This is a genomic window from Niastella populi (genome assembly GCF_002078015.1).
Lineage (GTDB): Bacteria > Bacteroidota > Bacteroidia > Chitinophagales > Chitinophagaceae > Niastella > Niastella populi.
The window spans coordinates 57,672-105,124 of record NZ_LWBP01000190.1; the positions used below are offsets into that span (position 1 = coordinate 57,672).

General features: G+C 46.7%; 34 protein-coding genes, 2 tRNA genes and 2 pseudogenes. 23 read left to right on the top strand and 15 right to left on the bottom strand.

Translation table 11 applies throughout. The features are described 5' to 3' along the window. The first annotated feature begins 266 nt into the window (after positions 1–266). The 3 genes from A4R26_RS19375 to A4R26_RS19385 all read left to right on the top strand — a co-directional run bounded on the left by A4R26_RS19375 (position 267) and on the right by A4R26_RS19385 (position 3,699). A complete protein-coding gene (locus tag A4R26_RS19375; protein ID WP_081166817.1) occupies positions 267–1,409 on the top strand; it encodes a YARHG domain-containing protein in 1,143 nt (380 codons plus the stop codon). Positions 1,410–1,526: 117 nt separating this feature from the next. Further along, complete coding sequence (locus A4R26_RS19380) at positions 1,527–2,615, top strand: quinone-dependent dihydroorotate dehydrogenase (protein ID WP_081166820.1); 1,089 nt, start codon at positions 1,527–1,529, stop codon at positions 2,613–2,615. Positions 2,616–2,904: 289 nt separating this feature from the next. Further along, on the top strand, positions 2,905–3,699 hold the full coding sequence (locus A4R26_RS19385) for a TerC family protein (protein ID WP_107685866.1): 795 nt from the start codon (positions 2,905–2,907) through the stop codon (positions 3,697–3,699). A 157-nt stretch (positions 3,700–3,856) separates the two neighbouring features. On the opposite strand, the gene A4R26_RS19390 is transcribed toward A4R26_RS19385, so the two are convergent. Beyond that, positions 3,857–4,570, bottom strand: a complete 714-nt coding sequence (locus tag A4R26_RS19390) for an RsmE family RNA methyltransferase (protein ID WP_081166933.1) — start codon at positions 4,568–4,570, stop codon at positions 3,857–3,859. A gap of 251 nt (positions 4,571–4,821) precedes the next feature. Further along, positions 4,822–6,417, bottom strand: coding sequence for a replicative DNA helicase (gene dnaB, locus A4R26_RS19395; protein ID WP_081166828.1), 1,596 nt, complete (start codon positions 6,415–6,417; stop codon positions 4,822–4,824). Between the two features lie 743 nt (positions 6,418–7,160). Between dnaB and A4R26_RS19400 the strand changes: the two genes are divergently transcribed. From A4R26_RS19400 to A4R26_RS19410, 3 genes are all read left to right on the top strand, one after another. Next, a complete protein-coding gene (locus tag A4R26_RS19400; protein ID WP_081166831.1) occupies positions 7,161–7,409 on the top strand; it encodes a hypothetical protein in 249 nt (82 codons plus the stop codon). 226 nt (positions 7,410–7,635) lie between these two features. After that, positions 7,636–10,068, top strand: a complete 2,433-nt coding sequence (gene pheT / locus A4R26_RS19405) for a phenylalanine--tRNA ligase subunit beta (RefSeq protein ID WP_081166836.1) — start codon at positions 7,636–7,638, stop codon at positions 10,066–10,068. 48 nt (positions 10,069–10,116) lie between these two features. Further along, complete coding sequence (locus tag A4R26_RS19410; RefSeq protein ID WP_081166840.1) at positions 10,117–10,404, top strand: hypothetical protein; 288 nt, start codon at positions 10,117–10,119, stop codon at positions 10,402–10,404. A 5-nt stretch (positions 10,405–10,409) separates the two neighbouring features. Here the strand turns inward: A4R26_RS19410 and A4R26_RS19415 are convergent, their stop codons facing one another. Continuing rightward, a complete protein-coding gene (locus A4R26_RS19415) occupies positions 10,410–10,664 on the bottom strand; it encodes a hypothetical protein (RefSeq protein ID WP_133054735.1) in 255 nt (84 codons plus the stop codon). Between the two features lie 144 nt (positions 10,665–10,808). On the opposite strand from A4R26_RS19415, the gene A4R26_RS19420 reads away from it, so the two are divergent. From A4R26_RS19420 to rplS, 3 genes are all read left to right on the top strand, one after another. Next, positions 10,809–11,099: a cell division protein ZapA gene (locus A4R26_RS19420; protein WP_081166845.1), complete on the top strand. Its 291-nt coding sequence runs from the start codon at positions 10,809–10,811 to the stop codon at positions 11,097–11,099. A gap of 368 nt (positions 11,100–11,467) precedes the next feature. Next, positions 11,468–13,033: a ribonuclease Y gene (gene rny, locus A4R26_RS19425; RefSeq protein WP_081166849.1), complete on the top strand. Its 1,566-nt coding sequence runs from the start codon at positions 11,468–11,470 to the stop codon at positions 13,031–13,033. Positions 13,034–13,126: 93 nt separating this feature from the next. Further along, positions 13,127–13,501 (top strand): 50S ribosomal protein L19, encoded by a 375-nt coding sequence (rplS, locus tag A4R26_RS19430; RefSeq protein ID WP_081166853.1) that lies wholly within the window; start codon positions 13,127–13,129, stop codon positions 13,499–13,501. Positions 13,502–13,595: 94 nt separating this feature from the next. Here rplS and A4R26_RS19435 read toward each other — a convergent pair whose 3' ends face one another. Then, positions 13,596–13,808 carry a hypothetical protein gene (locus A4R26_RS19435; protein ID WP_081166856.1) on the bottom strand — a complete coding sequence of 71 codons (213 nt, stop codon included), beginning with the start codon at positions 13,806–13,808 and terminating at the stop codon, positions 13,596–13,598. 14 nt (positions 13,809–13,822) lie between these two features. Here A4R26_RS19435 and A4R26_RS19440 point away from each other — a divergent pair, with 14 nt between their 5' ends. The 3 genes from A4R26_RS19440 to A4R26_RS19450 all read left to right on the top strand — a co-directional run bounded on the left by A4R26_RS19440 (position 13,823) and on the right by A4R26_RS19450 (position 16,811). Continuing rightward, positions 13,823–14,065 (top strand): Sec-independent protein translocase subunit TatA/TatB, encoded by a 243-nt coding sequence (locus A4R26_RS19440; RefSeq protein WP_165760339.1) that lies wholly within the window; start codon positions 13,823–13,825, stop codon positions 14,063–14,065. 60 nt (positions 14,066–14,125) lie between these two features. Further along, positions 14,126–15,571, top strand: coding sequence for an Asp-tRNA(Asn)/Glu-tRNA(Gln) amidotransferase subunit GatA (gene gatA / locus A4R26_RS19445; protein ID WP_081166859.1), 1,446 nt, complete (start codon positions 14,126–14,128; stop codon positions 15,569–15,571). A gap of 148 nt (positions 15,572–15,719) precedes the next feature. Beyond that, positions 15,720–16,811, top strand: a complete 1,092-nt coding sequence (locus A4R26_RS19450; protein WP_165760340.1) for a lytic transglycosylase domain-containing protein — start codon at positions 15,720–15,722, stop codon at positions 16,809–16,811. A gap of 63 nt (positions 16,812–16,874) precedes the next feature. On the opposite strand, the gene A4R26_RS19455 is transcribed toward A4R26_RS19450, so the two are convergent. From A4R26_RS19455 to A4R26_RS19470, 4 genes are all read right to left on the bottom strand, one after another. Then, on the bottom strand, positions 16,875–18,107 hold the full coding sequence (locus tag A4R26_RS19455; protein ID WP_165760341.1) for an anthranilate synthase component I family protein: 1,233 nt from the start codon (positions 18,105–18,107) through the stop codon (positions 16,875–16,877). Between the two features lie 92 nt (positions 18,108–18,199). After that, positions 18,200–18,670 carry a hypothetical protein gene (locus tag A4R26_RS35055; RefSeq protein ID WP_165760342.1) on the bottom strand — a complete coding sequence of 157 codons (471 nt, stop codon included), beginning with the start codon at positions 18,668–18,670 and terminating at the stop codon, positions 18,200–18,202. A gap of 96 nt (positions 18,671–18,766) precedes the next feature. Continuing rightward, the gene (locus A4R26_RS19465) at positions 18,767–20,032 is read right to left on the bottom strand and encodes an adenylosuccinate synthase (protein WP_081166870.1); all 1,266 of its coding nucleotides are present in this window, start codon (positions 20,030–20,032) and stop codon (positions 18,767–18,769) included. A gap of 330 nt (positions 20,033–20,362) precedes the next feature. Continuing rightward, positions 20,363–22,594 carry a RelA/SpoT family protein gene (locus A4R26_RS19470; protein ID WP_081166874.1) on the bottom strand — a complete coding sequence of 744 codons (2,232 nt, stop codon included), beginning with the start codon at positions 22,592–22,594 and terminating at the stop codon, positions 20,363–20,365. Positions 22,595–22,754: 160 nt separating this feature from the next. On the opposite strand from A4R26_RS19470, the gene A4R26_RS19475 reads away from it, so the two are divergent. From A4R26_RS19475 to tig, 3 genes are all read left to right on the top strand, one after another. Beyond that, positions 22,755–22,839, top strand: a tRNA-Leu gene (locus A4R26_RS19475). A gap of 579 nt (positions 22,840–23,418) precedes the next feature. After that, positions 23,419–24,240: a universal stress protein gene (locus A4R26_RS19485; RefSeq protein WP_081166881.1), complete on the top strand. Its 822-nt coding sequence runs from the start codon at positions 23,419–23,421 to the stop codon at positions 24,238–24,240. Between the two features lie 78 nt (positions 24,241–24,318). Continuing rightward, positions 24,319–25,698, top strand: coding sequence for a trigger factor (gene tig / locus A4R26_RS19490; RefSeq protein ID WP_081166884.1), 1,380 nt, complete (start codon positions 24,319–24,321; stop codon positions 25,696–25,698). Between the two features lie 199 nt (positions 25,699–25,897). Here tig and A4R26_RS19495 read toward each other — a convergent pair. After that, positions 25,898–26,179: pseudogene (locus A4R26_RS19495) on the bottom strand (ArsR/SmtB family transcription factor); the annotation flags it as partial. A 304-nt stretch (positions 26,180–26,483) separates the two neighbouring features. Here A4R26_RS19495 and A4R26_RS19500 point away from each other — a divergent pair. From A4R26_RS19500 to A4R26_RS19520, 5 genes are all read left to right on the top strand, one after another. After that, positions 26,484–31,787, top strand: coding sequence for a S8 family serine peptidase (locus A4R26_RS19500; protein WP_081166892.1), 5,304 nt, complete (start codon positions 26,484–26,486; stop codon positions 31,785–31,787). A 252-nt stretch (positions 31,788–32,039) separates the two neighbouring features. After that, positions 32,040–32,948 (top strand): DMT family transporter, encoded by a 909-nt coding sequence (locus A4R26_RS19505; RefSeq protein WP_081166895.1) that lies wholly within the window; start codon positions 32,040–32,042, stop codon positions 32,946–32,948. A gap of 175 nt (positions 32,949–33,123) precedes the next feature. After that, complete coding sequence (locus A4R26_RS19510; protein WP_081166898.1) at positions 33,124–35,604, top strand: TonB-dependent receptor; 2,481 nt, start codon at positions 33,124–33,126, stop codon at positions 35,602–35,604. Between the two features lie 307 nt (positions 35,605–35,911). After that, positions 35,912–37,072 (top strand): PepSY-associated TM helix domain-containing protein, encoded by a 1,161-nt coding sequence (locus tag A4R26_RS19515; RefSeq protein ID WP_242674960.1) that lies wholly within the window; start codon positions 35,912–35,914, stop codon positions 37,070–37,072. A gap of 47 nt (positions 37,073–37,119) precedes the next feature. Continuing rightward, the gene (locus tag A4R26_RS19520; RefSeq protein WP_081166901.1) at positions 37,120–37,635 is read left to right on the top strand and encodes a hypothetical protein; all 516 of its coding nucleotides are present in this window, start codon (positions 37,120–37,122) and stop codon (positions 37,633–37,635) included. A 92-nt stretch (positions 37,636–37,727) separates the two neighbouring features. On the opposite strand, the gene A4R26_RS19525 is transcribed toward A4R26_RS19520, so the two are convergent. Then, positions 37,728–38,459, bottom strand: coding sequence for a tetratricopeptide repeat protein (locus tag A4R26_RS19525; RefSeq protein WP_081166905.1), 732 nt, complete (start codon positions 38,457–38,459; stop codon positions 37,728–37,730). A 7-nt stretch (positions 38,460–38,466) separates the two neighbouring features. Continuing rightward, entirely contained in the window at positions 38,467–38,973 is a 507-nt protein-coding gene (locus A4R26_RS19530; RefSeq protein WP_341350288.1) for an RNA polymerase sigma factor, read from the bottom strand. Between the two features lie 259 nt (positions 38,974–39,232). Here A4R26_RS19530 and A4R26_RS19535 point away from each other — a divergent pair, with 259 nt between their 5' ends. The 3 genes from A4R26_RS19535 to A4R26_RS19545 all read left to right on the top strand — a co-directional run bounded on the left by A4R26_RS19535 (position 39,233) and on the right by A4R26_RS19545 (position 45,040). Next, complete coding sequence (locus A4R26_RS19535; protein ID WP_133054736.1) at positions 39,233–40,189, top strand: hypothetical protein; 957 nt, start codon at positions 39,233–39,235, stop codon at positions 40,187–40,189. A gap of 96 nt (positions 40,190–40,285) precedes the next feature. Then, entirely contained in the window at positions 40,286–42,268 is a 1,983-nt protein-coding gene (locus A4R26_RS19540) for a PKD domain-containing protein (RefSeq protein ID WP_081166915.1), read from the top strand. Positions 42,269–42,313: 45 nt separating this feature from the next. Beyond that, positions 42,314–45,040 (top strand): CHAT domain-containing protein, encoded by a 2,727-nt coding sequence (locus A4R26_RS19545; protein ID WP_081166919.1) that lies wholly within the window; start codon positions 42,314–42,316, stop codon positions 45,038–45,040. Here A4R26_RS19545 and A4R26_RS19550 read toward each other — a convergent pair. The 4 genes and pseudogenes from A4R26_RS19550 to A4R26_RS19565 form a co-directional block, all read right to left on the bottom strand. Then, positions 45,037–46,119: a fatty acid desaturase family protein gene (locus tag A4R26_RS19550; RefSeq protein WP_081166923.1), complete on the bottom strand. Its 1,083-nt coding sequence runs from the start codon at positions 46,117–46,119 to the stop codon at positions 45,037–45,039. The genes A4R26_RS19545 and A4R26_RS19550 overlap by 4 nt on opposite strands. A gap of 144 nt (positions 46,120–46,263) precedes the next feature. Then, on the bottom strand, positions 46,264–46,776 hold the full coding sequence (locus A4R26_RS19555; RefSeq protein WP_133054737.1) for a hypothetical protein: 513 nt from the start codon (positions 46,774–46,776) through the stop codon (positions 46,264–46,266). A gap of 271 nt (positions 46,777–47,047) precedes the next feature. Further along, positions 47,048–47,194, bottom strand: a pseudogene (locus A4R26_RS36105) (GIY-YIG nuclease family protein); the annotation flags it as partial. Positions 47,195–47,338: 144 nt separating this feature from the next. Continuing rightward, a tRNA-Ser gene (locus A4R26_RS19565) sits at positions 47,339–47,425 on the bottom strand. Positions 47,426–47,453 lie beyond the last annotated feature (28 nt).

A 47,453-nucleotide genomic window follows, 5' to 3' on the forward strand; every position in this document is an offset into this window, starting at 1 on the left:
ACAGTTTGTTGTTCCCGGCGCCGGTACACCTCCCCTGCTGCTGTTGCGTCGCACGCTTCATCGTTCCGCGCCCTGCTCATCAATCCACTAGTTGTTTATGCAACCTTCTATCTCAAAGATAAGGATTGGCAGCAGGAAAACCAAAATGCACTGCGCTCCACAGCGCCCGGTTGAAAGTCAGGATTTCACTTGCAAATGCGCTTTAATTTGTTAAATTTTGCCTCGCATAGTAACTTACTTAATCCTGTACTTTTCAATCAATTATAATGTTTATCAAGAAGCTCCCCGGCATCTTTTTGTCACTGCTGTTTTTGCTATCCGTATCAGTATGCTTCGCAAACGACGGCGCTTTTAGAACAGCGGGCAATCAGTTAATTCCGATGTATGAAACGGATATTACCGTTAAAAAAGAGATCCTTACCATCAACAGATCAGGTTCGGGCAAGGCGTCAATTACCGTTTATTATGAATTCTTCAATCCTAAAGCAACTAAAGAACTGGAAGTAGGTTTTGAGGCGGTATCACCTTATGGCGATGTCACTGTTCAACCCGTGAACGGCCAACATCCATACATTACGAAGTTCACTGTAAATATGAATGAAGAAGCAATTCCATTTAAGGTGGCAATCGTTAGCGACAGCCTGTATTACCGTAACGGAAAATTCAAATCAAAAACACTTGCGCAGGCCTTAAAGGAAAGCGACGAAAATGATGTAGTCGATTTTTTTTATGTGTATCATTTCAAGGCGCTATTCAGGCCCGGAATAAATATCATAAAACATACGTATACTGTCGATCTTTCCACCTCCGTTATTGAGCACTATACACTGAAATATATACTTACAGCTGCGGGGCGATGGGCAAACCGCCAGATTGATGATTTCACCTTACAGATAAATATGGGTGGGCTGCAGGATATCTGGATAACGAATACTTTCTTTTCCAATATTTCTGAATGGCAGTTGCCGGAAACGGTAAAAGGAATTCACTTAAAAAAGAATAAGAAGGATAAGGGGATAACCGATACTTCGCAATTTGTTGTACGCAACGGAACGTTGACATTTCAAAAGCTGAATTTCAAACCCGTAGGGGAGCTTTATATAGAATCATACACAAACTGGTTTTATTATGGTTTTCAGGATGAGAAAATGAGAGATGATTATTTTAACTGCAAACGCGACCGTTTGCCGTTTTCCATTGAGGACCAGGATTACATAAAGAAGCCTTCTGATGAGCTGTCAAAAAGGATCTTGAAAAACCTGCCCTTTGCCAGGCGGGGCTATATCTTTAAATCGCCTGAATTACAGTCTTATTTTGAAAGGCAACGCTGGTATAAAAAAGACGAAACCTATCAACCCGTACTTGCCGGCTTAACCCAAAAAGAACAGGCCTGGCTAAACAGGCTGTGAACCGGGAACTGAGAACTGAGAACTGTGAACTATGAACTGTGAACTGGGAACTATGAACTATGAACAGTGAACAGAGAACTGTGAACTGGGAACTATGAATTATCTTCGCACCGAATTATGTATAACTTACTTCGCCGCCTGTTGTTTTGCTTTCCGACCGAACCGGTCCATTATTTTTCAATGAACATGATGAAAATGGGCTGTTCCTCGGGGTTCATCCGCAAAAGCATTTCCGCCCAATTCACCCCCAACAAAGGAGAATTGTCAAAAGAACTCTTTGGCCTCAGGTTTAAAAACCCGGTAGGATTGGCAGCCGGTTTCGACAAAAACGCCCTGTACCTTACCGAGCTGGAAGCCCTGGGTTTTGGCTTTGTTGAAATTGGCACCGTAACGCCCAAACCCCAGGCCGGTAATGACAAACCACGCCTGTTCCGCTTACCTAAGGACAAAGCGCTTATCAATCGCATGGGTTTTAACAATGACGGGGTGAATGTAGTAGTACAACGGTTGAAAGATTGGAAAGACAAACAGTTGGCAATGGGCAAAGGCTCCCCTTCTACCCCCGGTCACCCGCGCCTCATCATTGGTGGTAACATTGGGAAGAACAAGGTCACTCCTAACGAAGACGCCTGGAAAGATTACGAGATCTGCTTCCGCGCACTGTTCGATTGTGTTGATTACTTTGTGGTGAACGTAAGCTCGCCCAACACCCCCGGCCTGCGCGAATTACAGGAAAAAGATTCGCTGCGGAAGATCCTTTCGCATTTACAAACCATCAACCAGCAGGAAAGCGGCCCCGAAAGTGACCGCAAACCCAAACCGATCTTATTAAAGATAGCGCCCGACCTCACACCGCAGCAAATTGACGATGTGATCGACCTGGCCATGGAAATAAAACTCGATGGACTGGTTGCTTCCAACACTACCATCAGCCGCGAACAGCTGCACACCACCGGGCAGGAACTGGAAGCCATTGGCGCGGGTGGCTTAAGCGGCGCACCCGTTCGCCGGCGCTCTACCGAAATAGTAAAATACATTCATCAAAAAACAAAGGGCCAGTTACCCGTTATTGCTTCCGGCGGTATTTTCACTGCTGCCGATGCTAAAGAAAAACTCGCCGCCGGCGCTGCCCTGGTACAGGTATGGACGGGTTTTGTTTATGAAGGGCCATCGATTGTAAAGAACATTTGCAACGGGCTGTCCTGACCGTACTTAATAAAAACTTCTTTCCGGTTGAAACATTCGGGCATCAGCTCCTACTAATAGGATACTTTGGTGCAAACCTCAGGCACAGCCTCGCCTAAGACTATATACGGTATATTAAACCGCTATATATGGCAATCTTACCGGTTCAACCCGAAAAAGTATTAGCATTACTCTTTACGTTGGCCGACCGCCGTAACCTGTTTTATGCGGGTTTTCGCATTGACAATTGCTAATTGCCAAATGGCCCGGCCGCCTTATTTTTGCCCATCATTTTTATTACCCAACCATCATGCAAGAACTATTTACTTTAGATGCACTTGTCAGTTTACTGACCCTTACCGTACTTGAAGTCGTGTTAGGTATCGACAACGTTATCTTCGTGTCTATATTAATGGGCCGCCTTGATAAAAAGCAACAACTGAAAGCCCGCCGCATCTGGATGATTGCCGGTATTGCCGTGCGTATCTGTTTACTGATGGGTATTGGCTGGCTGGTAAAAAATGGTAATTCGGAACTGTTTGGTTTCAATTTCAATGATCAGCACTTTGCCTTTACCCTGCGTAACCTCATCATGCTTGCCGGTGGTTTGTTCCTGTTATATAAAACAGTTAAAGAAATTCACCATAAGCTGGAAGGGGAAGATGAAAAGTATGAGAGCAACCCCCGGAAAATGTCTTTTGGCGCGGTGATGGCCCAGATCATTGTTATCGATATGGTGTTCTCGTTCGACAGTATCATTACTGCCGTTGGCCTGGCCCGTATCGTTAAGATCATGATCATTGCCGTGATCATAGCCATGGTCATCATGTTCTTTTTCTCTGATAAGATCGCCGATTTCATACACAAACATCCTACCCTCAAAATGCTGGCCCTGGCCTTCCTGTTGATGGTTGGTTTCAGCCTGTTCTTTGAAGGTCTTGAACCTGTTCACGGAAGCCATATTCAGAAGGGTTATATTTATTTCGCCATGGCCTTCTCGTTTGGCGTTGAAATGCTGAACATGTATATGCGTAAAAAGGCAAGAGGAAAAGCGGTTGAGCTGTACGAACCAATCGTAAAGAAAGAAGAACAAAATACTGTCTAAATACCGTTTGTTGTTTGTGGTTTGTTGTTTGTGGTTTGTTGTTTGTGGTTTGTGGTTGTTCGTTTTACAGCTTTTAATTACTGGCGTACCGCATTGCAAGCTGTATAAACGCCTGAAGGCTGCTGCAATCAAAGAACCACAAACAACAAACCATAAACTATAAGCTTAAGATTACCGCTGCTGCCATGCCTGCAGTTTCACTGCGCAGCCTCGTTTCGCCCAACGATACCGGAATAAAATAATGGTCAGTGGCAAAACTTATTTCCTCGTTGGTAAAATCACCTTCCGGCCCAATTAAAATGATCTGCGAGGGAAGCGATGCATTTACCATTTCAGCCAGGCTTTGTTTCGAACCGGGCACGCAATGGGCTATAAATTTTTGGGTGGTATCTATTACATCTTCCTGTTTCAGCAGTTGCCCAAACCCAACGGGCTGGTGCAATACGGGCAGCCATGCCTGTTGTGACTGCAACATGGCGCTTACCAGAATATTCTGCATCCGGTCGAACCGGAAATGTTGTTTTTCGGTTCTGTCGCACAGGAGCGGAATGATCTCAGTAATGCCCAGTTCCGTTGCTTTTTCAAGGAACCATTCGAAGCGGCTGTTGTTTTTCAGCAATGAGATAGCGATACTGGTTTTGCGCCCTTTTCTTTGGGTAAATTCCCCGTTCAGCACGGTTACCCGGCATCGCTTTTTATGATCGTCTATAATAGAAGTAAGCAGCAGGGTGCCTTTTCCATCGGTCAAATGAAGTTGTTGGCCTTTTTTCATGCGCAGCACATTCACCACATGCTTCGAGGTATCTTCATCCAGTTCTATCTCTGGCTGGCCGGTAACATTATCCGAAATATAAAACCGTGGCAGATTCATTCTTTGTTCTTTGATGCAAAATAATACATCCATGCATTTTATATACCACATGGCAGGTAAAACAAAAAAGTCCCGACTGTATCGTCAGAACTTTCAGGATTAATTTTACAACCTTGATCGAATTAGAAGGATATTATACGCTAAAACGATGAACGCAAAACGCTCTCCCCGCTCTTCATAATGTTCCAGATTATTCTGGAAAAACGCTTTTCAGAATACAGCGTTGAGCGTTAAGCGTTCGGCCTTTAGCGTTAAAACGGGGCTTCATCATCGTCCCCGAACGGCATATCGTTCATCTTACTGCCGGCCTGTATATATAGCTTGGCGCCATCATCGCCACCCGCGCCGGCGCCACTTCCACCGCCGCCATCGGGCACCGGTTTCCAGTTGCCGCCGCCCATACCCAAACCACTGAAATCATCTTCTTCAAACTCAACAAACTTCTGAATATGCAGTTGCGCTTTCAGCCTGATGGTTTCCAGCGAACCGTTACGGTGTTTGGCTATACGTACGTGGGTTTCCCCTTTATTGCTTTCTCCCATTTCATTGGAAGTGATATCATAATACTCGGGGCGGTAAATGAACATTACCATGTCGGCATCCTGCTCAATGGCACCCGATTCACGAAGGTCACTCAACTGCGGCATCTTGTTACCATCTTTACGCGTTTCAACCGCACGGCTTAACTGCGACAGGGCAATAATGGGAGTCATCAACTCCTTGGCCAGCATTTTCAGGTTACGTGAAATGGTACTGATCTCCTGCTCACGGTTGGTGTTTTTGCCGTTACCCGCGCCGCTCATCAGCTGTAAGTAGTCGATGATGATAAGGCCGATGTTGTGTTTGGTTTTCAAACGGCGGCATTTCGCACGCAGCTCAAAAACGTTCAGGGCCGCGGTATCGTCGATAAATATGGGCGCCTGCGCCAGCCGTTGAATACCCTTTGCATACAACTGCTTCATTTCATAATCTTCCATCTTACCACGCGAGATCTTCTCGAGCCAAACCTCACTTTCGGCGCTCAGGATACGGGTAACCAGCTGCGCCGAGCTCATTTCAAGGCTGAAGAATACGATGGGGGTTGGCCGTGTACTGCTCAATGCGGCATTACGCGCAAGATTAAGGGCGAACGCCGTTTTACCCACGGCAGGCCGCGCAGCCAAAATGATCAGATCCGAATTCTGCCATCCGTAGGTCACTTTATCGAGTGAAGGAAAACCACTTGGCACCCCGGTAATATCTTCGGTACGGTGCCGCATATCCTCGATACGTTGTACGGTTTGCACCAGTACGGTATCGATACTGTCGTAGTTCTTCTTCATGTGGTTATTGGTGATCTCGAACAGCTTTGCCTCAGCTTCATCGAGCAGGTCGAACACATCGGCGCTGTCTTCATACGCGTCACCAATAATTTCACCACTGATACGGATAAGCTCGCGTTGAATGAATTTCTGTAAAATGATCTTTGAGTGCGCTTCTATATTGGCAGAAGAAACAACTGAATTCGTTAAACGGGTTACGTAATAGGGGCCTCCCACCATTTCCAGTTCCTCTTTGCTGCGCAATTCTTCCACCACCGTTAAAATATCGATGGGCTGGCTTTTTTGCTGCAAACTTTGCATGGAACGGTAAATACGCTGGTGGGCGTCTACATAAAAACACTCGGGTTTTAAGATCTCTACAACCACGTCGAAAGCTGATTTCTCAAGCATCACGGCGCCAAGTACCGCTTCTTCCAGGTCTTTTGCCTGGGGCGGAACTTTTCCGTACACCATGGTGCTCAGGTCGATAGAACTGCCGCGGCGACGTTGTTTTCGGTCTTTGCTGTTCAGATTTGTTAAATCCATCGTTAACGGTCTACAAAAATTTAACCATTGGTTTGATAAAGTTTGTTACAATCAGGATCTCTCAAGGTGCTGAAGTGCTATGGTGCGTGGTGTCACTTCGGAATTAATACTTCAACCAATGACGCTTAGGGTTAGTATTAGTCAGGAAAAGGTTTGTTATGCGAATATTACTCCACTGTTAAGGCAATGTTACCTTCATAAAGTCAGGACGGCGAATATATACCCCTCACCAACCCGGAAAAAAAAATTGTGTTTCTATATTTAACCACAACAATCCACAGTGGAACTCACAAAAATACCACACTTATCCACAGAATCAAGCATATATATTCACAATTTACAAAAGTTTGCCACCCTTGTTCAAACGAAATTCACACACCATGTTCATAAGAAATATACCCCGAATATTTGGTTGGCATAGCGGGAAAATAAGATGCAGGCCGGATGGGATTTTCCGCAATTTGCTTAGTGAAAACGCTTACCAGCACAGCATTTTCTATATACCCAACGGCTGTAACGGCCTGTGATCGGTTGTTTCAGCAGCGTGGCAGGCCCCAAGTCGGCCCTCCGCCCACTTTCCAGGCGCCTACCCAAACCTGTGGCACAAAAATGGCGTATATCCGGTACAGGGTTCCGGAAGATAAATCGTCAAAAGAAATACGTAGCTAAATAAAAAGATGTTAAACGAATTTTAAAATTACCCGGAGAACCGTAAATTAGATTCTTTAATTTCAATTCCGACCATGCGCGTATACCAGTTGCGGCATTATGAAGTAATGATGCCTGAAGAAAACAGTAAAGAAGCACAGCACCTGCTGTACTACGAAAGGCTTTGTTACGACCTCCTTACCGCCCATGCCATCAGCTTTTCGCACGCCGTGGAAGTGGTTAAGTTGAAAAACGGCCGTATTGAACAACGCCCCGGCCGCATCCACCGCATTTTAAGCGCCGCCGAAATTCCCCCGTTCTGTTTTGTCGTTTGTAAGAATTGACCTTCCCCCCGCTGCTTACAATTGCCGGTTTCCGTTTCCCCCCTGACCGGAACTGTACTATTTCCCCCCCTCTTATCTGAGAACTATGAACTATGAACTATGAACTATGAACTGAGAACTGTGAACTATGAACTATGAACTGTGAACTAAGAACTGAGAACTTCCAACTCAGAAACCCGCTATCTTTGCAGCCATCATTGAATTAATAAAACTATATAACTGATCCATGACTATTTCCTATAACTGGCTTCACGATTATTTGCCGGTAACTATTGATCCCGAACGGCTTAGCAAATTATTGACATCTGTCGGACTGGAAGTGGAAAGCCTTGAGAAATACGAAAGCCTGAAAGGCGGATTGCAGGGTCTGGTGATCGGTGAAGTGCTGGCTACAGAAAAACATCCCAATGCCGATAAACTTACCGTAACCAAAGTAAACGTAGGATCGGGCGACCCGCTGCAGATCGTTTGCGGCGCCCCCAATGTGGCAGCCGGTCAAAAAGTGGTGGTGGCCACCGTAGGAACAACCATCTACCCCAAAAAAGGCGATGCCCTTACCATGAAGATCGCCAAAATTCGCGGGGTGGAAAGTTATGGAATGATCTGTGCAGAAGACGAGATCGGGCTGAGCGACGACCATGCCGGCATTATGGTGCTGCCGGCCGACGTAAAAGTGGGTATCCCCGCCGCTGAATACTTCAAACCCTATACAGACTACATTTATGAAATTGGCCTCACCCCCAATCGCATGGATGCCATGAGCCACCGGGGTGTGGCCCGCGACGTTTGCGCTTACTTATCTTATCACGATAATAAAGACCTGAAAGTGGTGGCCCAGCCCATCGATGGTTTCAAAGTTGATAATACCTCGCTGCCCATTTCAGTAGCTATCGAAAATACCAATGCCTGCCAGCGGTATGCCGGCATAAGCATCAGCAATGTTACCGTAAAGGAAAGCCCCCAATGGCTGCAGGATAAACTGCGCGCCATTGGCCAGCGCCCCATCAATAACATAGTAGATATAACTAATTTCATCCTGCATGAAACAGGGCAGCCCCTGCATGCTTTCGATGCCGATATGATCGCCGGTAAAAAAGTGCTGGTGAAGAACCTGCCTGAAGGCACACCCTTCACTACGCTCGATGAAAAAGAAAGAAAGCTCAGCGCCGAAGACCTGATGATCTGCAATGGCAACAGCGAAGGCATGTGTATTGCCGGCGTTTTTGGCGGCCAGCACAGCGGCGTTACCAATGCCACCCAAAACATCTTCCTCGAAAGCGCCTGGTTCAACCCGGTTGATATTCGTAAAACATCGTTCCGTCACGGCCTGCGTACCGATGCCGCTACGCGTTTTGAAAAAAATGTCGACATCAGCAATACGGTAAACGTATTGAAACGGGCCGCCCTGCTGATAAAAGAACTGGCCGGCGGTGAAATCGCATCAGAAGTAGTTGATATATATCCAAAACCGGCACAGCAACCGCAGGTGCAACTGAAATACCAGTTCCTGAAAAAACTGAGCGGTAAAAGCTATCCTGCCGATGCGGTAAAAAAGATCCTTATTGGCCTCGGTTTCGACATAGTAAAGGAAAGCCCCGACGACATTGTGGTTTCGGCGCCTTTCAGCAAACCCGATATTCATTTACCGGCCGATATCGTTGAAGAGATCATGCGTATCGACGGGCTCGATAATGTAGAGATCCCCATGGCCATTACCATTTCACCGTCTGTTGAAACCAACCGCAACAAACACATCTATCGCGAAAAAACCGCCAATTACCTGGTGGGCCTCGGTTTCAACGAGATCTTCACCAACTCCATTACCAATGCGGCCTATTTCGATGAGCAGCAGCTGAGTACGGCGGTAAAACTGCTGAACAACCTCAGCGCCGATCATAATATTATGCGCCCTTCCATGCTGCAAACCGGGCTGGAAGCCATAGCGCATAACCTTAACCGCAAAAACAACGACCTGCGCTTTTTCGAGTTCGGCAAAACCTATAGCACACAGGGCCCCGGCAGGTACAGCGAGCATGAACATGTATGCATGTACATCACCGGCCAGGTGCAGGATGATGGCTGGAAGGGCAAAGGCCCCGAAGCAGATATCTTTTACCTGAAAGGCGTTGTGGCAAGAATATTGCAACTGACTGGCATCTCCAAAGCAGCCTTCGCCCCTGTAACTGAGGGAAGTAATTTGGTGAATGCCCTGCAGGTAACTATTAATAAGGACGTTGTAGTAAGGCTGGGCCAGGTGAAACCGCAGGAACTGAAGCGGTTCGACATAAAACAACCGGTACTCTATGCCGATGTGGACTTTGAATTATTGCTGAAACATATTTCCGCCGCCTCTATAAAAGCAAAAGAACTGCCCCGCCAGCTGCCGGTACGGCGCGACCTGGCGATGGTAGTACCTAAATCCCTTCCCTTTGCTGATGTTGAAAGCACAGTGAAAAAAGTAAAACTCGACAAGCTACAGTCGATTCAGCTGTTCGATATTTTTGAAAGTGAAAAGCTTGGGGCCGATAAAAAATCCCTGGCGGTAAGTTTTACCTTCCTCGACGAAGAAAAAACGCCCACCGACAAAGACATTGACGGCATGATGAATAAAATTATGAATGCCCTGGAAACAACCCTGCAGGCTGAGATCAGAAAATGATAGCGCAGGCGGTGGCCGGGACAATAACACCAGGCAAAAATTTGTTCAATGGAGGGATTACAGGAACAACTTAAACGGGTCACTGAAAAATTGCAGCAGGTGGTACAACGGTATCAGTTGCTGCAAAAAGAGCATGAGCAGTTAAGCAGGGAAGTGATCGCGTTGCGCGACAAAGAAAAAGCCCGGGTAATACGCATCGATGAGCTGGAAATGAAAATGACGGCACTGCAAACCGTTACCGGTCAGCTGAACGATACGGAAAAGAAGGATGTAGAAAAAAGGATCAACCGTTACATCCGGGAAATTGACCGGTGCATTGCTTTATTGAGCGAATAATTCGTTCAAACCCGTTTTATCAGTCGCATTTTCATTTCATCTTCGCCCTGAGAAAGTTCAAGGGTATAAATGCCATAGGGCAGGTCGTTCAAACCTTTCCAGGTAACCGTTTTATCGCCTTGTGGTATGTTTGTTTCGAGCCGGCTGCATTCGTAGCCCAGCTCATCGCGAAGAATGGCTTTAAGACTGGATTGAAAGGGAGCGATCAACTCCAGTGTCAGCGCGTCGATGAAGACGTTCGACCTAAGTTTAGCGAACATGGTAATCGTTTGGTTTTGGTGAGTAATCATAGAATACGAAATCATTGAATTTAAACCATCCAAAACGATCCTTTTGTAGCCCGGAAGTGTTCCTGTGCAAAGTGTGTTGATAAAAATAGAATAAGCTTTTCAAAATTGCAAGCGATGGAAGAATTAATTCCCATAAATGTTTTAATAGGCGACAGAACCTACCGCATTCGTATTGCCCCTTCCGATGAGGAAGTTGTACGAAAAACGCTTAAGCTGATCAACGATAAGATCATCGAGTTCAAAACCACCTTTGCGGGTAAAGACATGCAGGACTATATAGCCATGGTGATCCTTTGGTACGCCACCCAGCAAAAAGCCGCAGACAGCCAGCCGCTGGTCGATAATCAAACCGGCGAGCAGTTGCAGGCTATTGAAAAGCTTTTGGATAGAATGTTAGCCGAATAACTGATAGCCCGTTGCCGGGCACCCCTAAACGAAATCACCGGCTTTATTCAGCAGTCCCTTAAATTGAAAAACCGGTAACCGGCGTTGGGTAACCGGTAACAGTTTTCCCCTGAAACCTGTATCTTGTAACCTTTAACCAAACTTATTACCCAAAACAATAACCCAGCACTAAAAACATCCATGAACCCGTATCCAGCACACACAGTCACAATAACCAAATTCCCCATCTACAAATAACTGACTTCAAAATGCTTGCAGTGCCGCTGCCTCTTTTTTTGTATTTTCGCACATTCACATCTCGCTATGGTGAAATTGCGAAACATAGAGAGGGAGAGACAATGTAGAATTCTTTAAACATGTAAAACACAATGGATCAGAGTATGTTAACCGCTATAATAGGATTAGTGGCGCTACTGGCAGGTATAGTAGCGGGCAAATTCATCTTTGCCAAAAACACTAAGCAAAAAATTGAGGAGGCCGAAGCCCAGGCCCGCAAACTCGTTGCCGACGCACAAACGAATGCTGAAACCATCAAACAACAAAAACAGCTCGAAGCAAAAGAAAAATTCCTGGCCCTGAGAGCAGAGCACGACAAGGAAGTACTTGAGCGTAACCGGAAACTGAGCGAAACCGAAAACCGCGCCCGTCAGAAAGAACAGAGCATCAACGCCAAAGCCGACCAGCTCGACAAACAGATCAAGGAAAACGAAGCGATAAAAGATAACCTGAACCGGCAGATAGAAGTTGTGAACCTGAAGCGCACCGAGTTGGAAAAGCACCAGGAAGAACACATCCGCCGCCTCGAAAAGATTGCTGGTTTAACCGCAGATGAAGCTAAGAAACAACTGGTTGAGAGTTTAAAACAGGAAGCCCACACCCAGGCACTGGCCCTGCAGCAGGAGATCGTAGACGATGCCCGCCAGAAAGCCAACAAGGAAGCCCGCAAGATCATTATTCAAACCATACAGCGTACCGCTGCAGAGCAGGCCATCGAGAACTCCATCACCGTATTCAACCTCGAAAGTGACGAAATAAAAGGCCAGATCATCGGCCGCGAAGGCCGCAACATCAGGGCCATCGAGGCCGCTACCGGTGTTGACCTTATTGTTGACGATACGCCGGAAGCCATCATCCTTTCGTCTTTCGACCCCCTGCGCCGTGAAATTGCCCGTTTGAGCTTACAGCGCCTGGTGGCCGACGGCCGTATTCACCCCGCCCGTATTGAGGAAGTGGTAGAAAAAACCCGCCGCCAGATCGAAGAGCAGGTAATTGAGATCGGCGAACGTACTGTAATTGAATTAGGTATCCACGGTTTACATAAAGAGCTGGTTCGTATCGTAGGTAAAATGCGTTTCCGCTCTTCTTATGGTCAGAACCTGTTGATGCACAGCCGCGAAGTGGCCAACCTCTGCGGTATTATGGCTGCCGAGCTGGGCCTGAACCCCAAACTGGCCAAACGCGCCGGCCTGCTGCACGATATTGGTAAAGTGCCCGATGAAGAATCTGAATTGAGCCACGCCCTGCTGGGAGCCAAGCTGGCCGAAAAATATGGTGAGAACCCCGCTGTAGTGAACGCTATCGGCGCCCACCACGATGAAATGGAAATGCAATATGTGATCTCTCCTATCGTTCAGGCCTGTGACGCCATCAGCGGCGCACGCCCGGGAGCACGCCGGGAGATCATGCAACAATACTTACAGCGTATCAAGGAGCTGGAAAACCTGGCCATGTCGTACCAGGGTGTTGAAAAAGCCTACGCCATCCAGGCGGGTCGTGAACTGCGGGTTATAGTAGAGGCTGAAAAAGTGACCGATAACGACTCTGACAAGCTTTCGTTCGATATTGCCCAGAAGATCCAGACCGAAATGACCTATCCCGGACAAATTAAAGTTACCGTGATCAGGGAAAGACGGGCGGTGAACGTGGCCAAATAATAAAAAAATGTAGTAAAACCGGGCGGTTTGGGAAAATAATAATTATTAATTCGAAATAATGGTTACCTTTGCCTCCCCCAAAATTTGAATGTCATGAATGCAGCAGTTCAATTTGTACATGAGCAGTTGACAGGAAAAAAAGAGTTCCCGAAATTTAAAGCGGGTGACAATATAACTGTGAACTATAAAATTATCGAAGGTGGTAAAGAGCGTATCCAGAGCTTTCGCGGCGATGTGATCAAACGCCAGGGTCAGGGTGGTACAGCTACCTTTACCGTACGTAAAATCTCCGATAGTGTAGGTGTTGAAAGAACATTCCCTGTTTATTCGCCCAATATCGATTCTATTGAGTTGAATAAAACCGGTCGTGTTCGTCGTGCAAAACTTTTCTACCTGCGCCAACGCAGTGGCAAAAGCGCTCGTATTAAAGAAAAACGCGTTAACACAACATCTGCAGTGGCTCAATAACCACCTGTACATACAACTTATCTGAGGGGCTGGCCAAAAGGCTGGCCCTTCGTTTTTCCCGTGAATCGGCAATCGTGAATGGCCTCGCGAATGTTCAGATTTGTTTATGACCTTGCGCCGCCAAAAATTCAAGCCCTTTGCCGCTTGCCGACATTGGCCGCGCAGAGGTTTGCCGTTTCATGCTTGCCGATTGCCGATTTTTGTTAAGCGTCGGTAAAAACGCTTTTTTTACCGTTAGGTTCGTGTAATTTGCGCCAGAATTATGCGTTTTACTCTGTAAAAGAGCGTAATTTTGTTTTTCTAACAAATAAAAAGTTTATCATGTTACTTAGTCTTAATAACCTGTTGTTCATCTCAATGCCTGGTGGTAGTGAGTGGTTGCTGATCGTGCTGGCAGTGTTGGTGCTGTTTGGTGGACGTAAAATCCCGGAATTTATGCGCGGAATCGGCCGTGGTATCAGGGAATTTAATGATGCCAAGAACAACGTTAAGAAGGAAATTGAAGACGGTATTAATGAGAAGGAAACTAATAACAAACAGGCTTCTTCTACCACTACCCGCTAATTCATAAGAACATACTATCTTTTCTGCAACCGATTTGTCTGTCAAACCCGGTAACAACCTTTGTTTAAGTATCACTCTATAACGCAATACCACCAGGACCTGCTTTCCGGCACAACTTCATGTGTTGAAGCGGTGCAATATTACCTGCAGCAGATAGATGCCCGCAGGCACCTGAATGCGTATGTGCATACTTATGCAGAAGAAGCGTTGAAACGGGCCGCTGAGCTCGATGCCAGCCGCAAGGCAGGAAAACCAACCGGCAAACTCCATGGTGTTGTAATAGCACTGAAAGACGTTATTGCCTATAAAGACCACCCGCTTACGGCCGCATCAAAGATCCTCGAAGGTTTCAACCCCGTTTTCAATGCTACCGCTGTTGAAAGATTACTGGCTGAAGAAGCCATAATAATAGGACATACCAACTGCGACGAGTTTGCCATGGGTTCAACCAATGAAAACTCATCGTATGGCAAAGTGCTGAACGCGATCGACGAAAGCCGGGTACCCGGTGGTTCTTCGGGCGGTTCGGCAGTAGCCGTTCAGGCCGGGCTGTGCATGGTAAGCCTCGGCAGCGACACCGGCGGCTCCGTTCGCCAGCCGGCCGATTTTTGTGGCGTGGTTGGACTAAAACCTACCTACGGCCGCATCAGCCGCCATGGTCTTATTGCCTATGCCTCCTCGTTCGACCAGATCGGCATATTCGCCAATAACGTTCCCGATACGGCCCTGGTACTGGAAATAATTGCCGGCCCCGATGACTTCGACAGCACGGGCGCACAGCAACAGGTTGACGCTTACAGCGACCTTACTCCCCTGCCTGCCAAACCGCTCAGGATCGCTTATTTCAAAGAAGCCCTGGAAAGCCCGGCGCTCGATAAAGAGATCAGGGATTCCATTCTCGCATTCAGCCAAAAGCTGAAGGCCGATGGCCATACCGTAGAGCCGGTCGATTTTGAATACCTCGATTTCATTGTTCCCGCATACTATATTCTAACCACGGCGGAAGCCTCCAGTAACCTCTCGCGGTACGACGGGGTGAAATATGGACACCGCAACACGGCTAAAAACAATTCTTTAACAGATTTTTATTGTGCCACCCGGTCAGAAGGATTCGGCTGGGAGGTGAAAAGACGTATTATGCTGGGCACCTTCGTTTTAAGCGCGGGATACTACGATGCGTATTTTACCAAGGCACAACAGGTTCGTAAGTTGCTGGTTGATAAGATCAACCTGATCTTCAGCCAGTTCGATGCCATCCTTCTTCCCACGGCCCCTTCTACCGCCTTCAAGATCGGCGAAAAGACCGAGGACCCCATCTCCATGTATTTAGCTGACATTTTTACAGTTTTTTCCAACCTTACAGGTATCCCCACCATCTCCATCCCGCTGTTTTGGCACAGTAATGGCATGCCTTACGGGGTGCAGATTATGACAAACCAATTTTCCGAGTTATATTTGCTCCGGCTATCCCAACAGTGGATGCTACAGTTCAGAACCGCCGGCTAATGAAAAGCCTAAACCCTTCGACCCCCGGCCACTAATCTGGATCTGTTTCTCCAACAATCCTTAAGAAAACTTCATCCGTTTCATCCTGTGTAAACATTCGCACAATCCATACCCCCGGGTCGATCATTATCTTATTTAATCAACGATGATGAAACGAAAACTTTTTATTTCGGGTATCTTAGGCCTGGGTGTATTATGCATGGCATACAGTACTGACCACGGAATAGCAATTAATCCCACCCCTGGTGGTAAAAAGCTGAAAAAGATTGTTCTTTCACAACAATTCGAATTCCCTGGAAAAGTAGCTAATGACTCCGCAGATCCCCAGGATGAAGATATAACACAGGCTTTTGAAGTCGGTTATAATGCCGCCAATGGCATTCGGTTAAATCCCCGCGCTATTCAATTTGTGCAGGATTATATGGAAAAAAATGGCGAAGACCTTCGTAAAATGAAGGGCTGGGCCCAACCATATTTCAATATGATCGATGGCGTGTTGAAGAAATACGGCCTTCCTGAAGAATTGAAATACCTCGCAGTTATTGAATCTGAATTGAAATCTACCGCCACCTCATGGGCAGGCGCAGTAGGTCCCTGGCAGCTTATGCCGCAGACCGCCCGCGATCTTGGCCTCAGGGTGAACCGCAACATCGACGAACGCAAAAGCTATACAAAAAGCACGCATGCGGCCGCCAAATACCTGCGCGACCTGTACCGGGAGTTTAACGACTGGTTACTGGTTATTGCAGCCTATAATGGCGGACCAGCCAACGTATACAGCGCCATCAGGAAAAGCCAGGGCAGCCGTAATTTCTGGAAGATCCAGAACTACCTGCCGGCCGAAACCCGTATGCACGTAAAGAAATTCATTGGCACCCATTATATTTTCGAGGGCCAGGGCAGTGTAACCACCCTTACAAAGGCCGAGGTTACCGAACAGCTGGGCGTTATCGCCACCTACCTCATCAATCGCCGGTTAACTACCGATGAACTGAGCAATGCCAAAAGCATGGAGGTTTCGGGTAAATATTACTCCGGGGCCATTGTCAAGAATATTATGATGGACCCTGCCGAATTCAACCGGTACAACCCCGATTTTGACGCCATCATGGGCAGCAACAACAATGCGTATGAAATAAAATTACCGGCCGATAAAATGGAGCTGTTCATTGCCAATAAATATATTATTCTCAACGAGAGTGTGCAGATGTTATTGAGTGGGGCTACGGTGGTTAAATAATTTTCAGGAGGGCGGCCTCCTGCATATAAGTGTGCCACACCTTGAAGGTGTGGCACACTTGTTTTAAGCACTTAACACTTTCTTTATCGCCGCCGCCTTCAACAAACACTCTTCATATTCTTTTTCGGGATCGCTGTAAAACGTAATGGCCGACCCGGCCTGGAAGGAAAGATATTTACCGGCCGCATTATACATAATGCTCCGGATCACCACATTGAAGTCAAAATCGCCCCCGGGTGTTATGTACCCTACGGCGCCGGAGAAGATCCCACGCCGGGTTTGCTCGTACCGCTCTATCAGTTCCATCACCCTTTTTTTAGGCGCGCCGGTCATAGAGCCCATAGGAAAAGTGGCCTTTATGGCCTCAATAAAATGAATATCGCTGCGCAGGCGCCCACTAACGGTACTGATCATCTGATGCACCTGCGGAAAACTATAAATACCGTATAACTCTTCTACCTGAACAGAGGCGGCTGAACAGATCTTCGACAGGTCGTTGCGCACCAGGTCAACGATCATCACATTCTCCGACCGGTCTTTTGCGCTGTTGTACAGGTATTCTTTACTTTTTACATCTTCACCGGCATCGTTCAGGTTTCGCTGGGCGGTGCCTTTTATAGGTTGGGAAAAGATCCGTTCGCCTTCTTTCTTCAAATAGCGTTCGGGGCTGGCGCATAAGAGGTACTGCCCGCCGGTTTTATAATATGCAGCAAAAGGATTGGGCGATGTATCGCTCAGCGAACAATATACCTGCAGCGGATCGATGGCTATGCCTTCCGCAAAAAACTCCTGGCAAAAATTTATCTCATAACAATCGCCGCGCAGGATATGCTGTTGCAACTGATGAATGATGCGAATGTATTCATCCCTGCTTATGCGGTTATTGATCCTGGTGGTCAACTGTTGCGGCGGTGCGGCCTGCGGTTCCATATTACATATTTCATGAAATATGGTTTCATGACGGGCGTCAAATGCACCGATCAACAGTTCCTTTTCACTCAATTGCAGAATTACTTCGGGAATAAAAAAACACAGATCGGGAAAACCGATGCCATCGGGGTTGTTACTGGAAAGGCCGTCGGTCTCATTCTTAAGATCATAACTTAAATGACCGAACAGCCAGTCGCGGTGTTGTTCATACAACGCCTGCAACTGATCAAATGCATTACCAGCTGCGGCTGAAAGGGTTTGAACTGCCCCTGCCGCTGCCATACATTCAAAACTATGATGCGGTAAATGATATTGCTGGTTGTCGAGAAAACAACAAATGTTGAACTGGTTGGCCCAGCTCAACATTTGTAATTTGGTTCGCTGAAGATCAGCGACGGGAAATGATATGAATTGTCTGCGCACTGTGGAAACAGGGTGAGCAGTAATAGAAGTAACCACTAAAAGTCCTCCTCATCATCGTCGAAGCCGCGGTCGTTGAAAAGGTCAAGGTCTTTGAATTCATCGTCAATGCCGAGATCATCGTCATCGTCGCCTTTTCCTTTTTTACCACCACCACCACCACCGGTTCCGCCGCTGCTGGCTTTCTTTCCTTTTGATTTGGGTAAATCGAATTCTTCAAAGTCAGGATCCCAGTCATCATCCTCTTCGGGCTTATCCCAATCATCCACTTCATCATCAAGATCCTCATCGTCGTCATCGTCATCACCCTCTTCATCAGATTTCTTAGAAGAAGCTTTACCGCTTTTCTTAGCGGCCTTCGGCGTTTCTAACTCTTCATCTTCCAAGTCTTCATCATCCTCATCTTCTTCTTTCTTTGGTTTTGATGAGGCTTTCTTCGGAGTTTCCTTAGAAGACTTTGGTGCAGAGTCTCCGCCGGTCTTTTTTTCCTTGTCAGATTTTGCTGCCATTGTCTGGTAAGATTATGTGTGTAAAATTTCGGCGAAGTTTTTAATTCGCCAAATTTTTTAAAAACAATTTTTCAATCAATAAATCCGAAGTGAAAACTACTGAATTTCTATCAATTGTTCACGTCCCGGACCATTGGAAATATAATTTATATTCACACCCAAATATGTATTTATAAACGATACATATTCCTTCATGGTTGCAGGCAATTCACCGGCCGATCTAAAGCTGTCTGTAGCCGTTTTCCAGCCTTTGAAACTTTTCAGTTCGGGTGTTATTGCCAATCTTGTCATCTGGAAAGGAATAGCCATTGTTTTTTTGTCACCTACCATGTAAGACGTACATACCTTCAATTCGTCAAAGGCATCCAGAACGTCGGCTTTGGTCATAACCAGCTTTGTTACGCCGTTTACCATACACGCGAAATTCAGGGCTACCAGGTCAATCCAGCCACAGCGTCTGGGGCGGCCTGTAGTAGCGCCAAACTCATTACCGATACGGCGCAGCTCTTCTCCGGTTTCATCGTGTAACTCCGTTGGGAACGGACCGCTTCCTACTCTTGTGCAATAGGCCTTGGTAACACCGATCACTTCACGGATCTTTTGCGGCGCAACGCCTAAACCGGTACAAACACCGGCAGAAATGGTATTTGAGGAAGTTACAAACGGGAAAGTACCAAAGTCAACATCGAGCATACTGCCCTGCGCACCTTCGGCCAAAACCTTTTTGCCTTCTCTTATTTTTTCATTGATGAAGTATTCGCCATTCACGATCTTGAATTCCTTCATGAACTCGAGCGCTTCAAAGAACTCTTCTTCCCAGGCAGAAATATCTTCGTGGAAGTTAAGACTATCGAGCAATTTCTGGTGCTTCAGGCGCAAACGGATGTATTGCGTGGTAAAGCTTTTATCTAACAGATCACCTACCCTTAAACCGTTACGGCCTGTTTTATCCATATAAGCCGGTCCAATACCTTTGAGGGTAGAACCGATCTTATCGTTTCCTTTAGATAATTCAGAAGCCTTATCCAGCGCGCGGTGCGTTGGCAGTATCAGGTGTGTTCTTTCTGAAATAAATAAATTCTTACGGTAATCGATGCCAAACGCCTTAACCGTTTCGCATTCCCTTCTTAAAGTAACCGGGTCCAATACAACCCCGTTACCAATGAGGTTAATGGTGTTCTCATGAAAGATCCCCGAAGGAATCTGATGCAGAACGACCTTTTTATCGTTTACATATAACGTATGGCCTGCATTGGGACCGCCCTGAAAACGGGCAATGAGATCGTAGTTGGGAGCAAAATAGTCCACGATCTTGCCTTTGCCTTCATCGCCCCATTGAAGACCTAATAAAACATCAACCATTATTAAATATTTGAATAATTTGTAGCAAACGGGGGCAAAAATAGGACTTGAAAACCAAATCCCAACAACCAATCTCAAGAACCAATATCTCTGAAACAAATCTCCGGAACCAAATCTTAAGAACCACGATAACAATGTATGGCACTCAACAGCCCCGGATGCTGTTTGCGATTTACTGTTTATGATTTAAGCGGTCGAATTTTAATAAATTTCCAATAGAATGCGCTCCGGCGTGCTGTTTTTTAAGAATATATGATTTTAACCACGTAATTTTTGATAATTGAAATTAGCACATTACCCCATTATCGAATTATCCCATTATCACATTAACTACAGTTGTTCCGTATCGTACCGGTCAACCGTTTCAATTCCGGGCAGTTTCTTCAACCGGTTCACCAGTTCATCCAGTTCTTCCTTATCGTGCACATACACCCTGATATTGCCGTGGAACAATCCTTCCCGGGCTTCAATGGTCATGGCATTGATATTGATCTTCATTTCACCTGAGATCAGATTGGTGATCTTGTGAATAACACCCACATCATCGAGCCCCACTATCTTCAAACCGGTAAGGAACGAGATCTCTTTATTTTTAGCCCATTTGGTTTTTACCACCCGGTGCCCGTAATTACTGAGCAGGCGGGTTGCATTGGGGCAATTGGTTCTGTGTATGGTCAATCCCTTCCCGGTGCTTACAAACCCAAACACATCATCTCCGGGAATAGGTTTACAACAATTGGCCAGCGTATATACGATCTTGTCGCTGCTTTCGCCAAATATGATCAGTTCTGCGTCTTTTTTATTCGGCAGACTGTGAACAGGATCATGTTTTATTTCGGGCTTTGCCGGCTTGGGTGGTTCCAGCTTATCGCCCAGTACATGAAACTCGCTCAGTTCTTTCAGGTCGATGGTCTTCACCGAGATCTGGTAATACAGGTCGAGCGGCGACTGTAATTTATAAAATGAAGCGAGGATATCAACATTATGCTGGTTGAAGGCAGCGCCCATATGCTCCATCTTCCGTTGCAACACATACTTTCCTTCATCGGCCACCTTTCTTTTTTCTTCTTTTAATGCATCCTTGATCTTACTTTTTGCCTTGGCCGTAACCACGATATTCAGCCAGTCTTCATTGGGTTTTTGCTTGGCGCTGGTAATGATCTCCACCTGGTCGCCGCTGCGCAGCTTATGGCTGATGGGCACCAGCTTGTGATTTATTTTGGCGCCAATACATTTCGACCCTACGGCGCTGTGAATGGCAAAGGCAAAATCGAGTGCCGTACTGTTTATCGGCAGCATTTTTACATCGCCCTTGGGCGTGTAAACATATATTTCCTCGGCGAGGAAACTGGTTTTGAAATCGTGCAGGAAATCGATGGAATCGCTGTCCTGCGTATTGAGCACTTCGCGGATCTGCTGGAACCATTTATCGAACCGGCTTTCATCTGCAGTTCCTTCTTTATATTTCCAGTGTGCGGCCAACCCTTTTTCGGCGATCTCATTCATCCGGCGGGTACGCACCTGCACTTCAACCCATTTACCCTGCGGCCCCATTACAGTGGTATGAAGGGCCTCATAACCGTTCGATTTCGGATTGCTCAGCCAGTCGCGCAAACGCTCGGGCGAAGGCGTATATTCATCGGTGATCACTGAATATACCTTCCAGCAGCCTTCTTTCTCCTGTTCGAGCGGAATATTTAAAATAACCCTAATGGCGAACAGGTCATACACTTCTTCAAAAGCCACCCCTTTCTTTTTCATCTTGTTCCAGATGGAGTGTATGCTTTTGGGCCGGCCATGAATATCGAATTCATACCCGGTTTTATCGAGCTTTTCTTTGATAGGTTTTATAAACTCATTGATGTACCTCGACCGTTCCCTTTTTGTTTCGGCCAGTTTGCGGGCAATTTCCCGGTAGGCTTCCGGCTCAAGGTATTTCATGGCCAGGTCTTCCAACTCGGTTTTGATGGTATATAAACCCATCCGGTGCGAAAGCGGCGCATATACATATACCGTTTCGGAAGCGATCTTCAATTGTTTTTCCCGCTTCATACTGTCGAGGGTACGCATGTTGTGCAACCTGTCGGCCAGTTTAATTAATATAACGCGGGGGTCATCGGTGAGGGTGAGTAAGATCTTTTTGAAATTCTCCGCCTGCGCCGATGCGTTGACGTCAATGATATTGGAGATCTTCGTTAACCCGTCGACAATTCGGGCTATTTCAGTACCGAATTCCCGCTCAATATCTTCGAGGGTAACATCGGTATCTTCAACCGTATCGTGTAAAAGGGAACAAATAGTAGAACGAACGCCGAGGCCTATTTCCTCCACGCATATGCGGGCAACGGCCAGGGGGTGAAGAATGTAGGGTTCGCCGCTCTTCCGCCGCATGGTCTTATGCGCATCGGCGCTCATTTCAAAGGCACGGCGGAGCAATTCTTTATCCCCGGGTTTCAGTTTGGGTTTTAGTACCCGTAACAAAGCCCGGTATTCACGGAGTATCAGCTTTTTTTCCTGCTCTTCATTCAAATTATATTTCGGTATCACGGCAACAGAATCCATAGTTAACGAATTTACGTAAAAATGCCCTATGTTTGCAACCCCAAACACGGTTGTAAGTTTTAAGTTCTACGTTTTAAGTTGTCCTAAACGCCTGATTTCCGGCTATTTTCGGTAATCCCAAAGACCGGGCGCTATGAACCAGGAACGATAAACTAAAAAAGCGCATGTGGTGAAATTGGTAGACACGTCAGACTTAGGATCTGATGCCGCGAGGTGTGGGGGTTCGAGTCCCTCCATGCGCACCATCTTCAGAGCGGGTCATCTGCAACGGTGATCCGCATTTTTTTTGTCATACCCCCCAAAAAGGCACGAAAACATGCTGTTTAATGCCTAAGTCTTGTGTGGCAGCCTGCTAAACGCCATAAACTGTTGTAAAACACATATTATGTTATGTATCCGTAATTTTAAACAGCCATTTGTAATTATAAACGGGCATTTAAAATTGCAAACAGTACTTCCGGAATTACAAACACCCTGGCCCCGGAGCGGTTCAGGATTTTTTATACCCTTCGACCTACCGGCTGTATTCAACACATTATCTTTTCTTTTTATTTTCCAGTATCCCAGAACGAACCGGCTATGTGCTGCCAAAAAAACGAAAACAAATGGAAAATGATGATGATAAAGCCTCAGTTATTTTTTTGCATCGGCTGCTCATATGGCTTGAACATTTATAGTCGCCAACAGGGCAAAAATCTCCGGTGAACCGGCGAAAACCTGGCCTTCCCCGCCCTGGCCTAACAATTGTCATAATACCTGCTGATGTTTATTATGCCCCGCTTTACCAAACTTGTTAACTTTATAAGGCATTAACTATTACTTATATGAATACCATTCTTGTACCGGTCGATTTTTCACCCGCCTCCCGCAACGCCTCTATGTATGCAGCAGAACTGGCAAAGCTGTTCAACAGCCGGTTGCTGCTTTTTCATGCTTATATGCTGCCTACCCCCATCAGCGAAGTACCCTACGCCATGATAACCGTCGATAACCTGCAAAAGGAGAACGAGGACCTGATCAGGAAAGAGGCAACCTGGCTGCACAACCAGTACGGCCGGGAAATAGAATGGCTGGTGCGCATTGGCATTGCCTCCGATGAAATAAAAAACCTGAATAAAGAAAGGGAGATCGACCTTATCGTTATGGGCATGAAGGGCGCCGGCGGCATCGATAAGATCATAGGCAGCACTACCACCAACGTGGCCCGGAAAGTACAAACCCCCGTACTGGTAATTCCGCACGATACCGCCTATACCCCTATAAAAAATATCACCTACGCCAGCGATTTCAGCTACAAGACCAGCATTCAGCTCTTTAATCCCCTGATAGAACTGGCCCGAACGCTTATGGCCAAAATACACATCCTGTTTGTCCGGCAAACGCATGGCGGCAGCACAGAAGAGGAACTCACCGGTAAAAGAAGTAATGAAATTATTTTTGAAGGGGTTGAGCATGAATATGCGATAACTGAAGAACCATCTGTAAATCAAGGAATTAACCATTATTTACAACAACATAAATGCGAAATGCTGGCCATGGTGGCCCATAAACATACCTTTCTGGAACGGCTTTTCTCGAAAAACCACACAACAGCAATGGCTTATGAAACCCATGTGCCCCTGTTAATACTACAGGATAAAGATTAATGAAATTAACTCTGAGACTGGTTTTGACCGAGTTCTCTGTTTGCCTTACCTTTGCAACCCAATTTAAAAAAAAGCGCTATGGCAACAGTTACCAGAGAGAATATCGGACTGCTGAATGATAAGATTACCATAAAAGTAGCCGGTGCAGATTATCTGCCGTCATTTGAAAAAGCACTCAAGAATTATAGTAAACAAGCCAATATACCGGGATTCCGGAAAGGCATGGTACCTACAGGCATGATCAAAAAAATGCATGGCCAGTCGGTATTTGCCGATGAGGTGATCAGAACTGTAGAAAAAGAACTGAGCACCTATATGCAAAACGAAAAGCTGGAGATCTTTGCCCAGCCGTTACCGCTCGTTCAAAACGAAGGCCCAAAGCTCGACATGAACAACCCCGCCGAGTATGTGTTCGATTTTGAAGTTGGGCTGAAACCTGATTTCAAGGTAGCTGACCTGTCGAAAGAAAAAATGACCCGCTACAAGGTAACTGTAACCGAAGAAATGATCAATGAAGAAGTTAACCGTTTACAGGTACGCCACGGCAAGCTGGCCGATCGTGATGCAGTAACCGAAGACGATAACGTGTTGAACGTAACCTTCACTGAAACCGATGCCAATGGCAACGAGATCGAAGGCGGTATAAAAAAAGACAATAGCTTTCTGGTAAAATATTTCGGAACCGCATACCGTTCAAACCTTACCGGTAAAAAAACAGGCGATGTACTGAACTTCCAGTTGAATAAAGCCTTCGACGAAAAAGAAAGAGAATGGGTACTGGGCGACCTCGGACTCGACAAACACGATGAAGCTGCTGCCGCCAAATTTTTCAACATGGCCATCACCAAGGTGGGGCTGGTTGAAAAAGCAGAACTGAACGAAGAATTCTTCAAAGCGGTTTATCCCAAAAAAGAGATCAATTCTGAAGCTGATCTCCGCAATGAAATAAAATCAGAGATCGAAGGCTACTGGGAAAAACAAACGAAAAATCACTTACAGCACGAAATTTACCACGTGCTGGTTGACCATACTAAAATCGAATTTCCTGAATCATTCCTGAAACGCTGGATGCAAACCGGCGGCGAGCAGCCGAAAACACAGGAAGAAGTGGAGCATGAGTTCCCTACTTTCGTAAATCAGCTGAAATGGACCCTGATCACCGATCAACTGGTTCGGGAAAACAATATCGAAGTAAAGAACGAAGATATTGAAGCATTTGCCAAACAACAGTTATTCGGTTATATGGGCATGAGCATGCAGGAAGACGAACAACCCTGGATCGCTGAATACATTACCCGTATGATGAAAGACCGCAAGTTTGTTGAAGATGCTTACCACCGCATTCAAACCGAAAAAGTTTTTGACCTGGCCGAAACAAAAGTGAACGCCGCCGAAAAACCTGTAACGGTTGAAGAGTTCAGCAAAGAAACTGAGAAACACCAGCATCATCAGCACTAATGAAATGAGAAATGAAAAACAGAGAAATGAAAAATGAGAAAGTGAAAATGCAATAAGCGCTGTTTTTTAAAATAATAAACCCGGATCGCGGACACTTTTAGTTGTTAACGATCCGGGTTTTTCTTTGGCCTTAACCCGGGCCCGGCAGTATTTTAGCCTTAATCGCGAGCCATTTAATTGAATCATACTTCTTCATTTCTCATCTCTCCAAAAGACCGCCCAACGCATCCAGCTTCTGGTTCCAGAAAGTATGAAACTGGGCCACCCAGTCGTTCATTTCCTTCAGTTTATTGAAATCAACCTGGCAATACCGCTCGCGGCCCTGCTGTTTGATCACTACCAGTCCGCACTGGGTCAAAATTTTTATATGTTTTGAAATGGCCGGGCGGCTAACCGGGAAATTCTCCGCCACCCCGTTGAGGGTTAGGGCTTTATTAGCCAGCAAACCTATGATCTCCCGCCTGGTGGGATCGGCAATGGCCTGAAAAACATCACGACGTAACGCTCATATCTGTAACTATTCGGTTGCAAAATTATGCGTAACCATCCGGTTAGCAATGAGGATAATCCCCCACGCATCATTAAGCTGAAGCTACAAAGAAGCATGTATTCTGCGAACGGGTTAGCAACTAGTTCCAAAATAACAACATAACAAATTGATTGAAAGCGGCTTACACAATGAGTTCCACCATAATAAACACTTGCTTATTCCGTTTATAATAACTATCTTTTTTCGCCCATTGCATCAAGAACCAGAAACCACTATCCTCCTTAAAAACCAGTAGATGAAATACCCTTTACTAGCTTTATCACTGCTTGTGATATTGAATGGCTCTGCACAGGAAATCCTGCGCCCCGTTCAGTTAAAAAGCGGTTCCCTTACAAAAACCAGCAATCTCCGGAACGACTTACACCTTACCGACTCATTGGTCAAATACCGTTTCAGGAACAAGTTCTATACACTCATACAATTCAACCAACTCCCCGATGTAGCTGAACGTCAGGCGCTGGCCAAAGAAGGCATTGTGTTGTATGATTACATTCCCGACAACACCTTTCTCGCCGAAATAAACGACCGGTTATCACCAGGCCAGTTGAAAAGGAATACTATCAGCGGCGTTTATACGCTGAATACAAAAGCTAAAATTGCACCTGCGCTTAAACAACAGTTAAGCGCCCATTCGCAGGATCCCGATAAACTCATTGCAGTCAGCTTTTACGGCAGCATCGATAAAACAGCCGTAATTACAGCATTAAAGCAGGCAGGCGCACAGATCGTTGACACCAAAATTCAACCGGCGCATGTGGTGTTCATCAGCGCCAATGAAAGCGATATTGAAGAAATTGCCGCATTGCCATTCGTAGCGTATATCAGCAGCCAGCAAATGAAACCGGTGACGCTTAACTATAGCAACCGGGCGGCGCATTCCATAAATGCAATAGCCGCTACCGCCGGCCGCAATCTGCAGGGCAGTAATGTAGTGCTCGGCCATGGCGATAACGGGGATGTAAACTTTCATCTCGATCTCTCTGGCCGCCTGATCAACCGTAACCCGGCTCCAGCCGCTGCGCACGGCACAGCTACCATGGGCACTATGGGCGGCGGCGGCATCATAAATCAGAAGATCAAAGGCATGGCCCCCCGGGCTACGCTTATCAGCCAGTACTTCAGCGACATTCTCGTAAATACCCCGTACTATGTGGCCGATTATGACATGGTGATCACCAACAACTCCTATCACTCCGCCGCCAATGGTTGTGCCGGAGAGGGCGATTATGATGTATTAAGCAATTACGTTGATGCGCAAATGAACAACGACCTTAGTTTATTGCATGTGTTCGCATCGGGCAACGACGGCGCACTAACCTGTTCGCCCTACCCCGGCGCATTTGCCACCATTAAATCGGGCTTTCAAACAGGTAAGAACGTACTTACCGTTGGCAATGTCGACAACCTGAGCAACTATGCCATTCTCAACACTTCAAGCCGCGGCCCGGTAGACGATGGCCGGTTGAAACCCGAGATCGTGGCCGGCGGTTCGGCCATTACGTCTTCAGTGCCGGTAAACGGTTACTCTACCCTGTGGGGAACAAGTATGTCGGCCCCGGCAGTATCGGGCGCACTTGGACTGATGTATGAACGCTACCGCCAGTTAAACGGCGGCGCCAACCCAACTGCGGCACTCATAAAGGCTGTAGCCTGTAATACGGCCGATGATCTTGGCAATGCCGGCCCCGACTTCACTTATGGTTTTGGCAACCTGAACGCACTTAATGCCGTTGAAGCGCTCGAGAATAATACTTATTTCAATGGCGTCGTAAACAACGGCGGTTCGCAGAACTTTAATATCAGCGGCGTACCGGCAGGCACGAAACAAATAAAGATCATGCTGTACTGGAACGACCCTGCAGGCACGCCCTATGCAGCTACAACCCTTGTAAACAACCTTAACCTCACCGTAACCGCACCCGATGCCTCCGTTCATAATCCTTTGATCCTCGATCCTTCGGTTAGCAACGTAAACAACGTAGCCGTGGAGGGTGTCGACAACCGGAATAATATAGAGCAGGTAGTGATCAACAATCCACCGGCCGGCAACTTTACCGTAACGGTATCGGGCGCCGCCGTGCCCCAGGGCCCGCAGGATTTTGTTGTTGCCTACCAGGTAATTGCTCCCGCCGTTCAGGTAACTTATCCTTACGGAGAAGATACCTGGGTGCCCGGCGAAACGGAGATCATTCGCTGGAGCGCAACCGATGACAATACCAACCCATTCACTATTGAATACTCCATCGACAATGGAAGCAACTGGACGGTTATCGCCAACAACGTTGCCGCCAACCTGCGAACGTATACTTTTACAACCCCCAACACACCCACCGTTTCAGCGCTTGTTCGGGTAAGCCGCAACGGTACCGGGTATACAGACGTAAGCAATTACACCTTCACTATACTTGCCCTGCCGGCCGTTACTTTGACCAATACCTGTGCCGGTTATGTGAACCTTAGTTGGGCAGCCATCACCGGCGCTACCAGCTACGATGTCATGATGTATAAGGGTAACGATATGAGTGTTGTTGCCAATATACCCGGCACCAGCTATTTGCTGGGTGGGTTGAATAAAGACAGCATCTATTACTTTGCAGTGCGTGCTGTAATGGGCAGCACCCCGGGGCGCCGTTGCGTTGCACAATCCGTTACGCCATCGGGCGGCGCCTGCGCATCGCCAACATTCGATAACGACCTTACCACCAGCCTGCTGGTTGCCCCTGCTACCGGCCGTATGCATACCACCTCGCAACTGGCCGCAACAGCACCGCAGGTTTCTATAAAGAATATGGGAAGCACCGCGTTTTCCGGCGCGTTCGATGTCATTTACCAGGTAAATAACGGAACGCCGGTAACAGAAGCCACTTCCCAAACAATAGCAGCCGGCGCTACGTATACCCATACGTTTGCCACCACATATGATTTTTCGGCGCCGGGCACATACACCATAAAGGCCTGGGTTGATGCCACCACCGATCCTTTACATATCAACGATACCCTGGTTACAGTGGTAAAACAACTGGCGAACGACCCCATTCTGTTAACGCCGTCCTTTACGGAAGGTTTTGAAAGCGCTGCCGCAAATGCCTATACCAACGGCACCCGCGGGTTCGATGGCCTCGACCGCGCCGATTTCTTTTCACACAGCACCAACGGCCGGGTACGCACATTCGTAAATACGGGATTTGCCCGAACCGGCAACCGCGCAGCCACCCTCGACCAGATCGCCAATCTGGGCATTATATCAACAGACAGCCTTATTACCACATTCAACCTCGGCGCTTATAGCCCCACCGATCAAATATGGCTGTCGTTCTATTTCAGGAACCAGGGAATTGACTTCTCTGCTGGTAACAACCGGGTGTACATCAGGGGAAGTGAAACAGGCGCCTGGATACCTGTATATACATTGCCCACAAACACAGCCGATTTCGGTGTGTACCGTGCCGCCACACCGGTTAACATCACCGAAACACTGGCCAACGCGGTGCCGGCACAAAGCGTAAGCAGCAGCTTCCAGGTAAAATTCTGTGAACAGGGCTACCGTTCTGCCAACTCGGTGATCGTTAATGGCAACCTCGACGATGGTTATTCTTTCGACGATATTACCTTAACCATCACAACCGATGATGTAAGTATGATGCAACTGGTAAACCCGGCGCCAACCAATGTATGCGCGCTCACCAGTGCAGAGCCCATTACGGTACAGGTAAAAAATTACAGCACGGGAACGCTTACCAGCGTACCCGTTTCCTACCAGATAGACAACGGCACCGTCATCACCGAAAACATTCCATCGATAAATGCCGGCCAGGTGTTGAACTATACATTTACACAAACGGCCAACCTGGCAACGTTTAAGGAATATACCATTGCAACCTGGGTGAATTACGCTACCGACAGTTACCGGGTGAACGATACTGTTACCAACAGCTTCCGCACATCCCCGCTCATTTCCAGCTACCCGTACCTCGAAAGTTTTGAAAGCAGTGAAGGCAACTGGTATACCGGCGGACTGAACAGCAGCTGGGAATGGGGAACACCGGCAGCGTCTGTCATCAACAAAGCCGCCAACGGCACAAACGCCTGGGTTACCAACCTTACAGGCAATCACAACAACAATGAATTATCATACCTGTATTCACCCTGTTTCGACCTGAGCGAATTGACACAACCGGTGCTTTCGTTCAGTCATATCTTCAGAATGGAAGATAATTGCAACTGCGATTTCCATTGGGCCGAATACAGCACCGATGGCACCAACTGGTACAAACTGGGCACAACAAGCGGTGGTACCAACTGGTACGACAACCCGTTGTACCAGGCCTGGAAGATCTCCAACACCCGCTGGCATGTAAGCAGCTTCGATGTGCCTGTGAATACAAGCAAAGTGCGCTTCAGGATCGTTATGTATGGCGACCCCGGCGTTACCTACGAAGGCGTGGGCATCGATGACATTCATGTATTTGACAAGGCAGCCATTTATACCGGCGCCAACATCACCGGCGGCCTGGCGCAAACGGTGAGCGGCAACAACTGGATCCATTTCAACTCAGGCGGCAACCGGGTGGCATCTATCAATCCGCACGGACAAAACCTTGGCAATACCGATGTTAGCGTTTACATAAACCCCACTATAGTTCGTAATGATGGTACGCAGTATTACCTCGACAGGAACATTGTGATCAGGCCTGCCAATGCCCCATCGGGCGCAGTAAGTGTTCGCTTTTACTTCACAAACACCGAAGTAAATAACATGTTGAACGAAACAAGTTGTGGAACCTGCAGCAATCTTACCGGTGCATATGAGGCAGGTATCACGAAATACAACGGCCCACCGGCTGAAGAGAACGGTACTATTGCCGACAACGTTAGCGGTTTGCTTAGTTTCATTACGCCGGCTAACGTTGATATAATACCGTACGACAATGGTTATTATGCCGAATACCAGGTAACCAGCTTCTCCGAGTTCTGGATCAACAGCGGCGGCCCCGGTCAAAACCAGCCATTGCCACTTGTGCTGGGCTTATTCACCGTAACAAAAAATAATGCAACAGCCCTGTTACATTGGACCACCCTGCAGGAAACCAATACCGCTGAATTCATTATTGAAAGAAGCACCGATGGCGTACATTACGAGATCATAGGATCGGTAACCGCCGGCGGTAATACCACTACGGAAAGCAAATACCAGTTCACCGATAAACAAATGGCAGCCGGCATCAATTACTATCGCATAAAAACGGTTGATAAAGATGCGAAGTACAGCTGGTCGCCGGTTCGTTCGGTAAATAATTCAGATAACGATTTCACCATCAGCGTGCTGCCCAATCCGGTAACAAAAGGCGTGGTGTATATCAATACCTCAGTGAACTGTAACCGCATCGAGCTGCGCGATGTAACGGGCCGCCTGGTAAAAACCGTGAATGTGAAAGGCACCCATAACCCATTGCAAGTTGGGGAATTGAAGAAAGGAATGTATTTCGTAACGGTTATTACCGACAATGGCGATAAAGTAGAAAAAATAGTTATTCAATAAGGTAACTTAAGACGTAAGAAATACGAAGTTAGAAATGCAAGGTGCCACACTTTCACAAGGTGGCACCTTTCTTTTACATATCCCATTCTGCCAACCAGGTGATACCGACCTCTTAACCCCTGTCAACTCGTCAACCTGTCAACCTGTTACCTCGTCAACTCGTCAACTCGTTAACAAGTCAACTCGTCAACAAGTCAACCCGTCAACTTCCCCCATTTCACCGCTTAGAACTATTTTTGCCAAAAAAATTCATTGAAGCAGCAAGGGGATTCTACGAACAACCAAAAAACGGCAGGCTGGTTATGGTTTTTGACAGGGATAGGGTTTTCGATACTATGGCCCTCCGCTGCAGTGGCCACCAAATTCGGTTTGCAGGTAGCCCAACCATTTGTGATCTGTATCGTACGATTTTTTGTTGCCGGTTTATTGATGCTTTTGATTTCGCACGGCATCCTGCGCAAACGCCTTCCGCAAAAAAACGAATGGAAACAACTGGCCATCTATGGTTTGTTGAACATTTCATTGTACCTGGGCCTGTATGTACTGGCCATGCGAAATGTATCGGCCGGTTTGGGATCACTCGCCATTGCCACCAACCCGGTATTGTTCAGCCTCATGAATGCGCTGATCTTCGGTAAACGATTACGCACCATTACCGTGGTAAGCCTTATTCTTTGCATGGGCGGTGTATTGCTGGCCGCCTGGCCTTTGTTTAAGAACAGTTATGCCACCCCCGGCGGCATCGCATTGCTGCTATTCTGCATGGTTATTTATTCGGCCGGTATCATTTACTTCTCGAAGCAAAACTGGGAGAACATGCACATTCTCACCATCAATGGCTGGCAAACTTTACTGGGCGGATTGTTTCTGTTACCATTTGCCATTGCCACCTACGACAGCAGTAAAAACGCATGGGGATTCCAAATGCTTGCGCCCATTCTGTGGCTGGCCATTCCGGTATCTATCATTGGTGTGCAGTTATGGCTATACCTGCTGAAAGACAATGCGGTAAAAGCCTCTTTCTGGCTGTTCCTCTGCCCTGTTTTCGGCTTTATCATAGCATCCGTAATGGTGCAGGAACCCATCGGCCTTTTTACCATTATCGGCATGCTATTGACTTTAGCAGGACTGTACCTGGTGCAAAAATATAAATCGGAATGATCTTTCCCTTTTGCTATTCGCTATACAAAATAGCTATCAGATTGATGCACAAAGGGTTTGTTTTCTCCCCCTTTAGGGGGCGGGGAGATTTCCGCATTGCGTAAATGAGGTTTTCCAAATCCGTAAGCCGAAATGCCGCCCAAAATTGAACTTTGCGCAAATTCTTTGCGCAAAAATGAAAGGCACTTATACGCTCGCACTGTTTTTACTTGTTACGTTTAATGCAATTGGCCAGGTGGCAACCCTGAAAGGCAACGTCAAAAACGAAAAAGGCGATACACTCACTTCCGTTTCAATATTCATCAAAGGGAAAAAGATCGGCACCGTAACAACGGCAACCGGTGCGTATGAACTGGTAAACCTGAAACCGGGTTCCTATACCATTCATGCATCATTGATCGGTTATGAGGTGGGTACCCAAAAGATCACCCTCGAAGCAGGCGATAACCAAACGCTCGATTTTATTCTGAAAGAAACAACCTATGAGCTGCAGCAGGTTGAGATCACCGGCCGCCGCGAATCGGGATACAAAAATACCAACTCCTTCATCGGTTCCAAAACAGCTACGCCCCTTAAAGATGTTCCCCAGGCAGTAAGTTACGTTACCAAAGAGCTGATGCAGGACCAGGCCGCTGCCCGCGTAGGCGATGTGGTAAAGAACTTCAGCGGCGTAAACCAGTTCACCTCTAATAACGATATTGCCATCAGAGGTTTCCGCATTTTCGCCGGCAATGGCACCATGCTGGTAAATGGTTTGCGGGCAAACGCATCCTTCTGGAAACAACCACCGGCAAACTACCTCGAAAGAGTGGAAGTGATCAAAGGCCCCGTATCAGCTCTTTTTGGAAATGCATCACCCGGCGGAACCATCAACAGGGTTACCAAGAAGCCGCTCGATCAGCCAAAGAAATCCATCTCATTCATAACCGGCAGCTACAATACTTTCAGGGCGCTGGCAGATGTTACCGGCCCCATGAACGAAAGCAAAACCCTGTTGTACCGGCTGAACATCGCTTATGAAAATTCACAATCGTTCCGCGATCTGCAGTTCGAAAAGAACATTGTAATAGCACCATCGATCAGCTTTCTGCCAAACGACAAAACAAGATTGAACTTCGACCTGGTGTACAACAAATCAAACAGCCGGGTCGACCGTGGCCAGTCAGCCTTCTTCAATGACCTGTATTCAACACCTGTTTCGCTTTCGCTGAATGCGGTGAACGATTACCTGAACGAAGAGCAGTATAATATCACCACATCACTGACACACAATTTCACCAGCAATACGTCATTCAATATCGCTTACCTCCGCACCAGCTATACCGAGGATCTGTTCGAGCACAGAAGCAACAACACCTATATGAAAAACGCGCTGGGCGAGAATGTATCCTTCCTGGTAGAGCGCCAGGTGTTCGACAGGGATTCAAGAGAGTTCAGCGATAATCTCTCTACATATTTCACCCATAACATGAACACAGGCGTTCTTGCCCATAAGATCGTTGTGGGGTACGATTATGCGCAAAGCAAACTGCCCGTTGGCGCCGCACAGCTTACCGCCAGCGGCTATCTTAAAAAAGATGGTACAACAGGCAGCTACCGCGCGGCCGACTCGGCCAAATTCGTAATGCAGCGTTATACTACCAAATACAATGGCGCCGACACGGTTATCTACGGGCCCAAACCCAACGTAACCACTTACGACCTTACCCTTAACGAGCACAAAAAGGAAGACGTTACGAAGTATGTATACCTTCCGGCCGTTAACGACGCCACCCTGCCAAAACTGAACTACCTGCATGGCGCCTATATCCAGGACCAGATAAAGTTCGGCAGGTTGCAGGCCCTGTTAGGTTTACGTTTTGAGTGGTTTGTTGACAGAGCGTATTACACAACCGCCAGGGAAAAGAAAGTTACCCAAACCGCTGTGTTGCCACGCCTCGGCCTGGTGTACGAGATTAACCGGAATATAAACGCCTATGCGTTGTATACACAGGGCTACAATCCGCAGGCAGCCACCGTACAATCCCCCACCTCGGGCGGTCCGTTCGACCCGCTGGAAAGCAAGATGTATGAAGTGGGTTTCAAATCAGAATGGTTCCACAAACGGTTGTCACTCACCACTTCGGTGTACCAGATAGAACAGGTCAATGCATTATATGCGGCCCCGGCTCCGGCCCCGGTCGACAGCATGATACAGATGGGTAAAGAAGAATCGAAAGGGTTTGAATTTGAAGTGGTAGGACAGGTCACCGACAACTGGAACGTAGTGCTGAACTACGCTTATAACGATGCCAGACTACAGGAAGCCGGTGGTACCGACAAAAATTTCATTGGCCAGCAAAAACCAAATGCCCCGAGGCATATGGGTAACTTCTGGACGAAATATACGTTCAAAGGCAATGCACTGAAGGGCCTGGGTATTGGTATTGGCGGAAATTTCGTAACCAAACGTTACCTGTCGCTCAACCAGGCGCAAACGGTTCCGGGTTACGAACTGCTGAATGCAGCCCTGTACTATAAGATCGATAAGTTCCAAATCCAGTTCAACCTGAACAATGTGTTGGATAAAACGTATTGGGTAGGCGGGTACGATTATTTACGGCTGTTTCCCGGCGCACCCCGGAACTGGCTGGCAACGGTAGCTTATACGTTTTAAGCGTAATTGTCGTAAGCACAACCGCTTAGCCGGCGTTCCGCACCTTTGATCCGGATCCGTAAAAGTTCTTTACATGAGTGTACACAGTTAGGGCTGTCTAAGGGTTTTATTTATCCCCGTCAAACAGTATGCGTATTTTTTTGCCGTTTACGGGTTTTAGTGGACCTTTTATAGTCTTACCAAAATAGCAGCTTTATATCTGGTTGTATTCATCGGGATTCAGCCGCAGTACATCCAGATGTTAAGGCTTTGATTAGTGGGTCCCGCCATGAGGCGGGACTCTTTTTATTCTTACAATTTCCAGGCAATGACGTTGAAACAAATCTTTGGCAAACTGCATTTATGGTTAGGACTGGCATCGGGGCTGGTGGTGTTGATCGTTGCAGGTACCGGTATTTTGCTGGTATTTGAAGACGAGCTGGACGAATGGGCCAACCATGATTTCTATTTTGTGAAGGTACCGCAGCATGCCCGGCGGGTAACTGTCGACAGCATGTTGCATGCAGCCGCAGCATATAACCCAAAGCTGAAGATCGTACGTATTTACGCAGAAACCCAGGCGCCCGACCGCTCGGTGGTGTTCTATGCCAAAATGAGTAAAACGCAACCCTGGCATATTGCCGTGAACCCATATACCGGCAAAGTGATCAAAGGCCTGAATTATAACAAACGCTTTTTCGGCGTTGTATTGAACCTCCACCGCCACCTGTGTATGAATGAAACGGGTAAGGCCATTACCGGCGCTTCCTGTCTCATATTTGCTTTTATGGTTATTTCGGGTATTGTTCTATGGTGGCCCAAACGCTGGCATATTTTGAAACAACGCACCCGTATAGCCTGGAAATCGAAATGGAAACGCCTGAACTGGGACCTGCACGCAGTAGGTGGTTTCTATGTTCACCTCGTTCTGTTTGTTATTTCAGTTACGGGCCTTACGTGGTCGTACCAGTGGATGAACAATGCCATTTACATGGTGTTCGACGGCAAACCCATGAAAAAAACGGAGGCCCCGGCCAATACCGTTATACAGCCTGTAGCGGCCGGTTTTTATGAATCGTTATACCAGCAAACAAATAACAGACTGCCTTATAAAGGCCGGGTAACGATGTTGTTACCCGAAAAAGACAGTCTTTCCATTACCGTCAATAAATTGAACCACGAGGCTTCGGTTTACAATATTGCCGATGTATTGTACTTCGAAAAAGGTACGGGCCGCATATTAAAGGAAACGATGTTCAAAAATGCCAGTACGGGCGCCAAAGTGCGCAGAATGGTGTACCCCATTCATACCGGCAAATTATACGGCTGGCCAACACAGATCCTGGCGTTGATAGCCGCTATTGTCGCTTTTAGCCTGCCCATTACCGGGCTGCTCATTTACCTTGTGGGACGAAAGAAAAGGAAAGCAAAGGCCGTTAAAAAGCCTGTACGCGTAACTGTGCCGCAGGAAGAAAGTGTAGAGGCGTAGCCGCAATTGTCGTAAATTCACCGTTTGCGGCTTGTTAAATCATATTAATGGCAGATAACGAACAGGACGAATCGGCTTTACTGGACCTATGCGTTGAATTCCTCAATAACATTGGCATTGAAACCACTTACCGCAGGATCAGCAATAAAAGTTTTCTCCCCGGGCTTTTGATCAATAACGGTACGATCATTATCGATAAAGAAACACTGGAACATCCCGGTGATATTCTACATGAAGCCGGTCACATTGCCGTAGTTCCTGCCATTGACAGACCCAGGTTATCAGAAAGAAATATTCCCGGCAGAAAAGACCGCGAATCGGAAGAGATAATGGCCATTGCCTGGTCGTATGCAGCCTGCATCCATTTAGGCATCGATCCTTTTTTTGTTTTTCACGAACAGGGTTACAGGGGCGGCCGTGATTATATTACCGACAGCTGCCGGCTGAAAAGTTATATCGGTTTGTCAATGCTTGAAAGGATCGGGCTAACGGTAAATGAAAAAAACGCCCGCCGCCTGAACATATCTTCCTACCCGCATATGACAAAATGGTTACGCGCTTGATATAGAAAACCAATGACCGGGGAATCGGCCATCTTTCTTTAGCAATAATAACTCCAGACCGGCACCACCGTCGCCTTTCATAAAATGAAGAATTATAATTTCCGTAATAGCTCCTGCGCTTTATTATAGCCGGATGCATCGGCAGGAATTTTCTGCAGCCATTCTTTGCTCATCGCTTTGTTATCTTCCTTTAAATAACCAAGCGCCTGGTACCACGCAGCGTCAAATTTAAACGCCGATTGCCCTTCGTACAAATTATTGAAGATGTTCCTTGCTTCAGCAATGCGGCCGGTTTGCAACAAAGATATTCCCAGGTAAAAATTTACATAGCTACTGGTAGTATCCTGCTGCCTTACCTGCTGTAATAAGTTTGCGGCCTCCGCGAATTCTTTATTATTGAATGCCGTTACCGCTTTTTGCAACAGATCGGCTTCGCCCTCGCCGCGCTCGGCCGGCGCTACCATAGTGGTATCTGCATACTCTCTGAACAATCCCGGTTTCCAGGGCTGCCATATGAACACGACCGCAATCAATACCGCGGCTACTGCTACGGCGCCACGCAGCCAACGTTTAATGGAAACTACGTTGGCCGGTTGCCGGGTATCGCCAAAGAATTCGCCCCGCAAGGTTTGCAGGGTGCCCTGCAATTGATCGCGCTGCGCATCGGCGCTGAAATGCTGCTGCAGCGAACCATGCACTTCGCGGTATACCGCCAGCTGGCGTTGTAACGATTCATCCGATGCCAGCACTGTTTCAAAAGCGGCACGCTCATCGGCCGTCATATCGCCTTCGGCATACCTTGCTATGTCATTGAACGTGTTCATAAATTAATCATTCGGGTAATTGTGAATGGATCATTTTTGTCAATGCCGCCATACATTCGCTCTTCTTCTTACGTAAGTACCCGTACGTAACTTTCAATTGTTCCGCTATCGATGCCAGCTCTTCTCCGCCAAGACATTTCCTGATAATTTCTTTACAGCCATCACCCAGTTTTTCAAAACACTGCAAAAACACCTGCAGGCGCCGGTCGCTTTGCTGCATTTGTTCGGCCAGGGCAAAAACATCTTCTCCTATAGATACATCGTCAGCGTCATTTGTTACCGGTTCGCGCCCTCTTTTTTTCAAAAGATTTAACCATTTTCTTTTACAGATCAGTAAAAGAAAGGGTTCGAACGGACAGGTAAGCTGCAGTTGTTTGTTTTTTGCCTGGTTATAGATATCAATTAAAGCCTCCTGAAAAATATCGGCCGCATCATCGGCGTCACCGTTGTTGGCCATAATATAATGTTTCACTCTGGCGGCATATTTCGTGTAGATCTCCCGCACAATTACCACATCATTATGAAGCAGGGCGGTTATATAGCGCTGGTCGGTATGAATTACGGTAGCTATAGAAAATGGTTATAAGTGAATGAGAATCATGCCTCCGCTTTACAGTTACCCCCTTCAAATATAGAGTATAAAAAATGATCGGAAAAAATTTCAGGAAAAGGGGGTAACAAAAAAACACACCCGTTGATATACTTATGAAACAACAACGGGCGGAAGCCGAAAAGCCCTGAAAGAGTAGGCCCATATCAAAAAACTAATCATCATGAAAGCTACTTTATTATCAGCCGCGATATTGACAACAGCTCTTGCAACAATGACCGCCTGCAAAAAAGATAAAGGCACACCACCCAATTATGCAAAGGCCGATGATGTGCTGGCAGCACATGCCATCAAACAACAATCATTTACCGGTAACGCAGATGCCGGGTTTACGATAACCGGTGAAAAAGGGACCAAAGTAACGTTTGCTCCCAACGCTTTCGTCGACGGCGCAGGCAATGTGGTAAGCGGAACCGTAACCGTTACCCTGAAAGAGGTACTGAGCAAAAAAGATGTATTGTTCTCCGGTGTTATGACCGAATCGAACGGACAGCTACTTGAATCGGGCGGAGAAATTCTTGTGAAGGCGCAGAAGGATGGCGCTGAACTGCAGGTAAATCCAAAACTTCAGGACAAAGGCGCTCAGGTTGAAATTCCCAAAGTAATGAACAACGGCGACATGGGGCTGTTCATCCAGGAAAGAAGACAACAGGGCGGCGGCGCATCAGGCGGCAACCAGCAGGAAAGTCCTTATACCTGGGTACCCGCTCCTTATTATCCTTTTGGCAATGGTCCAAACAGCTATACTTTTTCACTGCCGTCTTTTAGCTGGGTTAACTGCGATCGTTTCTACAGCGATCCCAATCCAAAAACCACCATCACAGCCTTACCGGCTTTCCAGGATAATAACCAGGTAAGCGATCTGCAGGTAATGCTTGTTTTCAAAAATATTGCAACGGTGATCACCTTGCCATTTGATTATACGTCACAGAAATTTCAATCGTATCAGAACTCATTACCAATAGGATTACAGGCCGACCTTATCATTCTCGGAAAAGACAGCGACGGGTTCATTCAGTTCGGTACACAATCGATAACCATTGGCGCCAACATGCACATCGATGCGCCGGTTCACAAGGCAACACAGGCCGAAGTAGACGCTTTCCTCGCAACCATCTAAAACGGGGCTTTTAATTAATCCGTACGCTCCCGGCCGGCCAGCAGCCGGCCGGGTTTTTTAAGTACAATTAATTACATTTATAAAATTCTTCTACCCATGACATCATACAAACCCCTGTTACTGCCAACGCTGTTGTTATGTATGATAGGTTCCGTAAAAGCACAAACCAACGATACTGCCGCTGCAGAGATCGATCCGCAGATCGATAATAACCAGGTAAAGTTCAACGCCTCCCTTCGGCCACTGAGGCAAATTGCCGGCGCGCCCGCTTCTTTCTATACTTATTTCTGGGAGTTTGGCGATGGCAGCTATAGCTTCGAAAAAGCGCCCGTTCACATATATCAAGATACCGGCAGCTATGATGTTCGCCTGTATGCAACCAACAACTATGACGATGGCAAAAAGCCGAACACCCGGCCCCGCCGCGTTCGCGTGAACAACCGGTCGAACCTGGCCACACACAAGCCGCCTTCTTTCTTCTCGGGCGAAGGCTCGCTCGAGATAAGGGCCAATCAAATGCCCAAACCCGGTGAAGACATGGTGCTGCTCATCGGTTATCGCAACAACAGCCATACCGCCGGCCCGGTAACCGGTTCGGTAATGCTGTTGTATAATGAAAAACAATTCAGTCAAAATTGTTTCGACCTGTCAGATGCGCGCACATACCACCAGGAAAAACCGGTTGCCTTTGAAACCATGCTGGCCCTGATGAACAACCCCGAAATGATCAGGGAACAGGAATCAACACGCAACGGGTTATTTACCGTTACATTAAACCGCGCGCCGGATATCGACAGAAGGCAAATGATACAGCAGGTAAAACAGGAAATGCACAGCTTTCGCAAACATTCGATCTGGAAGATCGACAACATACAAAAGGGGGAAGAGCAATTTATGTTCGTTACCATCAACACCCTGCCCGAAATGATCAGCGATACCAATGCAGTGGTTACCATTTCGGGGTTGTTTATTCCCGATGACCCCTCGATGGAAATGGAAAAATTCAATCTTGAAATGCAGGTGGTGGCATCGCACGATCCCAACCGCATGATGTTGAAGAACAAAAAGCTCAACTACCGTTTTACCGGTAAGAACAGGGAGAACACCTATAAGGTACAGTTTCAGAACACCGGGAAAGGACCTGCGAAAAAAGTAGCCGTCACCGTTACGATTCCCGGTTTGCTGAATACCGCTTCGCTGGAAGTTGTTGGCATGAAACCCGAATGCGTATGGTGCAAAACAGCTACAGGCAACCAGAGTTGTATCGATACCGTTGTAACGAAAGACAGTATTCAATTTGTTTTCAAAAACATTTATCTGCCGGGTACGCAGCAGGACGGCGTATCGGACCCCGACTCAACCAAAGGCTATATCAAATACCGCATTCGCTTTAGTAAAAAAATGCACAAGCTGCCATTCCAAAGCAGCGCGGCAATCGTGTTCGATAAAAATGAACCCATTTATACCAACCGCTCAACCGGTAAATTCAAAAAAGGTATTTCACCAGGGATCATTGCAGGGTTTGGTTCTTCCTTCGGCTCTATACCAACGAATATGGCCAACCAGCAGTACACCCTCGGTATTACCATTTCGGAATATGCCGCTTACAAAAAATATTTCCAGTGGGAGTTGTTGCTGCGATCGCACCGAAACCTGGAGCAGTTCATTGGCCGCCGCCAGGGTGTTGATACCACTATCAATGGTACGGATTATAAATTACGATACCTCGATACGTATGAAAAGATAAAAGTGGCTTCCATAGAGGCCGTTCCGCTCGGGTTCAGGTATAACCTCGCTTCGTTTGCCTCTGCAGGTATCGGCACGCTTATATCGGCCGATATAAGCCGTAATACCACCCGTTATATACGCGCGCTGGTAGTTGACGCCAATGGCAGCACCCGCGAACTGGTGGGTGAAGGCGGCAAACAAAATGAATCCTTTGCCACTATCAGGGGCGCGTTGTTCGCAGATGCGCAATTGGGTTTGGTAAGAACAGGGCCTGCCGCAGGCATTCGCTTTTATCAATACTTCAACCCAGCGTATCAGCATATCATGTTGTATGCAAGCTGGAAGTTTTAACTGGCTTCAATGGCTAATTGAGTATCTTTAGCCAAATTACACCCAATGAACCGCTGCCTGCAGCAGGTTGTTATACTTATTCTTTTTTGTTTAGCAGCTGCTGCCCGCGGATATGCATTCTCCGACAGCATTTCCCTTCCGCCTTCGTTAACTAAAAAGCTGAACCAGTTTCGCCAGAAAGACGAACTCGATTACTGGATCTATGAGCGCATGATGTATGTTGAGCAGGCTCCTGCCGAACGGATCGGTTTTTTAATGCGATCACAACAGGAAGCCTGGCGTAGTTATAAAACCTATTACGAACGAATGGCCTGGTTCGACCTGTTATCAGTTCAGGGGTATTACCAGTTGCAAACCGGTAATATCATTGCTTCCATCAATGCTTATGAAACGGCGCTGGCATTTTATGAATCGTACCCCCTGCCCGATGCAGATATTATTGAAACTGTTCTAAAACCACTTGGTAATAATTATACGCGACTGGCCGATTATACTACCGCCCTGTTCATTCATCAGAAGACCATGGCGCTGGCACAAAAGGCAAACAACAAAAACCTCATTGCCGCTACCTATAGCAATATGGCTATCTGCAGCCGGTCGCAGGACGACCTGGCAACGGCCACCGCTTATTGCCGGGAAGGTATTCGTTATGCATCGCCGCAAACAACCATATATGGATTATTGCTTTCTACCCATGCCGATATCTTAACAGCACAGCTCAAATACGATTCGGCAGAAGCGGTTTGCACACTTGCTTTAAAGAAACTGCAGCAACACCAACAGGATGCCACAACGGCATACTGGTATGCAGGCGCTTTACAGGTGGCCGCCAGGATCGCGTTACAGAAACAGCAATTCGGGAAAGCCGCCGGATATGCAAAACAGGCATTACTGCTCTTCCACCATCATTCTCCACACACCCGCCAACGCGAAAAAGCCAAAGTGCAGGTATTGTTAGGAGATATAAACGTAAAGAGTGGCCGGGCCAGGAAATCGCTTGCCCATTACCAGCAGGCCCTGCAATTGATGATACCGGCCTGGCAACCGGCCTCCATAGAGGAAGTACCACAAAATAATTTATTATACAGTGAGAACACGCTTGTAGATGCATTGTGCGGAAAGGCTACGGCTTTTGTACAATTACAGCAACCAGAAACAGCGCTGCAGGAATATATAACGGCGTTTGAGGCAACCGGAAGGCTTAGAAAAGCATTCTTTTATACCGAATCGAAGCTGAAGGAAATAACAGTTAACCGGGCGCGCGTTGAATCGGCTATTAAACTCGCCTATAACCTTTGGGTTACTTCTTCCGACAAAAAATTTCCTGAACAACTCGTACTCATTTCCGAAATGTCGCGGGCGCAGGTGTTGTTAGATGAACGGCAGCTGCGATTGGAAGCAACCATGCCTGCCAATGCCGATACGTTATTACGGCGCGCGAAACAGTTGCAGCAGGCCATTCTGTATTACCAGCATGAATTGTTACATGCTAAAACCAAAAACAATTTAAACACCTTACTACAACAGGCGGAATACGACCTATCCCTGCTCAATAAAAAAATAAAAAAGACCGCCGCCAATGACAGCGATACAAACACCCTGTCATCAGCATCTATAGCGAACATTCTTCAACATATACCGCCGCAGGTGACCATGCTTGAGTTTGTAGCCGGTAGCGACAGTAGTTTTATCGTTGAGTTGAACAACCAGGGAATACAATCGGTACAGGTAATCGATGCAGGCCATGAACTACACGATCAAATTCTTCAATTTATGCAACGCTGGTTTGCCGCCGGCCCTTCGGCCATGATGAATGAACCGCGTAATTTTTATAAGGAATGTCATTATATATACAATTCGATATTCAAAGACCGTATTTGGTTGAACAACCGGCATTATGTGCTGATCCCCGATGGCATGTTCAACTACCTTCCTTTTGATGCATTGGTTACTGACCCGGCTTATAAAAACAATATCAGCCAATGGCCTTACCTGGTAAAACAGGTTTCTTTATCACAGGCTTATTCCCTGGCAACCTGGTTCACCCAGCAAACAGCGCAATACCATACGGCAGCATTCACCGGCTTTTTTGTTTCAAAAGGCGAACATACCAACCAGGCGGCGCTTTCCATCGATGAAGAATACCATTCGCTAAGCAGGAAGATCGCCGGCCGTTATTATTCAAACGCTACCGCTACCTGGAAGGCGTTCAACAACATAACCGGTTCAACGGGCATATTGCATATCAGCGCTCATGGTGTGTCCTCCGCAGCTGATGCGGCGCCCTACCTGCAGCTATATGATAAACCTTTTTATTTATTCGATCTCAGGTATAAACATTTTGCACCGGCACTGGTTGTGCTGAGTGCATGCAAAACAGCCGACGGTTTATTACTGGAAGGCGAAGGGCTCAATAGCATTGGCCGGGGCTTTACAGCCGCAGGCGCCGGCGGGGTAATTGCAGGGTTATGGAACGTGAACGACAAAACCGCCATTGCCCTTATGCAGCAGTTCTATGAGCAGCTACCGCAGCAACCCAATATTGCTATGGCATTGCACAATGCCAAAAAACAATGGCTGCAGCAGGAAGACAAAAATCCCATGTTGCAATTGCCGTACTACTGGGCAGGGTTTATTTATAGCGGTCATTTGCAGCAACTTTCCCTACCTGCGGTTCAAACCAGCAAGTGGTATTATTGGCTATGCCTGCTGCTGTTAATACCGGCTGTATGGTATCTATACAGGAGAAAGAAGAAAAACATCAGGCGCTAAGCAACGGCTGGCTTTCTTCCCAATAATTTGATAAAGCGAAAATGTGACTTTACCGCAAGATTCAATGAAGGAATGCAATTATAAGGGATGTTATACTCTTCGCATTTGCTTTTAACTATTTTACTCATTGCCGGATAATGAATATGGCTGATGCGAGGGAAAAGATGGTGCTCTACCTGGTAATTCAATCCACCGGCAAACCAGGTGATCAGTTTATTATTGGGCGAAAAGTTGGAGGTGGTTTTCAACTGGTGAATGGCCCATTCATTTTCTATAACCGTTGTTTCATTCAAAGGCGCAAATGTGAACTCCGTTTCTTCCACCACGTGAGCCAGCTGGAATACGATGGCCAGTGTAAAACCCTGTCCAATATGCAAACTGATAAAAAACACCAGGCCTTGTTGCCAGTCGGTAAGTAACATGGGCAGTACAATATAAAAGAATATGTACAGCACCTTACTGATCCAGAAAATGATATGGTCCGATGTTTTCATTTTCTGCAGATCGGTATTATGCACTTTGCGCCGGAAATATTTTTGAAAGTCCTGGAACAGGATCCAGATCATGGAGCTGACGGCGTACAGGAACGGGGTATAAATATGCTGAATCCGATGCATAGGTACCCATGGCTGACTACTGCACATTCTGATAAAGGGCGATTTGGCAATATCGTCATCTATTCCGTCTACATTTGGATAGGTATGATGAATGATGTTATGTTTATGCCGCCAGATAAAACTATTTCCACCGAGGGCATTCAATGTTAAACCAAGGGTATCATTTACCCAGTTTTTGGAAGAATAGCTGCCATGGTTGGCATCATGCATTACGTTAAATCCTATACAGGCGCATAAAACGCCCAAAACGCTTCCTATTAAAATTGTGGCCAATACAGGCAGTGAAAAGCAAATAGCGGTAAGATATAATGCGGTGCAGGCTGTAATCAGAATGATCGTTTTCGAATACAACGTCCAATTACCGGTCTTTTTTAAATTATTTTCTTTGAAGTAGCCGTCTATAGCCATTTTCAATGATTGAAAAAAAACTGCATTCTTATTATTGAAAACGACTTTTGACATTTAAGCGATTTTGTTAAAAAAACGATTAAAGATACCTTTTATTTCAGGGTCCGTACCAATATAAATAGTTAAAGTACGTAAAATGCTTAAAATAAAAAAGCCTTCAGATCGCCGACCTGAAGGCGCTCTTCTTTATCCCGGCTATTACCGGCTAAATTCCGAGATCAGAAAAATAGTATACAGTTTCTTTTTACTGGTATGCTCATTAAAGAAAGCGCAATACAGCATTAAGCTGTCGCCCTTTTTTGCTTCCTGCTTCATTGCCTCTAAGATCCGCTGCTGAACGGGCATCCATAATTTTACCGCTCCCACTTTAAATAATACATCCGATTTTACCAGGTTGTCGATCTGTGCAGGGTCGCCGCCCTTCATTTTATGTACGCGTTTTACAGAACCCAAAACCGCGGTATCGGCCTTCCGCGTTTCGCCGGTATATTCCGCTATGAACCGGTATTTTCCCGTGCGAAAATAATAGGGCGCTATTTCAGGATGCTTTTCAATGCTGTCGGCATATTTTCTTTCTGCGGCAAGTAGTTCCTTAATATCTGTTTCGGGGTAGTTTTGATTCCAGGTGGCCCAATAGTCGTCATCGGTTTGGGCCTGAATGGCCGGCTGAAAAATGAAAAGCAGAAAAACAAGTGAAATCGTTCTCAGCATATTTTTCATGTTAAGGGTTGAAATACCGGCCGTCCTAAAAACAAAAGGCCGCCTCCATATTTTTACAAACATAGGGAGACGGCCTTTAAATAAATGTTGAATAAGCGCTAATTTTTTCCTCGCGCTTATGAAATTAGCGGTCAATTAATAAAGGGCAAAAAGCAGAGAGGAAGGATGTTAATTGCAGAGGCAAAACCAAAGTATGAACAAAGGGGTAATCATTTTGCAGCCTGCTGGCACCATGAGTTTCGCCAGCATGCGATAAGATTTTCTATGTAATTGCGACTCTTTTTATTCTTAATGTCTTTTCCCTTTTTATTGCCTCGCTCCTGCCGGGAGATATTTCAAAATATACTAACCTTAAAGGCCTTTTCGAAGCTGTATATTTACTAAAGCCATCGAAATGTTTTGACATACGCCTGTCTAAATCATCACATTGGGCCTATATAAAAAGAAAAGTCCTTCAAACTTTGAAGGACATACACATAAAATCTTCCAGGTTGCATAGCATAGTTTTTATTTATTAGTTACTATGCCTTAAACCAAATTTTAAGCCTTTTTGCAGAGAGGAAGGGATTCGAACCCTCGATACGGTTTCCCGTATACACACTTTCCAGGCGTGCTCCTTCAACCACTCGGACACCTCTCTGTTTATTATCTTTCTATAATCGCTGCAA

Excerpts from the sequence above, each read along its gene's own strand:
- pheT (WP_081166836.1), top strand. The coding sequence starts at position 7,636 with ATGACTATTTCCTATAACTGGCTTCACGATTATTTGCCGGTAACTATT.
- A4R26_RS19450 (WP_165760340.1), top strand. The coding sequence starts at position 15,720 with ATGAAACGAAAACTTTTTATTTCGGGTATCTTAGGCCTGGGTGTATTA.
- A4R26_RS19525 (WP_081166905.1), bottom strand. The coding sequence starts at position 38,459 with ATGAACACGTTCAATGACATAGCAAGGTATGCCGAAGGCGATATGACG.
- A4R26_RS19540 (WP_081166915.1), top strand. The coding sequence starts at position 40,286 with ATGACATCATACAAACCCCTGTTACTGCCAACGCTGTTGTTATGTATG.
- A4R26_RS19510 (WP_081166898.1), top strand. The coding sequence starts at position 33,124 with ATGAAAGGCACTTATACGCTCGCACTGTTTTTACTTGTTACGTTTAAT.
- A4R26_RS19535 (WP_133054736.1), top strand. The coding sequence starts at position 39,233 with ATGAAAGCTACTTTATTATCAGCCGCGATATTGACAACAGCTCTTGCA.
- A4R26_RS19390 (WP_081166933.1), bottom strand. The coding sequence starts at position 4,570 with ATGAATCTGCCACGGTTTTATATTTCGGATAATGTTACCGGCCAGCCA.
- A4R26_RS19440 (WP_165760339.1), top strand. The coding sequence starts at position 13,823 with ATGTTACTTAGTCTTAATAACCTGTTGTTCATCTCAATGCCTGGTGGT.
- A4R26_RS19375 (WP_081166817.1), top strand. The coding sequence starts at position 267 with ATGTTTATCAAGAAGCTCCCCGGCATCTTTTTGTCACTGCTGTTTTTG.
- A4R26_RS19545 (WP_081166919.1), top strand. The coding sequence starts at position 42,314 with ATGAACCGCTGCCTGCAGCAGGTTGTTATACTTATTCTTTTTTGTTTA.
- A4R26_RS19385 (WP_107685866.1), top strand. The coding sequence starts at position 2,905 with ATGCAAGAACTATTTACTTTAGATGCACTTGTCAGTTTACTGACCCTT.
- A4R26_RS19550 (WP_081166923.1), bottom strand. The coding sequence starts at position 46,119 with ATGTCAAAAGTCGTTTTCAATAATAAGAATGCAGTTTTTTTTCAATCA.
- A4R26_RS19470 (WP_081166874.1), bottom strand. The coding sequence starts at position 22,594 with ATGGATTCTGTTGCCGTGATACCGAAATATAATTTGAATGAAGAGCAG.
- A4R26_RS19515 (WP_242674960.1), top strand. The coding sequence starts at position 35,912 with ATGACGTTGAAACAAATCTTTGGCAAACTGCATTTATGGTTAGGACTG.
- A4R26_RS19455 (WP_165760341.1), bottom strand. The coding sequence starts at position 18,107 with ATGTTGAGCTGGGCCAACCAGTTCAACATTTGTTGTTTTCTCGACAAC.
- dnaB (WP_081166828.1), bottom strand. The coding sequence starts at position 6,417 with ATGGATTTAACAAATCTGAACAGCAAAGACCGAAAACAACGTCGCCGC.
- A4R26_RS19555 (WP_133054737.1), bottom strand. The coding sequence starts at position 46,776 with ATGCTGAGAACGATTTCACTTGTTTTTCTGCTTTTCATTTTTCAGCCG.
- A4R26_RS19500 (WP_081166892.1), top strand. The coding sequence starts at position 26,484 with ATGAAATACCCTTTACTAGCTTTATCACTGCTTGTGATATTGAATGGC.
- A4R26_RS35055 (WP_165760342.1), bottom strand. The coding sequence starts at position 18,670 with ATGGCAGCAAAATCTGACAAGGAAAAAAAGACCGGCGGAGACTCTGCA.
- A4R26_RS19485 (WP_081166881.1), top strand. The coding sequence starts at position 23,419 with ATGAATACCATTCTTGTACCGGTCGATTTTTCACCCGCCTCCCGCAAC.
- rny (WP_081166849.1), top strand. The coding sequence starts at position 11,468 with ATGGATCAGAGTATGTTAACCGCTATAATAGGATTAGTGGCGCTACTG.
- rplS (WP_081166853.1), top strand. The coding sequence starts at position 13,127 with ATGAATGCAGCAGTTCAATTTGTACATGAGCAGTTGACAGGAAAAAAA.
- A4R26_RS19380 (WP_081166820.1), top strand. The coding sequence starts at position 1,527 with ATGTATAACTTACTTCGCCGCCTGTTGTTTTGCTTTCCGACCGAACCG.
- tig (WP_081166884.1), top strand. The coding sequence starts at position 24,319 with ATGGCAACAGTTACCAGAGAGAATATCGGACTGCTGAATGATAAGATT.
- A4R26_RS19465 (WP_081166870.1), bottom strand. The coding sequence starts at position 20,032 with ATGGTTGATGTTTTATTAGGTCTTCAATGGGGCGATGAAGGCAAAGGC.
- A4R26_RS19520 (WP_081166901.1), top strand. The coding sequence starts at position 37,120 with ATGGCAGATAACGAACAGGACGAATCGGCTTTACTGGACCTATGCGTT.
- A4R26_RS19400 (WP_081166831.1), top strand. The coding sequence starts at position 7,161 with ATGCGCGTATACCAGTTGCGGCATTATGAAGTAATGATGCCTGAAGAA.
- A4R26_RS19410 (WP_081166840.1), top strand. The coding sequence starts at position 10,117 with ATGGAGGGATTACAGGAACAACTTAAACGGGTCACTGAAAAATTGCAG.
- A4R26_RS19415 (WP_133054735.1), bottom strand. The coding sequence starts at position 10,664 with ATGTTCGCTAAACTTAGGTCGAACGTCTTCATCGACGCGCTGACACTG.
- A4R26_RS19420 (WP_081166845.1), top strand. The coding sequence starts at position 10,809 with ATGGAAGAATTAATTCCCATAAATGTTTTAATAGGCGACAGAACCTAC.